Annotated in this window: 46 protein-coding genes and 1 tRNA gene (2 of these 47 cut by a window edge); 15 read left to right on the forward strand and 32 right to left on the reverse strand. The window is 66.8% G+C overall.

Going from position 1 to position 57,671, the window contains the following annotated elements:
• From prfB to VL15_RS23090, 3 genes are all read left to right on the forward strand, one after another.
• The gene (gene prfB, locus VL15_RS40460; protein ID WP_155420282.1) for a peptide chain release factor 2 occupies window positions 1-341 on the forward strand (it extends 764 nt beyond the left edge of the window). Within the gene, window positions 1-341 belong to an annotated coding region that runs on past the window's edge; the region does not span the whole gene.
• 72 nt (window positions 342-413) lie between these two features.
• Window positions 414-1,940, forward strand: coding sequence for a lysine--tRNA ligase (gene lysS, locus VL15_RS23085; protein ID WP_048248759.1), 1,527 nt, complete (start codon window positions 414-416; stop codon window positions 1,938-1,940).
• Window positions 1,941-2,288: 348 nt separating this feature from the next.
• Entirely contained in the window at window positions 2,289-3,014 is a 726-nt protein-coding gene (locus VL15_RS23090) for a glycine zipper 2TM domain-containing protein (RefSeq protein ID WP_048248760.1), read from the forward strand.
• A gap of 120 nt (window positions 3,015-3,134) precedes the next feature.
• On the opposite strand, the gene iscX is transcribed toward VL15_RS23090, so the two are convergent.
• The 12 genes from iscX to VL15_RS23150 all read right to left on the reverse strand — a co-directional run bounded on the left by iscX (window position 3,135) and on the right by VL15_RS23150 (window position 12,258).
• Window positions 3,135-3,344, reverse strand: a complete 210-nt coding sequence (iscX, locus tag VL15_RS23095; protein WP_021157676.1) for a Fe-S cluster assembly protein IscX — start codon at window positions 3,342-3,344, stop codon at window positions 3,135-3,137.
• 19 nt (window positions 3,345-3,363) lie between these two features.
• Window positions 3,364-3,705, reverse strand: a complete 342-nt coding sequence (gene fdx, locus VL15_RS23100) for an ISC system 2Fe-2S type ferredoxin (RefSeq protein WP_006478392.1) — start codon at window positions 3,703-3,705, stop codon at window positions 3,364-3,366.
• Between the two features lie 88 nt (window positions 3,706-3,793).
• Complete coding sequence (hscA, locus tag VL15_RS23105; protein WP_048248762.1) at window positions 3,794-5,662, reverse strand: Fe-S protein assembly chaperone HscA; 1,869 nt, start codon at window positions 5,660-5,662, stop codon at window positions 3,794-3,796.
• A 54-nt stretch (window positions 5,663-5,716) separates the two neighbouring features.
• On the reverse strand, window positions 5,717-6,244 hold the full coding sequence (hscB, locus tag VL15_RS23110) for a Fe-S protein assembly co-chaperone HscB (protein WP_048248918.1): 528 nt from the start codon (window positions 6,242-6,244) through the stop codon (window positions 5,717-5,719).
• A 94-nt stretch (window positions 6,245-6,338) separates the two neighbouring features.
• Entirely contained in the window at window positions 6,339-6,662 is a 324-nt protein-coding gene (gene iscA / locus VL15_RS23115; protein ID WP_014896627.1) for an iron-sulfur cluster assembly protein IscA, read from the reverse strand.
• A 65-nt stretch (window positions 6,663-6,727) separates the two neighbouring features.
• A complete protein-coding gene (iscU, locus tag VL15_RS23120; protein ID WP_006481982.1) occupies window positions 6,728-7,135 on the reverse strand; it encodes a Fe-S cluster assembly scaffold IscU in 408 nt (135 codons plus the stop codon).
• Between the two features lie 66 nt (window positions 7,136-7,201).
• The gene (locus VL15_RS23125; protein WP_048248763.1) at window positions 7,202-8,425 is read right to left on the reverse strand and encodes an IscS subfamily cysteine desulfurase; all 1,224 of its coding nucleotides are present in this window, start codon (window positions 8,423-8,425) and stop codon (window positions 7,202-7,204) included.
• 65 nt (window positions 8,426-8,490) lie between these two features.
• Window positions 8,491-9,030: a Fe-S cluster assembly transcriptional regulator IscR gene (gene iscR, locus VL15_RS23130; protein ID WP_048248765.1), complete on the reverse strand. Its 540-nt coding sequence runs from the start codon at window positions 9,028-9,030 to the stop codon at window positions 8,491-8,493.
• Window positions 9,031-9,144: 114 nt separating this feature from the next.
• Window positions 9,145-9,627 carry a low molecular weight protein-tyrosine-phosphatase gene (locus VL15_RS23135; protein ID WP_048248766.1) on the reverse strand — a complete coding sequence of 161 codons (483 nt, stop codon included), beginning with the start codon at window positions 9,625-9,627 and terminating at the stop codon, window positions 9,145-9,147.
• Window positions 9,628-9,728: 101 nt separating this feature from the next.
• A complete protein-coding gene (locus VL15_RS23140; RefSeq protein WP_048248768.1) occupies window positions 9,729-9,956 on the reverse strand; it encodes a hypothetical protein in 228 nt (75 codons plus the stop codon).
• A 129-nt stretch (window positions 9,957-10,085) separates the two neighbouring features.
• Window positions 10,086-11,498 (reverse strand): lactate utilization protein B, encoded by a 1,413-nt coding sequence (locus tag VL15_RS23145; RefSeq protein ID WP_048248769.1) that lies wholly within the window; start codon window positions 11,496-11,498, stop codon window positions 10,086-10,088.
• 37 nt (window positions 11,499-11,535) lie between these two features.
• Window positions 11,536-12,258, reverse strand: a complete 723-nt coding sequence (locus tag VL15_RS23150; RefSeq protein WP_048248771.1) for a (Fe-S)-binding protein — start codon at window positions 12,256-12,258, stop codon at window positions 11,536-11,538.
• 183 nt (window positions 12,259-12,441) lie between these two features.
• Here VL15_RS23150 and VL15_RS23155 point away from each other — a divergent pair, with 183 nt between their 5' ends.
• On the forward strand, window positions 12,442-13,251 hold the full coding sequence (locus tag VL15_RS23155; protein WP_048248773.1) for an IclR family transcriptional regulator: 810 nt from the start codon (window positions 12,442-12,444) through the stop codon (window positions 13,249-13,251).
• A 97-nt stretch (window positions 13,252-13,348) separates the two neighbouring features.
• Here VL15_RS23155 and pbpG read toward each other — a convergent pair whose 3' ends face one another.
• Window positions 13,349-14,515 carry a D-alanyl-D-alanine endopeptidase gene (pbpG, locus tag VL15_RS23160; protein ID WP_048248774.1) on the reverse strand — a complete coding sequence of 389 codons (1,167 nt, stop codon included), beginning with the start codon at window positions 14,513-14,515 and terminating at the stop codon, window positions 13,349-13,351.
• Between the two features lie 654 nt (window positions 14,516-15,169).
• Between pbpG and VL15_RS23165 the strand changes: the two genes are divergently transcribed.
• The gene (locus VL15_RS23165; RefSeq protein WP_048248776.1) at window positions 15,170-15,736 is read left to right on the forward strand and encodes a phasin family protein; all 567 of its coding nucleotides are present in this window, start codon (window positions 15,170-15,172) and stop codon (window positions 15,734-15,736) included.
• A 201-nt stretch (window positions 15,737-15,937) separates the two neighbouring features.
• On the opposite strand, the gene lpdA is transcribed toward VL15_RS23165, so the two are convergent.
• The 3 genes from lpdA to aceE form a co-directional block, all read right to left on the reverse strand.
• Window positions 15,938-17,704, reverse strand: coding sequence for a dihydrolipoyl dehydrogenase (gene lpdA, locus VL15_RS23170; RefSeq protein ID WP_048248778.1), 1,767 nt, complete (start codon window positions 17,702-17,704; stop codon window positions 15,938-15,940).
• A 278-nt stretch (window positions 17,705-17,982) separates the two neighbouring features.
• On the reverse strand, window positions 17,983-19,608 hold the full coding sequence (gene aceF, locus VL15_RS23175; protein WP_048248780.1) for a dihydrolipoyllysine-residue acetyltransferase: 1,626 nt from the start codon (window positions 19,606-19,608) through the stop codon (window positions 17,983-17,985).
• A gap of 68 nt (window positions 19,609-19,676) precedes the next feature.
• Complete coding sequence (gene aceE, locus VL15_RS23180; protein ID WP_048248782.1) at window positions 19,677-22,373, reverse strand: pyruvate dehydrogenase (acetyl-transferring), homodimeric type; 2,697 nt, start codon at window positions 22,371-22,373, stop codon at window positions 19,677-19,679.
• Window positions 22,374-22,646: 273 nt separating this feature from the next.
• Between aceE and fixL the strand changes: the two genes are divergently transcribed.
• The 4 genes from fixL (at window position 22,647) to VL15_RS23200 (ending at window position 29,280) form a co-directional block, all read left to right on the forward strand.
• Entirely contained in the window at window positions 22,647-25,163 is a 2,517-nt protein-coding gene (fixL, locus tag VL15_RS23185; RefSeq protein WP_048248784.1) for an oxygen sensor histidine kinase FixL, read from the forward strand.
• On the forward strand, window positions 25,160-25,798 hold the full coding sequence (fixJ, locus tag VL15_RS23190) for an oxygen response regulator transcription factor FixJ (RefSeq protein ID WP_006493245.1): 639 nt from the start codon (window positions 25,160-25,162) through the stop codon (window positions 25,796-25,798). The genes fixL and fixJ overlap by 4 nt, the downstream gene beginning before the upstream one ends.
• Before the next feature lie 262 nt (window positions 25,799-26,060).
• A complete protein-coding gene (gene folD, locus VL15_RS23195) occupies window positions 26,061-26,921 on the forward strand; it encodes a bifunctional methylenetetrahydrofolate dehydrogenase/methenyltetrahydrofolate cyclohydrolase FolD (RefSeq protein WP_048248787.1) in 861 nt (286 codons plus the stop codon).
• 271 nt (window positions 26,922-27,192) lie between these two features.
• The gene (locus tag VL15_RS23200) at window positions 27,193-29,280 is read left to right on the forward strand and encodes a M3 family metallopeptidase (protein WP_048248789.1); all 2,088 of its coding nucleotides are present in this window, start codon (window positions 27,193-27,195) and stop codon (window positions 29,278-29,280) included.
• Between the two features lie 58 nt (window positions 29,281-29,338).
• On the opposite strand, the gene dinB is transcribed toward VL15_RS23200, so the two are convergent.
• On the reverse strand, window positions 29,339-30,502 hold the full coding sequence (gene dinB, locus VL15_RS23205) for a DNA polymerase IV (protein WP_048248790.1): 1,164 nt from the start codon (window positions 30,500-30,502) through the stop codon (window positions 29,339-29,341).
• 150 nt (window positions 30,503-30,652) lie between these two features.
• Between dinB and VL15_RS23210 the strand changes: the two genes are divergently transcribed.
• Window positions 30,653-31,345 (forward strand): aspartate/glutamate racemase family protein, encoded by a 693-nt coding sequence (locus tag VL15_RS23210; RefSeq protein ID WP_048248793.1) that lies wholly within the window; start codon window positions 30,653-30,655, stop codon window positions 31,343-31,345.
• A gap of 94 nt (window positions 31,346-31,439) precedes the next feature.
• On the opposite strand, the gene VL15_RS23215 is transcribed toward VL15_RS23210, so the two are convergent.
• Window positions 31,440-31,516, reverse strand: a tRNA-Met gene (locus VL15_RS23215).
• 183 nt (window positions 31,517-31,699) lie between these two features.
• On the opposite strand from VL15_RS23215, the gene xth reads away from it, so the two are divergent.
• Window positions 31,700-32,476: an exodeoxyribonuclease III gene (gene xth / locus VL15_RS23220; RefSeq protein ID WP_048248794.1), complete on the forward strand. Its 777-nt coding sequence runs from the start codon at window positions 31,700-31,702 to the stop codon at window positions 32,474-32,476.
• A 19-nt stretch (window positions 32,477-32,495) separates the two neighbouring features.
• Here xth and VL15_RS23225 read toward each other — a convergent pair whose 3' ends face one another.
• The 4 genes from VL15_RS23225 to glnA all read right to left on the reverse strand — a co-directional run bounded on the left by VL15_RS23225 (window position 32,496) and on the right by glnA (window position 38,962).
• Window positions 32,496-34,604, reverse strand: coding sequence for a prolyl oligopeptidase family serine peptidase (locus VL15_RS23225; RefSeq protein WP_048248796.1), 2,109 nt, complete (start codon window positions 34,602-34,604; stop codon window positions 32,496-32,498).
• A gap of 78 nt (window positions 34,605-34,682) precedes the next feature.
• Window positions 34,683-36,197 carry a nitrogen regulation protein NR(I) gene (gene ntrC / locus VL15_RS23230; RefSeq protein ID WP_048248797.1) on the reverse strand — a complete coding sequence of 505 codons (1,515 nt, stop codon included), beginning with the start codon at window positions 36,195-36,197 and terminating at the stop codon, window positions 34,683-34,685.
• Between the two features lie 45 nt (window positions 36,198-36,242).
• Window positions 36,243-37,385 (reverse strand): nitrogen regulation protein NR(II), encoded by a 1,143-nt coding sequence (gene glnL / locus VL15_RS23235; protein ID WP_048248798.1) that lies wholly within the window; start codon window positions 37,383-37,385, stop codon window positions 36,243-36,245.
• Window positions 37,386-37,546: 161 nt separating this feature from the next.
• Entirely contained in the window at window positions 37,547-38,962 is a 1,416-nt protein-coding gene (glnA, locus tag VL15_RS23240) for a type I glutamate--ammonia ligase (RefSeq protein WP_048248800.1), read from the reverse strand.
• Between the two features lie 405 nt (window positions 38,963-39,367).
• Here glnA and VL15_RS23245 point away from each other — a divergent pair, with 405 nt between their 5' ends.
• Complete coding sequence (locus tag VL15_RS23245) at window positions 39,368-39,832, forward strand: rhodanese-like domain-containing protein (protein WP_048248801.1); 465 nt, start codon at window positions 39,368-39,370, stop codon at window positions 39,830-39,832.
• A gap of 115 nt (window positions 39,833-39,947) precedes the next feature.
• Here the strand turns inward: VL15_RS23245 and VL15_RS23250 are convergent, their stop codons facing one another.
• The 5 genes from VL15_RS23250 to hrpA all read right to left on the reverse strand — a co-directional run bounded on the left by VL15_RS23250 (window position 39,948) and on the right by hrpA (window position 48,052).
• The gene (locus VL15_RS23250) at window positions 39,948-40,763 is read right to left on the reverse strand and encodes a competence/damage-inducible protein A (RefSeq protein WP_048248803.1); all 816 of its coding nucleotides are present in this window, start codon (window positions 40,761-40,763) and stop codon (window positions 39,948-39,950) included.
• Window positions 40,760-41,587 carry an EI24 domain-containing protein gene (locus tag VL15_RS23255; protein ID WP_048248804.1) on the reverse strand — a complete coding sequence of 276 codons (828 nt, stop codon included), beginning with the start codon at window positions 41,585-41,587 and terminating at the stop codon, window positions 40,760-40,762. The genes VL15_RS23250 and VL15_RS23255 overlap by 4 nt, the downstream gene beginning before the upstream one ends.
• A gap of 111 nt (window positions 41,588-41,698) precedes the next feature.
• Window positions 41,699-42,673, reverse strand: a complete 975-nt coding sequence (locus VL15_RS23260; RefSeq protein ID WP_048248805.1) for a sterol desaturase family protein — start codon at window positions 42,671-42,673, stop codon at window positions 41,699-41,701.
• Window positions 42,674-42,689: 16 nt separating this feature from the next.
• A complete protein-coding gene (locus VL15_RS23265) occupies window positions 42,690-43,679 on the reverse strand; it encodes a beta-propeller fold lactonase family protein (RefSeq protein ID WP_048248807.1) in 990 nt (329 codons plus the stop codon).
• A 179-nt stretch (window positions 43,680-43,858) separates the two neighbouring features.
• A complete protein-coding gene (gene hrpA, locus VL15_RS23270; RefSeq protein ID WP_048248808.1) occupies window positions 43,859-48,052 on the reverse strand; it encodes an ATP-dependent RNA helicase HrpA in 4,194 nt (1,397 codons plus the stop codon).
• 23 nt (window positions 48,053-48,075) lie between these two features.
• Here hrpA and argA point away from each other — a divergent pair, with 23 nt between their 5' ends.
• Both argA and VL15_RS23280 read left to right on the forward strand, forming a co-directional pair.
• On the forward strand, window positions 48,076-49,455 hold the full coding sequence (argA, locus tag VL15_RS23275) for an amino-acid N-acetyltransferase (protein WP_048248810.1): 1,380 nt from the start codon (window positions 48,076-48,078) through the stop codon (window positions 49,453-49,455).
• Between the two features lie 49 nt (window positions 49,456-49,504).
• Window positions 49,505-49,780, forward strand: coding sequence for an oxidative damage protection protein (locus VL15_RS23280; RefSeq protein ID WP_006478357.1), 276 nt, complete (start codon window positions 49,505-49,507; stop codon window positions 49,778-49,780).
• 139 nt (window positions 49,781-49,919) lie between these two features.
• Here VL15_RS23280 and VL15_RS23285 read toward each other — a convergent pair whose 3' ends face one another.
• The 3 genes from VL15_RS23285 to VL15_RS23295 form a co-directional block, all read right to left on the reverse strand.
• A complete protein-coding gene (locus VL15_RS23285) occupies window positions 49,920-51,332 on the reverse strand; it encodes an MFS transporter (protein WP_048248811.1) in 1,413 nt (470 codons plus the stop codon).
• 88 nt (window positions 51,333-51,420) lie between these two features.
• Complete coding sequence (locus tag VL15_RS23290) at window positions 51,421-52,632, reverse strand: CaiB/BaiF CoA transferase family protein (RefSeq protein ID WP_048248812.1); 1,212 nt, start codon at window positions 52,630-52,632, stop codon at window positions 51,421-51,423.
• Entirely contained in the window at window positions 52,629-54,380 is a 1,752-nt protein-coding gene (locus VL15_RS23295) for an acyl-CoA dehydrogenase family protein (RefSeq protein ID WP_048248815.1), read from the reverse strand. The genes VL15_RS23290 and VL15_RS23295 overlap by 4 nt, the downstream gene beginning before the upstream one ends.
• 166 nt (window positions 54,381-54,546) lie before the next feature.
• Here VL15_RS23295 and VL15_RS23300 point away from each other — a divergent pair, with 166 nt between their 5' ends.
• Window positions 54,547-55,449, forward strand: coding sequence for a LysR family transcriptional regulator (locus VL15_RS23300; RefSeq protein WP_048248818.1), 903 nt, complete (start codon window positions 54,547-54,549; stop codon window positions 55,447-55,449).
• 28 nt (window positions 55,450-55,477) lie between these two features.
• Here the strand turns inward: VL15_RS23300 and VL15_RS23305 are convergent, their stop codons facing one another.
• Window positions 55,478-56,881 carry an amino acid permease gene (locus tag VL15_RS23305; RefSeq protein WP_048248819.1) on the reverse strand — a complete coding sequence of 468 codons (1,404 nt, stop codon included), beginning with the start codon at window positions 56,879-56,881 and terminating at the stop codon, window positions 55,478-55,480.
• A 91-nt stretch (window positions 56,882-56,972) separates the two neighbouring features.
• Window positions 56,973-57,671 carry the 3' portion of a porin gene (locus VL15_RS23310; RefSeq protein ID WP_048248821.1) on the reverse strand. 372 nt of this gene lie beyond the right edge of the window, so the window shows 699 of its 1,071 coding nt (coding positions 373-1,071); its start codon lies beyond the right edge, outside the window; it ends in the stop codon at window positions 56,973-56,975.

The following is a 57,671-nucleotide window of genomic DNA, read 5'->3' on the forward strand; positions in this document are numbered from 1 at the left end:
ACATCAACAAGACCGACTCGGCCGTGCGGATCACGCACATGCCGACCGGCATCGTCGTGCAGTGCCAGAACGACCGCTCGCAGCACCGCAACCGCGCCGAAGCGATGGCGATGCTGAAGTCGCGCCTGTACGAAGCCGAAATGCGCAAGCGCCAGGCCGAGCAGGACAAGCTCGAGTCGAGCAAGACCGACGTGGGCTGGGGCCACCAGATCCGCTCGTACGTGCTCGACCAGAGCCGCGTGAAGGACCTGCGCACGAACGTCGAAATGAGCAACACGCGTGCGGTGCTCGACGGCGATCTCGACGACTTCATCAGCGCGAGCCTCAAACAGGGCGTGTAAGCGCCGCGGCGCGGCCTGACCGCGCCGCCCTTCCCGTTTGCGTTGCCGCACCCAATCCGAATTCCGACCATCATGACCGAACCGACCCAAACGCAGCCCGCCGTCGCAGCGGACGAAAACCAGATCATCGCCGAGCGCCGCGAGAAGCTGCGCGCCTTGCGCGAGCAAGGCGTCGCCTACCCGAACGATTTCCGGCCGACGCATCACGCGGCCGATCTCCAGGTGAAATTCGCCGACTCGGACAAGGCCGCGCTCGAAGCGAACCCGGTCGAGGTGTCGGTCGCCGGCCGCATGATGCTCAAGCGCGTGATGGGCAAGGCGAGCTTCGCGACGGTGCAGGACGGTTCGGGCCAGATCCAGTTCTTCGTGACGCCGAACGACGTCGGCGCGGAGACCTACGACGCATTCAAGAAGTGGGACCTCGGCGACATCGTCGCCGCGCGCGGCGTGCTGTTCCGCACCAACAAGGGCGAGCTGTCGGTCCAGTGCAAGGAGCTGCGCCTGCTGTCGAAGGCGCTGCGTCCGCTGCCGGACAAGTTCCACGGCCTCTCCGACCAGGAAATGCGCTACCGCCAGCGCTACGTCGACCTGATCGTCACGCCGGAAACGCGCGACACGTTCCGTGCACGCACCAAGACGATCGCGTCGATCCGCAAGTTCATGGATTCGGCCGACTTCATGGAAGTCGAGACGCCGATGCTGCACCCGATCCCGGGCGGCGCGACGGCAAAGCCGTTCGTCACGCATCACAACGCGCTCGACATGCAGATGTTCCTGCGCATCGCGCCGGAGCTGTACCTGAAGCGCCTGATCGTCGGCGGCTTCGAGCGCGTGTTCGAGATCAACCGTAACTTCCGGAACGAAGGCGTGTCGCCGCGTCACAACCCGGAATTCACGATGATGGAGTTCTACGCCGCGTACACCGACTATCGCTGGCTGATGGACTTCACCGAGCAGCTGATCCGCCAGGCGGCGATCGATGCGCTCGGCACCGCGACGATCCAGTACCAGGGCCGCGAGCTCGACCTCGCGAGGCCATTCCACCGGCTGACGATCACGCAGGCGATCCAGAAGTACGCGCCGCAGTACACCGACGGCCAGCTGTCGGACGACGCGTTCGTGCGCACCGAACTGAAGCGCTTTGGCGTCGACGTGTCGCAGCCGGCGTTCCTGAACGCAGGCATCGGCGCGCTGCAGCTCGCGCTGTTCGAGGAAACGGCCGAAGCGCAACTCTGGGAGCCGACGTTCATCATCGACTATCCGGTCGAGGTGTCGCCGCTCGCACGCGCATCGGATACGGTGCCGGGCATCACCGAGCGTTTCGAACTGTTCATGACCGGCCGCGAGATCGCGAACGGCTTCTCCGAGCTGAACGACCCGGAAGACCAGGCCGCGCGCTTCAAGAAGCAGGTCGAGCAGAAGGATGCGGGCGACGAGGAAGCGATGTTCTTCGACGCCGACTACATCCGCGCGCTCGAATACGGGATGCCTCCGACCGGCGGCTGCGGGATCGGCATCGACCGTCTCGTGATGCTGCTGACCGACAGCCCGACGATCCGCGACGTGCTGCTGTTCCCCCATCTGCGCCGCGAAGACTGATCGCCGCGCCCGCGTGTGCGCCGCGCCCCGCGGCGCGCACGCATCAGCTTTGTAACGACGCGTAAATCCCGCCAGCCGGCGTCCACCGGCTTTCGATCTTCCCCCGTTTTATTCCCTTGTCGCGACGGCCTGCCCCGGGTTTTCCCGGTCACGACCGCCGGCGCCCCGCTGCAATTCGTTACACCTTGATACGGTGCGCCCCGCGCCGGTATACGACACTCCGTTTGCGTCACCACGCATGACCACGGGACCAGAACCAGGCGCAGGAACGCCGAGTCTGCTCGCTCCCGAAGCGTGGGATCCGGCCCGGCGCCGACGTGCCGATCCGGATCGACATCGGAGAAAAAAATGGACAACCAGAATCAGACCACGCCGCAAAAGCAACGCCTCCACCCGCTCATCGCCACCGCCGCCGGTGCCGTCATCGTCGCCAGCCTCGCGGCGACGGCAGCAATCACGGGCGTCTTCCCGAAGGCCAGCAGCAGCAACGAACAGAACGGCCAGACCCAGGCTGCGCTGATCGCGTCGCAGCCGGCCGTCGATACGGCCGCAGCGGCAAGCGCCGCGCTGGCCGCACAAGCCCAGCAGCAGGCAGCCGAACAGGCCGCCGCGCAGCAGAAGGCGATCGCGCAGGCCGAACCGAAGCCCGCGCCGCGTCCGGCGGCGACGCACCGCCGTCACACGACGGCACCGCAGCCGCCGCAATACGCGCAGCAACCGTCGGCGCCTGCCCAGACCTACTGCCAGAGCTGCGGCACGGTCGTCGCGATCACGCAGACGCGCACGCCGGGCCAGGGCTCGGGGATCGGCGCCGTGGGCGGCGCAGCGGCCGGCGGCCTGCTCGGCAACCAGTTCGGCCACGGTAACGGCCGCACCGCGATGACGATCATCGGCGCGCTGGGCGGCGGTCTCGCCGGCAACCAGGTCGAGAAGCAGGTGCGCGCGGAAACCGACTATCAGGTGCAAGTGCAGATGGAAAGCGGCGCGACGCGCACGTTCACGTACCACGACGCACCGCCGTTCGGCCAGGGCCAGCGCGTGCGGGTCGAGAACGGCACGCTGGTCGGCGCGTAAGCGTCCCCTGCCCGCGCGTCGTGCGCGGGCGGCGCGACCTGAAAACAAAAACGGCTCGTGAGCAATCACGAGCCGTTTTTTTATCGCAGGCCAGGTGCGCCATTGCGGCGCACGCCGTACTCAGTCTTCGTCGTCGAAGTCCGATTCGTCGATCCAGTGCGCCTGGATCGCTTCGAGGATCTTCTCGCCGGAGTGCTTCGGATCGTCGTCGAAGCCGTCGAGTTCGAGCACCCATTGGCGCAGGTCGACGAAGTTGATCCGCTGCGGGTCGATGTCCGGGTGCTTGTCCGCCAGCGCAATCGCTATTTCACGCGAATCGGTCCATTTCATCGCCTGCCTCCGGTTCCTGTCAGTGGTTTTCCTTCGCGTGGTTGATCGAGTACTTCGGAATCTCGACCACCAGGTCCGAATCTTCCTTCACGATCGCCTGGCACGACAGGCGCGACGTCGGCTCGAGGCCCCACGCCTTGTCCAGCAGATCGTCCTCGTCCTCCTCGGACGGCGTCAGATCGTTGAAGCCTTCGCGGATCACCACGTGGCACGTCGTGCACGCGCACGACTTCTCGCATGCATGCTCGATCTCGATCCCATGGTCGAGCAGGTTGTCGCAGATACTCTTGCCGGGCGTCGCGTCGATCACTGCGCCGTCCGGGCACAGTTCGACGTGAGGCAGCACCACCAGTTGAGGCATGTCCGTTCCGTCAGTCAAGGTGCGGCGGCGGGCGCCGCACGGTTCATTATCGCGCGGGCCGTCGCCGGCCGATGCGCAGTGAGTGGGTTCAGATTTCGTCGAGACGGCGACCCGACAGCGCGCGCTTGATGCTCTTGTCCATCCGGCGCGCCGCGAATTCGTCGGTGCCGTCGGCGAGCGTCTTGGTCGCGGCTTCGATCGCATTCGTATCGTCGCCTTGCGCGACCGCGCGCAGCGCCGCGGCGAGCGCGTCGACCTGCGTGCGCTCGTCCGCATCGAGCAATTCGCCGTCGGCCGCCAGCGCGGCCTGCGTCGCCTCGAGCATCCGCTGGGCCTCGACCTGCGCTTCGCGCAGCGCGCGCGCGCGCATGTCGATTTCGGCGGTCTTGAAGCTGTCCTCGAGCATCTTCGCGATGTCGTCATCGGCGAGGCCGTACGACGGCTTCACGACGACCGACGCCTCGACGCCCGACAGTTGTTCGCGTGCGAACACCGACAGCAGGCCGTCGGCGTCGACCTGATAGGTCACGCGAATCCGCGCGGCGCCGGCCGTCATCGGCGGAATGCCGCGCAGCTCGAAGCGCGCGAGCGACCGGCAGTCGGCGACGAGCTCGCGCTCGCCCTGCACGACGTGGATCGCCATCGCGGTCTGGCCGTCCTTGAAGGTCGTGAATTCCTGCGCGCGCGCGACCGGAATCGTCGAGTTGCGCGGAATGATCTTCTCGACGAGGCCGCCCATCGTCTCGACACCGAGCGACAGCGGAATCACGTCGAGCAGCAGCCAGTCGTCGCCGGTGCCGCGGTTGCCCGCGAGCAGGTCGGCTTGGATCGCCGCGCCGAGCGCGACGACCTGGTCCGGATCGAGGTTCACGAGCGGCGGCTGGCCGAAGTATTTCGCGACCGCGTCGCGGATCACCGGCATGCGCGTCGCGCCGCCGACGAGCACGACACCCTTGATGTCGGCCGGCGTCACCTGCGCGTCGCGCAGCGCCTTGCGGGTCGGCGTGAGCGTGCGTTGCACGAGCGGCTCGACGAGCGATGCGAACGTGTCGTGCGAGATCGTCTGCACGAGGTGCGCGCCACTCGACAGCGTCACGTCGAGCGATGCCTGCGGCGCGGACGACAGCGCTTCCTTCAGCACGCGCACGCGATCGAGCAGCAGACGCACGTCCTCGGGCGCCAGCGTCTTCGCATCGATGCCGGCCTGCGCAAGCACCTGACCGAACAGCGCGTGATCGAAGTCGTCGCCGCCGAGCGCGGAATCGCCGCCTGCAGCCAGCACTTCGAACACGCCCTTCGTCAGCTTCAGGATCGACAGGTCGAACGTGCCGCCGCCGAGGTCGTACACCGCGTAGAGGCCTTCGGCCGCGTTGTCGAGGCCGTAGGCAATCGCCGCGGCGGTCGGTTCGTTCAGCAGGCGCAGCACGTTGAGGCCCGCGAGGCGCGCGGCATCCTTGGTCGCCTGGCGCTGCGCTTCGTCGAAATACGCGGGCACCGTGATCACCGCGCCGACCAGATCGTCGCCGAGCGAATCCTCGGCGCGATAGCGCAGCGTCGCGAGAATCTCGGCCGACACTTCGACCGGGCTCTTCACGCCGTCGATGGTGCGGATCTGCACCATGCCCGGCGCATCGACGAATTCGTACGGCGCGTTCGCCGCGCCCTCTACCTCGGCCTTGCCGCGGCCCATGAAGCGCTTGACCGACACGATCGTGTTGCGCGGATCGGTCGCGGCCTGCTCTTTCGCTTCGTGGCCGATGCGGCGGCCGCCCTTCTCGAGATAACGGACCACCGACGGCAGCAGCACACGGCCCGCTTCGTCCGGCAGAACTTCGGCCACGCTGTTGCGCACGGCCGCGACGAGCGAGTTGGTCGTGCCGAGATCGATCCCGACGGCGAGTCGCCGCTGATGCGGTGCCGGCGCCATGCCCGGTTCGGAAATTTGCAGTAAAGCCATCTTGGTTCGTTCGGGCGCTCGGCCCGTTTGCTGCGCGTGCCGCAAGGCACGCGGTTAAGTTTCGAGGCGCTCGATCTGCGCGCCCACTTCCGACGCGACCCGTTCGATGAACATCAGCTGGCGCACGGCCTCTGCAGCCGCCTGATCGGCGCCGCTGTCGAGCAGCGTGCCGAGGCGTTCGACGCGCACGCGCTTCTCGTCGCGCAGCTCGGCGAGCAGCGCATCGAGCGCGTCGACATTACGGGCGGCCGCGGCATCCTCGATGCTTTCGCGCCACTCCATCTGCTGCATCAGGAACGCGGGCTCCATCGCGGTGTTGTTTTCCGCGCCGATGTCGACGCCGCGCAGCGACAGCAGATAGGACGCGCGCTTCAAGGGATCGCGCAACGTGCGATAGCCCTCGTTCGCGCGGGTGGCCCATTGCATCGCGATGCGCTTCTGCGCGTCGCCGGCCGCCGCGAAGCGGTCGGGATGCACCTGCGTCTGCACCGTCCGATAGGCGGCGTCGAGCACCGCTTCGTCGAGCGCGAATTGCGCCGGCAGGTGAAACAGGTCGAAGTGGCTGTCTTTCAGCGAGACCATCGTCGCGTTCAATTCCGGTTCGTCGCGCGGCAAACGCCGCACATTAAAAAGGCGGCCCGTGCCGCCTCTTGCCCGCATCGCGCGGAGATCCGCGTCACACGCGGAACGATTCGCCGCAGCCGCACTCGTCCTTCACGTTCGGGTTGTTGAACTTGAACCCTTCGTTCAGGCCTTCGCGGGCGAAGTCGAGCTCGGTGCCGTCGATGTACGCGAGGCTCTTCGGATCGACGATGACTTTCACGCCATGGCTCTCGAACACCTGATCCTCGGGAGCCAGCTCGTCGACATACTCGAGCTTGTACGCGAGCCCCGAGCACCCGGTCGTGCGAACGCCAAGCCGCAGGCCCACACCCTTGCCGCGACGGACGAGGTATTTCTGGACGTGCTGTGCTGCTTTTTCGGTCAGTGTAATTGCCATGATGTCCTTGCCGCGGCGCGCCACCGGGGTTCGCCGCGTTTCCTTCTGAAGCCGCTCGATGCCGCTCAGGCCGCTGCCTGATCGCCTTCCTTCGTGTCGTGGCGCTTCTTGTAGTCGGCCACGGCTGCCTTGATCGCGTCTTCCGCGAGGATCGAGCAGTGAATCTTCACCGGCGGCAGTGCGAGCTCTTCGGCGATCTGCGTGTTCTTGATCGAGAGCGCCTCGTCGAGCGTCTTGCCCTTCACCCATTCGGTCACGAGCGAGCTCGACGCGATCGCCGAACCGCAACCGTAGGTCTTGAACTTCGCGTCTTCGATCACACCGTCCGCGCCGACGCGGATTTGCAGCTTCATCACGTCGCCGCAAGCCGGCGCGCCGACCATGCCCGTGCCGACCGTGTCGTCGTCCTTCGCGAACGAACCGACGTTGCGCGGGTTTTCGTAGTGATCCAGAACCTTGTTGCTGTAAGACATGACTCAGACTCCTTGACTCGTTACGCTGCGTGCGCCAATCCGCCCGCGGGTGCATTCAATGCGGTATTAGTGTGCGGCCCATTCGATCGTCGACAGATCGATGCCTTCCTGGTGCATTTCCCAGAGCGGCGACAGTTCACGCAGCTTCGCGATCTTGCCATTCAGCAAATTGATCACGAAGTCGACATCCTGCTCCGTCGTGAAGCGGCCGACCGTGAAGCGGATCGAGCTGTGTGCGAGCTCGTCGTTGCGGCCGAGCGCACGCAGCACGTACGACGGCTCCAGCGACGCCGACGTGCACGCGGAGCCCGACGACACCGCGACGTCCTTGATCGCCATGATCAGCGACTCGCCTTCGACGAAGTTGAAACTGATGTTGAGGTTATGCGGGACACGGTGTTCCATGTCGCCGTTCACGTACGTTTCCTCGATCTGCGACAGGCCGCGCAGCAGCTTGTCGCGCAGCATGCGGATGCGCTCGTTCTCGGTCGCCATTTCCTCGCGCGCGATACGGAACGCTTCGCCCATGCCGACGATCTGGTGCGTCGCCAGCGTGCCCGAACGCATGCCGCGCTCGTGGCCGCCACCGTGCATCTGCGCCTCGATGCGCACACGCGGCTTGCGGCGCACATACAGCGCACCGATGCCCTTCGGGCCGTAGGTCTTGTGTGCCGAGAACGACATCAGGTCGACCTTCAGCTTCGCGAGGTCGATCGTGACCTTGCCGGTCGATTGCGCGGCGTCGACGTGGAAAATGATGCCCTTCTCGCGGCAGATCTCACCGATCGTCTCGATGTCCTGGATCACGCCGATCTCGTTGTTCACGTGCATCACGGACACGAGAATCGTGTCGGGGCGCAGCGCTGCCTTGAGCACGTCGAGGTCGATCAGGCCGTCATCCTTCACGTCGAGGTAGGTGACTTCGAAACCGTCGCGCTCGAGCTCGCGGCACGTGTCGAGCACGGCCTTGTGCTCGGTCTTCACCGTGATGATGTGCTTGCCCTTGCCCTTGTAGAAGTTCGCGGCACCCTTGATGGCGAGGTTGTCCGACTCCGTTGCGCCGGACGTCCAGATGATCTCGCGCGGATCCGCGTTCACGAGCGCGGCCACCTGCTCGCGCGCTTCCTCGACCGCGCGCTCCGCGTCCCAGCCGTATGCGTGGCTGCGCGACGCCGGGTTGCCGAACTGCTCGCGCAGATACGGCACCATCTTGTCGACCACGCGCGGATCGACGGGCGTCGTCGCGCTGTAATCCATATAGATGGGCAGGTGGAGAGTCTCTTGGGTCATCTGTCGCTCCGGGTATTCTGTGCAGGGACTATGTGCGTTATGGGGTATGGCGGGCGCGTTGGCGCTCACGAACTCGCGATGTTGAACACCGAATTGGGGCCGAGCGGCATCGTGCGCACCGGCTCGGCCGGCGCGGCGACGGGCTCCGCCGTGCGCCGATCGCGCAGCACCGCGGGGGCACCCTCGCGTGCGCGCTGCTGATCGACGAGATCCTGCAGCGACACCGAATCGAGGTATTCGACCATCTTCTGGTTGAGCGTCGACCACAGCTCGTGCGTCATGCAATGGCCGTCGGGCTGCTTCGAGCCGTCGCACGTGCCTTTGCCGCCGCACTGCGTGGCGTCGAGCGGCTCATCGACCGCAATGATGATGTCGGCAACGGTGACGTCCTGCGCGCGACGCGCGAGGTTGTAGCCGCCGCCCGGGCCGCGCACGGATTCAACGATTTCATGCCTGCGCAGCTTCCCGAACAGCTGTTCGAGATACGAGAGCGAAATCCGCTGGCGCTGGCTGATGCCTGCAAGCGTCACCGGGCCCTGCTCCTGGCGCAGTGCCAAGTCAATCATCGCCGTGACGGCGAAACGGCCTTTGGTGGTGAGTCTCATGGTGTCTAGGGGACTGCAATCTTGACGATTTTGGTCAAGTATAAATATTTGACAGATTTAGTCAAGTATCCATGCCTTTGATAGGGTATTCGCAGATCGCTGAATACCGCGCGATCAACGCTCCGTGCGGGCCCGAAGCGTCTCCAGCAGGCCCGCGCACGCGCGTTCGACCTGATCGAGCACCTGTTCGAAGCCCTGCGCGCCGCCGAAATACGGATCGGCCACTTCGGTTTCGGTCGTGTCCGGCGCGAATTCCATCAGCAGGCGCACCTTGTCGCGATGCCGCGGCGGGCAGCGCCGGCGCAATTCCGCGAGATTGGCTTCGTCCATCGCGAGCAACAGGTCGAAACGCTCGAAATCGGCCGCGCCCACCTGCCGCGCACGCAGCGCCGACAGATCGTAGCCACGGCTGTGCGCGGCGGCCTGCGCACGCGTGTCGGGCGGCTCGCCCACGTGCCAGTCGCCGGTGCCGGCCGAATCGATCGCGATCCGGTCGGCCAGCGCGGCCGCGTCGACCTGATGGCGCATCACGCCTTCCGCGGTGGGCGAACGGCAGATGTTGCCGAGACAGACGAAACAGATCGCAACGCGGGTCATCGCACTATCGAAAAGCCGCGGCGGACCGCGTGGAAGAAGAACACGCCATTATACAAAGGCGCCCGAAATCGCGCCGCCGCGCCAAGCGACGGCGCCGTGCATTACAGCGCCTTCGGCGCCGCGAGCGCGACGTCGCCGGATGCGGCCGGCAGCGGCTTCGCCGCGTCGTCGACCAGCCCGAACGACACCGCGCGCGCCAGCTCGGCGGACGCTTGGTGAACCGCGAGCGGGCCGCGCGACGGCGCATCGGCCATTGCGTGCAGATAGGCAGCCGCAGCCAGCGGAACCACGATAACCAGCGGCCAGTACATCGATATTGTCTTTCTCATGATGCGGACCTCCTTGACCTCGTTCCCCGAAACCCAATTCCGGGGACTACAGACAGGATTCTATAGACCGCATCTATCGAGATAAATATGCAAATAGCGAACGCACTGTTGCCGCCCGATGAACAGTCATCAGCCGAGGTGGCTTTGCGACGCCGCGTAGAGTTCGCGGAACGTGCGCCCTGTCGGTGTCGGCATGTCGCGCGTGTTCATCCAGCCGCCCATCATCGGCAGGCGCCGCAGCGTGCCGCCGTTGCCGCCCAGCCGTTCGAGGACGCGCACCGCGAGCTTGGTCGTCAGCGCATACAGCATCGGCCGCCGCGCGAAGAAGCCCCATGCGGCGAGCGCCGCTCGCTCGCGCCACGGCCGCAGGTGTCGTTCGACCTGCTTTTCGCGCAGCGTGCGCAGCAGGCCGGACAACGGAATCCCGACCGGGCACACGCTGTCGCATTCGCCGCATAGCGTGGCGGCCTGCGGCAGGTCGAGCGCGCGGTCGAGGCCGACGTAGCTCGGTGTCAGCACCGACCCCATCGGGCCCGGATAGACCCAGCCGTACGCATGGCCGCCGACCTTCTGGTAAACCGGGCAATGGTTCATGCACGCGCCGCAGCGGATGCAGCGCAGCATCTCCTGGAACTCGCCGCCGATCAGCCCCGTGCGGCCGCCGTCGACGAGCACCACATAATTGTGTTCGGGGCCATCCTCGTCGCCCGGGCCGCGCGGCCCGGTCAGCAGCGAGAAATAGTTCGACGTCTTCTGCCCCGTCGCGGAGCGCGGCAACAGGCGCATCGCGGTCGCGAGATCCTCGAGCGTCGGCAACACCTTCTCGATGCCCGTCACCGCGACATGCACGCGCGGCATCACCGTGCACATCCCCTCGTTCCCTTCGTTCGTCACGATTGCGACCGAACCCGTCTCGGCGATCACGAAGTTGCCGCCCGTCACGCCCATGTCGGCCGACATGAAATGCGGGCGCAACACTTCGCGCGCCTCGCGCGTCATGTCCGGAATCTCGGTGAGCCGCTCGCGATGGTGCGTACGCGCGAACAGGTCGGCGATCTCGTCCTTGTCCTTGTGCACGACGGGCGCAATGATGTGGCTCGGCGGCTCGTTGTCGTTGATCTGCAGGATGTATTCGCCGAGGTCCGTCTCGATCGACTGCACACCCATCTCCGCGAGCACCGCGTTCAGGCGCATTTCCTCCGACACCATCGACTTGGTCTTGATGACCTTCTTCACGTCGTGACGGCGCGCGATGTCGGCCACGAGCCGCGCGGCATCCGCGGTCGTTTCGGCGAACAGTACCGTCGTGCCGCGTCGCGTCGCCTCGCGCTCGAATGCCTCGAGCCACACGTCGAGATTCTCCAGCGCGCGGTTGCGGCGCGCCTTGAGCGCGGCGCGCGTGGCCGGGAAGTCGATCGCGGTCATCGCGTCGGCGCGCGCGGACACGAACTTCGTCGACAGCTTCTTCAGGTTCTGCTGCAGGCGCTGGTCGGCCAGCTTTTGGCCGGCGCGCGCCTTGAAATGCATCGATTGGACTTGCATCGCGGTATCGGGGGAGGAAAGTGAGCGGAACCGGGCGTCAGACGTCGCCCGCCAGCACCTGCGCGACGTGCAGCACGCGCGTGTCGCGGTCGCCGGTGCGGCGCAACCGCCCTTCGATGTTCAGCATGCAGCCGAGATCGCCGAGCACGACGGTGCCCGCGCCCGACGCTCGCACATTCGCGCATTTCTGGTCCGCGATGGCCGCCGAAATGTCGCCGTACTTGACCGCGAACGTGCCGCCGAAGCCGCAACAGTGCTCGCAGTCCTTCATCTCGGTGAGCGCGACGCCGCGCTGCGCGAGCAGCGCGCGCGGCTGCGCCTTCACGCCGAGCTCGCGCAGGCCCGAGCACGAGTCGTGATAGGTGACGGGCCCGGTGAACTCGCCCGGCTCGAGCGAAACCCTGGCGACGTTCGCGAGGAAATCGGTCAGTTCGTAGACTTTCTGCTGGAACCGCCCATAGCGCCCCATCAGTTCGGGGTCGTCGCGGAACAGGTCGCCATAGTGCGCGCGAATCATCCCGCCGCACGAACCGGACGGCGCGACGACGTAATCGAACTGCTCGAACTCGCGCAGCGTCTTCTCCGCGAGATCGCGCGCGAGCGCGCGGTCGCCCGAGTTGTACGCCGGCTGGCCGCAGCAGGTCTGCGCGGGCGGCACGATCACCTCGTAGCCGGCGTCGCGAATCAGCTTGAGCGCCGAGAAACCGATTTCGGGGCGCATCAGATCGACCAGGCAGGTCACGAACAAACCGACTCGCATACGTGCTCCTTCGAGAAAACGGCTCTCATTATCCGCCGTTTGGCCAGCAAGACCAACGCCGGTTCGTGCGCAAGCCCGCTGTGCGCGAAACGAGGACTTCCTCGAACGGCGTTCGCTTTTTTCACAATACGAGATACAATCGTTGCAACACCGCTTGCCGCGTCAACCGATTTCTCCCCCGACATGAGCCAATCCACCCCGGATTCAAAAACGTCGATCCAGGTGATCGAACGCATGATGCGGTTGCTGGACGCGCTCGCCGCGCACAGCGACCCCGTCAGCCTGAAGGAGCTTGCGCAGCGCACGGAGCTGCATCCGTCGACCGCGCACCGCATCCTCAACGACATGGTGACCTGCCGTCTCGTCGACCGCTCCGATCCCGGCACGTACCGCCTGGGCATGCGGCTGCTCGAACTCGGCAACCTCGTGAAGGCGCGCCTGTCGGTACGCGACGCGGCGCTGACGCCGATGCGCGAGCTGCACCGCCTCACCGGGCAGACCGTGAACCTGTCGGTGCGCCAGGGCGACGAGATCGTCTATATCGAGCGTGCGTATTCGGAGCGCTCGGGGATGCAGGTCGTCCGCGCGATCGGCGGCCGCGCGCCGCTGCACCTCACGTCGGTCGGCAAGCTGTTCCTCGCGGCCGACGAAACGTCGCGCGTGCGCGCCTATGCAACGCGCACCGGCTTGTCCGGCCATACGCAGAACAGCATCACCGACATCGCGAAGCTCGAGCGCGAGCTGACGATCGTCCGCCAGCAATCGTGCGCACGCGACAACGAGGAGCTGGAGCTCGGCGTGCGCTGTATCGCTGCCGGCATCTACGACGATTCGGGCAAGCTCGTCGCGGGCCTGTCACTGTCGGCACCGGCCGATCGCCTGCAGGACGCGTGGCTCGGCCAGCTGAGCCGGACGGCCCTCACCATCTCGGAATCGCTCGGTTACCGGCCGGCACCCACGAAGGATACGGACGGACTGCAGCGGCAGGCGTAAGCCGCGCCACCGGCCCCGGCACTCCGGAACGAAAAAGCCCCGCGATTGCGGGGCTTTTTTTCATCCGTCGGCGCGGCGGCGAACCGCCGCGGCACGATCAGGTTCCGCCGTTCGGCGTGTTGGCAGCCGTCAGGCGCTCGCCGCCGCCGGCATCGAGCCAGTTGCGCAGGCGCGCCGCGTCGGCGAAGCGCGAATACTTGCCGAACGAATCGAGCAGCACCATCACCATCGGCCGGCCGTGGATCGTCGCCTGCATCACGAGGCATTCGCCTGCTTCGTTGATGAAGCCCGTCTTCTGCAGGCCGATGTCCCACGAGCCGTTGCCGCGGATCAGCGCGTTCGTGCTGTTGTACGCGAGATTGCGTTTGCCCGTGTTCACCTCGTAGCTGCGATCGGTCGAGAACTGGCGGATCATCGGGTACTGGTACGCCGCATTGACCATCTTCACCAGATCGCGCGCGCTCGAAACGTTCGAGCTCGACAGGCCGGTCGAATTCTCGAAGTGCGTATCGGCCATGCCGAGCGACTTCGCCTTCGCGTTCATCGCCGCGATGAACGCCGGACGGCCGCCCGGGTAGTAACGCGACAACGCGGCGGCCGCACGGTTTTCCGACGCCATCAGCGCGATATGCAGCATGTCTTCGCGCGACAGCACCGAACCGACCGACAGGCGCGAGCCCGTGCCCTTTTCATAGTCGCGGTCTTCGTCCGTGACTTCGATCTGGTCGGTCATCGGCGACTTCGAGTCGAGCACGACCATCGCCGTCATCAGCTTCGAGATCGACGCGATCGGCACGACGGCGTGCGAATTCTTGTCGAACAGCGGCTCGCCGGAATTCTGGTCGACGACGTACGCGACGCTCGAACGCAGCGCGAGCGCGTCCGGCGTGTCGTGCAGGCCGAACGCCTGGCCGACGGTCGGACGACGCGGCTGGAACGCGACCTTGCGGACCGCGCCGCGGTGGACGCCGTGCACGTTCGCCGCGAGCGTCACGCGCTTGCGCGACGCCTTCGCGCGCGGCGCATCGGCCGCGGCGACCTTGGCGGATTTCTCGGAGCTTGCCTTGGCCGACTTCTTCTTCGCGGACGAAGCAGGAGCGGCGGCCTTTTTCTTGGCGGCTTGTTGGGTACTCGCAGTGGCGGCAAAGGCGTCAGCAGGCGCGACGGACGCGGTGGTCGCCAGCAAGGCGACTGCGACCGACACAGCCGTGCCGAGCGTCATGCTCTGCAACAATCTGCGCGGTGAAAACGATTCGGCTTTCATTGGGGTCTGGACAAAGCGGGCGGGAGGTTTCCGCAAGTGTAGTTAAAGCTGAAAAAAAGAGCAATATTAGGCACTTACCGATCGTCGTTAAACCGGAATATAAGGGTCGGCCAACCTCTGGCAAATCGACCCTCCCGCTCCCATCGAAAAAATTCATGGGATGCGCTGCCCGACAGTACCCGTCTCCCGATTACCACCCGGTTAATTGAGATAACGTCACTTCGGAGGCGATTTAAAGCGGGGAAACTACGTATCCGGCGCTCGGCGTGCTAGGGGCGCCGGTCTCGACCGTGGCGGCGGCACGTCGCCACGGCACGCACATCGAAACGGCGCGCTTTTCGACAGGAACAGAAGGATAACGTTCCATGGGCCTGTCAGGTTTACCTGTGCATGCTCATGGTGCGCCGCGCTTGCCCCGCAGCCGTGCGCACCATGTGGGATCGCGCGTGAAACCGATTCCGAACGACCACGATAACTCGTTGTTTTATCGATAATTTGTCGCGATTGTGCAACGCACAAAAAATACTTGACATCCGTTTTCTCTGCCCTAAAATACGCTTCATTGCTGCGTTGCACAAAGCACGCGCATCCGAGGTTCCCCGTCGTAGTGCCCTTTACCCAGCGATCGACGCGATCGCTTTTCAGGAGCTGGACATGTCCTTGCTGACCCCCGAGCAAATCGCCGCTGCACAGAAAGCCAACCTCGAAAGCCTGTTCGGTCTGACGACCAAGGCGTTCGAAGGCGTCGAAAAGCTGATCGAACTCAACCTGCAGGTCGTGAAGTCGACGCTGGCCGAAGGCCAGGAAAACGCACAGCGCCTGCTGTCGGTGAAGGACGCGCAGGAACTGATCGCGCTGCAAGCGAGCCTGTCGCAGCCGGTCGCGGAAAAGGTGCTGTCGTACGGCCGTCACCTGTACGAAATCGCGTCGTCGACGCAAGCCGAATTCGCGAAGGTTGCTGAAGCGCAATTCGAAGAGCAGAACAAGAAGGTCCAGGCACTCGTCGACAACGTCGCGAAGAACGCCCCGGCCGGTTCGGAAACGGCTGTCGCCGCGCTGAAGTCGGCACTGAACGCTGCGAACACCACGTACGAAACGGTTCAGAAGGCTGCGAAGCAAGCCGTCGAAATCGCCGAGACGAACTTCAACGCCGCTGCTGCCGTCGCAACGAAGGCTGCTACCGCCGCTGCTGCACGTCGTACGAGCAAGCCGGCCGCGTAAGCGTCCCCTGCTCCTGAAAGAGCCGCGCACAGCGCGGCTTTTTCGTTTCCGGCGCCGGAACACGCACAAACCGGCCGCCGACTGCCGGGCTCGAACGGTCGTTTGAACGCCGGCCGCGGACCAAAGAAAACGCCGCCGCCCGGATTGCCCGGGCGGCGGCGTTTTTTCGTGGCCGGCGCATGGCCGGCCGTGAAGGTCGCGTTACTTCTTGCGCTGCGGCGGCAGGTCCGTACAGACGCCTTCGTACAGCTCGGCGGCCATGCCGACCGATTCGCCGAGCGTCGGGTGCGGATGGATCGTCTTGCCGATGTCTTCCGCGTCCGCGCCCATCTCGACGGCGAGGCACACTTCGCTGATCAGGTCGCCCGCGTTCAGGCCGACGATCGCACCGCCGATCACGCGATGGGTTTCCTCGTCGAAGATCAGCTTCGTGAAGCCTTCGTCGCGGCCGTTCGCGATCGCGCGGCCCGAAGCGGCCCACGGGAACACGGCCTTGCCGTACTTGATGCCTTCGGCCTTGCACTGGTCTTCCGTCTTGCCCGCCCACGCCACTTCCGGATCGGTGTACGCCACCGACGGGATCTGCAGTGCGTCGAAGTACGCCTTCTCGCCGTGCGCGGCTTCCGCTGCGACATGGCCTTCATGCACGGCCTTGTGCGCGAGCATCGGCTGACCGACGACATCGCCGATCGCGAAGATGTGCGGGACGTTCGTGCGCATCTGCTTGTCGACGTCGATGAAGCCGCGATCCGTGACGGCGACGCCTGCCTTGTCGGCGCCGATCTTCTTGCCGTTCGGGCTGCGGCCCACCGCGACGAGCACGAGGTCGTAGCGCTGCGCTTCCGCCGGCGCCTTTTCGCCCTCGAACTTCACGTAGATGCCGTCTTCCTTCGCTTCCGCGCCGACCGTCTTGGTCTTCAGCATCACGTTGCCGAAGCGCTTCGCGTTGTACTTTTCCCAGACCTTCACGAGGTCGCGGTCCGCGCCCATCATCAGCCCGTCCATCATTTCGACGACGTCGATTTCGGCGCCGAGCGTCGCGTACACCGTCGCCATTTCGAGGCCGATGATGCCGCCGCCGATCACGAGCATGCGCTTCGGCAGCTGGCGCAGTTCGAGCGCGCCCGTCGAATCGACGACACGCGGGTCTTCCGGCATGAACGGCAGCTTCACGGCCTGCGAGCCTGCTGCGATGATCGCCTGCTTGAACTTGACGACCTTCTTGCCGTTTTCGCCCTGCACTTCCATGTGATACGGATCGACGAATGCGCCGACGCCCGTCACCACTTCGACCTTGCGTGCCTTCGCCATGCCGGCGAGGCCCGTCGTCAGCTTCTTGACGACGCCGCCCTTGAAGTCGCGCAGCTTGTCGAGATCGACTTCCGGCTTGCCGAACGAAATGCCGTGCGACGCGAGCGCCGCGGCTTCGTCGATGACGAGCGCCGTGTGCAGCAGCGCCTTCGACGGGATGCAGCCCACGTTCAGGCACACGCCGCCGAGTGTCGAATAGCGTTCGACGAGCACCGTCTTCATGCCGAGATCGGCTGCGCGGAACGCGGCCGAGTAACCGCCGGGGCCGGCGCCGAGCACGAGCATGTCGCACTCGATGTCGGCTGCGCCGGCGTAGCTGCCGGCTTGCGGCGCGGGTGCCGGAGCGGCTGCGGCCGGTGCCGGTGCAGCCGCTGCGGGCTTGGCCGGTTCCGGTGCTTTCGCGGGTGCGGCCGCGCCTGCCGAGGCTTCGACGATGGCGATGACGGTGCCTTGCGAGACTTTCTCGCCGGCTTTGACCTTGATTTCCTTGACGGTGCCGGCGACGTCGCTGGGCACTTCCATGGAGGCTTTGTCCGATTCGAGCGTGATGAGCGTCTGCTCTTTTTCGATCACGTCGCCCGGCTTCACATTGACTTCGATGACATCGACGCCGCTGAAATCGCCGATATCCGGAACCTTGACTTCGATGAGACTCATTACTGTCCCCTTCTTGATTAGCTGCAGACAGAGAGGGAGAAACCCGCGATGAACCGAAGACGGCCGAACAAAAGAACAGGAACCTGGGCAGAACCACCTTTGCCGTCCGCCCAAGGACGCGCCTTTCTTTTGGTTACTTTTCTTTGGAAGACAAAGAAAAGTGACCGCCGCCCCGCGCAGGGGCGACGCTGACAGACCGTTAGCAATACAGGTTCAACGACGAAGCGTGGATAACCGACATAAAAAACCCACGCCCCCGCGAGCCAACTCCCCGCTCATCAAAGAATGATGCGACGGAAATCGCCGAGCAACGCGCCGAGATACGCGTTGAACCGCGCGGCTTCCGCGCCATCGATCACGCGATGGTCATACGACAGCGACAGCGGCAGCATGAGACGCGGCACGAACTGCTTGCCGTCCCACACCGGCTTCGTCTGGCCGCGCGACAACCCGAGGATCGCCACTTCCGGCGCGTTGATGATCGGCGTGAAGTTCGTCCCGCCGATCCCGCCGAGCGACGAGATCGAGAAGCAGCCGCCCTGCATCTGGTCCGGCTTCAGCTTGCCGTCGCGCGCGGCCTTCGACAGGTCGCTCATTTCCTTCGCGATGTCGACGAGGCCCTTCTTGTCCGCATCGCGGATCACCGGCACGACGAGGCCGTTCGGCGTATCGGCGGCGAAACCGACGTGGAAGTACTGCTTGAACACGAGGTTGTCGCCGTCGAGGCTCGCGTTGAAGGTCGGGAATTTCTTCAGCGCGGCAACGACCGCCTTGATCACAAACGCGAGCATCGTGAACTTCACGCCCGCCTTCTCGTGCTCCTTGTTCAGCTGGACGCGCAGCGCCTCGAGCTCGGTGATGTCCGCTTCGTCGTTGTTCGTGACGTGCGGGATCATCACCCAGTTGCGATGCAGGTTCGCGCCCGAGATCTTCTTGATGCGCGACAGCGGCTTCGCCTCGAACGGGCCGAACTTCGAGAAATCGACCTTCGGCCACGGCAGCAGGTTCAGCTCGCCGCCGCCTGCCGGCGCGGCTGCCGCGACCGGCGCTGCGCGCTGGCCCGTCATCACGCCCTTCACGAAGCCCGTGACGTCTTCCTTCGTGATGCGGCCCTTCGGACCCGAACCCTGCACGCGTGCGACTTCGACGCCGAGTTCGCGCGCGAACTTGCGCACCGACGGCGATGCGTGGCTTGCGCGGTATTCGCCCGACGGCGCGGCAGCCGGTGCGGCTGCAGCCGGCGCCGGTGCAGATGCCGCCGGCGCGGGTGCGGCGGCAGGTGCCGGCGCGGCAGCGGCCGGAGCCGGTGCGCTCGCCTGCGGTGCGGCAGCCGGTGCGCCTGCGGCGTCGAGCAGCACGATCAGCGTGCCTTCGGACACCGAGTCGCCCACCTTCACCTTGATTTCCTTCACGACGCCGGCGGCCGGGCTCGGCACGTCCATCGTCGCCTTGTCCGACTCGAGCGTGACCAGCGACTGTTCCTTCTCGACCGTGTCGCCGACCTTCACGCCGATCTCGATCACCGGCACGTCCTTGTAGTCGCCGATGTCGGGCACCTTCACTTCGAGCGTGCCGCCGGCTGCTGCCGGTGCGGCTGCCGGTGCTGCTGCGGCCGGTGCCGGCGCTGCGGCCGGCGCGGCCGCACCATTGGCCTGCGCCGCGGCGCCGCCTTCGAGCAGGATGATCAGCGAGCCTTCCGACACGGAATCGCCCACCTTGACCTTGATTTCCTTCACGACGCCCGCTACCGGGCTCGGCACGTCCATCGTCGCCTTGTCCGACTCGAGCGTGACGAGCGACTGCTCGGGCTCGACCGTGTCGCCGACCTTCACGCCGATCTCGATCACCGGCACGTCCTTGTAATCGCCGATATCCGGCACCTTCACTTCGATCGCTTGACTCATCTGTTTCTGTCTCCATGGCCGCGCGCGCTTCTCGCGGAAGCGGCGCGCGGCATCACACGGCGTGTGCGTTAAACGGTCATCGGGTTGGGCTTGGACGGATCGAGGTTGTACTTGGCAATCGCTTCCGCGACCACCTTGCGCTCGATCGTGCCTTCGTCGGCCAGCGCGTTGAGCGCCGCGACGGTGACCCAGTGACGGTCGACCTCGAAGAAGTGACGCAGCTTCTCGCGGGTATCCGAGCGGCCGAAGCCGTCGGTGCCCAGCACGACGAAGCGGCGATCGACCTGGCCGCGGATCTGGTCGACCAGCGCACGGACGTAGTCGGTCGATGCGATGACCGGGCCCTGCGTGTCCTTCAGGCACTTCTGCACGTGCGACAGGCGGCGCTCTTCGGTCGGATGGAGCAGGTTCCAGCGCTCGACCTGATGGCCTTCGCGCGCGAGCTCGGTGAAGCTCGGCACGCTCCACAGATCGGCGGCGACGCCCCAGTCGTTCTTCAGCAGGTCGGCGGCAGCGATCACTTCGTTGAAGATCGTGCCCGCGCCGAGCAGCTGGACGCGCGGCGCCTTCTTGTCGGCGTCAGCCTTCTTGAACGCGTACATGCCCTTGATGATGTCGGCCGCCACGTGCTCGCCCTGCGGAATCGCCGGGTGCTCGTAGTTCTCGTTCATCACCGTGACGTAGTAGTACACGTCTTCCTGATCCTGCACCATGCGGCGCAGACCGTCCTGGATGATCACCGCGAGTTCATAACCGAACGTCGGGTCGTAGCTCACGCAGTTCGGCACCGATGCCGCCCACAGGAGCGAGTGACCGTCTTCGTGCTGCAGGCCTTCGCCGTTCAGCGTCGTACGGCCCGCCGTGCCGCCGAGCAGGAAGCCGCGCGAGCGCATGTCGCCCGCGGCCCATGCGAGGTCGCCGATCCGCTGGAAGCCGAACATCGAGTAGAAGATGTAGAACGGCACCATGATCTCGCCGTGCGTCGAGTACGACGTCGCCGCCGCGATCCAGTCGCACATGCCGCCCGCTTCGTTGATGCCTTCCTGCAGGATCTGGCCGGTTTCCGATTCCTTGTAGAACATCAGCTGGTCGGAATCTTCCGGCACGTACTTCTGGCCCTGCTGGTTCCAGATACCGATCTGGCGGAACAGGCCTTCCATGCCGAACGTACGCGATTCGTCCGGGACGATCGGCACGACGCGCTTGCCGAGCGCCTTGTCCTTCAGCAGGATGTTCAGGATCCGCACGAACGCCATCGTCGTCGAGATCTCGCGGCCTTCGCCCGTGCCCTTCAGCAGCGGCTCGAACGCGTCGAGCGCCGGCACCGGCAGCGACGTCGCCTTCTCGCGGCGGTGCGGCAGGTAGCCGCCGAGGTCCATGCGCTGCTTGCGCATGTATTCGAGTTCCTTCGAGCCTTCCTCGAACTTCAGGTACGGCACGTCGGCGATCTGTTCGTCGGTGATCGGCAGGCGGAACTGGTCGCGGAACTTCTTCAGTTGCTCGACCGGCAGCTTCTTCTGCTGGTGCGTGATGTTCATCGCCTGACCCGACTCGCCCATCCCGTAGCCCTTGATGGTCTTCGCGAGGATGACGGTCGGCGCGCCCTTCGTGTTGCTGGCTTCGTGGAACGCCGCATAGATCTTGTGCGGATCGTGGCCGCCGCGGTTCAGCGCCCAGATATCGTCGTCCGACCAGTCGGCGACGAGCGCCTTCAGTTCAGGCGTGTTGAAGAAGTGCTCGCGGACGAATGCGCCCGATTCCGACTTGTACGTCTGGTATTCGCCGTCGACGACATCCATCATGCGGCGCATCAGCGCGCCCGACTTGTCGCGCGCGAACAGCGCATCCCAGCGGCTGCCCCAGATGACCTTGATCACGTTCCAGCCGGCGCCGCGGAATTCCGATTCCAGTTCCTGGATGATCTTGCCGTTGCCGCGCACCGGGCCGTCGAGACGCTGCAGGTTGCAGTTGATCACGAACACGAGGTTGTCGAGCTTCTCGCGGCTCGCCATCCCGATCGCGCCGAGCGATTCCGGCTCGTCCGTCTCGCCGTCGCCGAGGAACGCCCACACCTTGCGGCCTTCCGTCGTTGCGATGCCGCGCGCCTGCAGGTACTTCATGAAGCGCGCCTGGTAGATCGCCATGATCGGGCCGAGGCCCATCGACACGGTCGGGAACTGCCAGAAGTCCGGCATCAGCCACGGGTGCGGGTACGACGAAATGCCGTTGCCGTCGACTTCCTGGCGGAAGTTGTCGAGCTGCTCTTCCTTCAGGCGGCCGAGCAGGAACGCGCGCGAATACACGCCCGGCGACGAGTGGCCCTGCACGAACACGAGATCGCCGCCGTGCTGGTCGGACGCTGCGTGCCAGAAGTGGTTGTAGCCGACGTCATAGAGCGTCGCGGCCGACGCGAACGACGCGATGTGGCCGCCGACGTTCGTGTCCTTGCCCGCGCGCAGCACCATCGCCAGCGCGTTCCAGCGCGTGTACGAACGGATGCGGTGCTCGATGTCCTGGTCGCCCGGGATCTTCGCCTGGCCCGAGACCGGGATCGTGTTGATGTACGGGGTATTCGCGGAGAACGGCAGGTGTTCGCCGTGCATGCGGGCGAACTCGATCTGCTTTTCGATCAGGTAATGCGCGCGGCCAGTGCCCACGGAGGAGATTACGCCATCGAGCGACTCCAGCCACTCAACGGTTTCTTGCGGGTCGTCGTCACGTTCGGCGGCGACATATTTCATCACTTCGTTCGGTACAGCGGACATTCTCGTCTCCTGGGTCCTGGAATGTGAGGATCGCTCTCGTGCAGACGACGCGACGCGACCGGCTGCGGGCAAGCTCCAGCGGATTGTAATGAGCGTGCGCGGGCCTGCGCAACAAAATTTTCGAATCGTGAGATCTTTTCTCGTAATGCGGAATATTGCTGCGCTGCACCCATATTTCGGGGCGCTCCGGCGCGTTCCGGCTGAACAAATCCGTTTCCGTTCAACATATCCGGTATAGGTTTTCCATGTATTGCGCTGCGCTACAATCCTGCCATGTTGACCGATCGGCTTTTCGCACGCTCGGCGCGACCGTCGGGCCCGCCGGCGGAGTCGCAGCCGTCCCGTTGGCACCACGGACCGTGGTGGTCCAATTCCTATTTGCTGACGCCGCTGCTGTCGATCCTCGTGTTCCTCGTGGTGATGAGCCTCATCCTGTGGAGCCTCAACCGCCGCGAGCAGCAGCAGCAGGAAGACACCCTGTTCCGTAACGTCGCATGGGCGCAGCAGCAGATCCGCCTGTCGATGACGGGCGCACAGGAACAGCTGCAGGCGCTGTCGCGCGATCTCGCGTCCGGCCGCCTCGACCAGAACGCGTTCCAGATGGCCGTCGCCGACGTGATGCAGACGCATCCGGAAATCCTCTACCTGAACTGGTATACGGCACCCGGCGTGCAGCGCTGGCCGACCGTGCATCCGCCGCTGCTCGGCCAGCGGCTCGCGAAGCCCGGCGATGCGCAGATGCAGGACGCCGTCCGCGGCGCCTACGACGAAGCGCGCAGCACGCGCCGCCAGGCCTATTCGCCGCTGATCTACGACGACTTCGGCAACGGCTTCATCACGCTGCAAACGCCGGTGATGCGCGGCGACCGCGAATATCTCGGCTCGATCGCCGCGGTGTTCTCGGTCGAAGGCGTCCTGAAGCACGACATCCCGCAGGAACTGTCGTCGAAGTACAAGATCTCGATCACCGACGCGAACAACCGCGAGCTGTCGTCCACCTCGACGCGCCCGCGCCTGCCGCGCGACTCCCACTACGACCTGCCGCTCGATCCGCCCGGCCAGGGGCTGACCGTGCGCGTGTACGCGTTCCCGCAGCTCACCAACCTGACCAACAACACGCTCGTGTGGCTCGTCGCGGGGCTGTCGTGCTTCGTGCTGTGGAGCCTCTGGAGCCTGTGGAAGCACACGCGCCAGCGCTTCGAGGCGCAGCAGGCGCTGTACGCGGAAGCGTTCTTCCGCCGCGCGATGGAAAACTCGGTGCTGATCGGCATGCGCGTGCTCGACATGCACGGCCGCATCACGCACGTGAACCCCGCGTTCTGCCGGATGACGGGCTGGGACGAAACCGACCTCGTCGGCAAGGTCGCGCCGTTCCCGTACTGGCCGCGCGACGCTTACCCGGAGATGCAGCGCCAGCTCGACATGACGCTGCGCGGCAAGGCGCCGAGCTCGGGCTTCGAGCTGCGTGTGCGGCGCAAGAACGGCACGCTGTTCCACGCGCGCCTGTACGTGTCGCCGCTGATCGACAGCTCCGGCCGCCAGACCGGCTGGATGTCGTCGATGACCGACATCACCGAGCCGAAGCGCGCGCGCGAGGAGCTCGCGGCCGCGCACGAGCGCTTCACGACGGTGCTCGAAAGCCTCGACGCCGCGGTGTCGGTGCTGGCCGCCGACGAGGCCGAACTGCTGTTCGCGAACCGCTACTACCGCCACCTGTTCGGCATCCGCCCGGACGGCCATCTCGAACTGTCTGGCGGCGGCTTCGACCGCGCGCAGGCCTCGTCCGACTCGATCGACATGGTCGACGCGTTCGCGGGCCTGCCGGCCGCCGCGCTGACGAGCAGCACCGCCGATGCGCAGGAGGTGTATGTCGAGAGCATCCAGAAGTGGTTCGAGGTGCGCCGCCAGTACATCCAGTGGGTGGACGGCCACCTCGCGCAGATGCAGATCGCGACCGACATCACGACCCGCAAGAAGGCGCAGGAACTCGCGCACCAGCAGGAAGAGAAGCTGCAGTTCACGAGCCGATTGATGACGATGGGTGAAATGGCGTCGTCGATTGCTCACGAATTGAATCAGCCGCTCGCCGCGATCAACAACTACTGCTCGGGCACGCTCGCACTCGTCAAGAGCGGCCGCGGTACGCCCGAGACGCTGCAGCCCGCGCTGGAAAAGACCGCGCAGCAGGCGCTGCGCGCGGGGATGATCGTCAAGCGGATCCGCGAATTCGTGAAGCGCAGCGAGCCGAAGCGCCAGCCGGCGCGCGTCGCGGACATCGTCGCCGACGCGGTCGGGCTCGCCGAAATCGAGGCCAGGAAGCGCAGGATCCGGATCGTCACGGAAATCCTCGCAAGAATGCCTATTATTTATGTCGACCCCGTGCTGATCGAGCAGGTCCTGATGAACCTGATGAAGAACGCGGCCGAAGCAATGGCCGACGTGAAGCCGGTGTCGGCGGACGGCGTGATCCGCGTCGTCGCCGACATCGATGCGGGATTCGTCGACATCCGCGTGATCGACCAGGGCCCGGGCGTCGACGAAGCGACCGCCGAGCGCCTGTTCGAACCGTTTTACAGCACCAAGTCCGATGGCATGGGCATGGGGCTGAACATCTGCCGTTCGATCATCGAATCGCATCGGGGGCGTCTGTGGGTGGTCAACAACGTCGAGCCGGATGGCCGCATTTCCGGCGCGACGTTCCACTGCAGCCTGCCCATTGGGGAACCCGCTGATCTCGGCCGAGGGGGGCGCGACGCATCGGCATCACATACCGTTACGGGAGAACTATGAATAGCCCTGTCACCACCACTCAGGAAACCGTCTTTGTCGTCGACGACGACGAGGCCGTACGGGACTCGCTGCGCTGGCTGCTGGAGGCGAACGGCTATCGCGTGCAATGCTTCTCGAGCGCCGAGCAATTCCTCGATGCTTACCAGCCTGCGCAGCAGGCCGGCCAGATCGCCTGCCTGATCCTCGACGTCCGGATGTCGGGCATGAGCGGCCTCGAGTTGCAGGAGCGCCTGATCGCCGACAACGCCGCGCTGCCGATCATCTTCGTCACGGGTCACGGCGATGTGCCGATGGCCGTTTCGACGATGAAAAAGGGTGCGATGGACTTTATCGAGAAACCGTTCGACGAAGCCGAGTTGCGCAAGCTCGTCGAGCGGATGCTCGACAAGGCCCGAAGCGAAAGCAAGAGCGTCCAGGAACAGCGTGCCGCGAGCGAACGCCTGTCGAAGCTGACCGCGCGCGAGCAGCAGGTGCTCGAACGGATCATCGCGGGCCGCCTGAACAAGCAGATCGCCGACGATCTCGGCATCAGCATCAAGACGGTCGAAGCGCACCGCGCGAACATCATGGAAAAGCTCAACGTCAACACGGTGGCCGACCTGCTGCGCCTCGCGCTGTCGAAGAAACAGGCCTGAGCGTTCGCCGGCCGCGGCGGCGCTGCCCGCCCGGCCCAGGGGCCTGTTCACGCCGATGGCGGGCTTGCCCCTGCCGCCCCGCGCGATGCGGCCCACTCGCGCGGCGGCGGCGTTTCTTCCCGGCGCGCGAGCGCCGCGGCCATGACGCTTTCCGCTGATTCGCTGTCGGACGGCAGCAGGCGAACGGTATAATTGCGTGCTTTGCTGCGGCGCTTCGAGCGTCGCACGCCCGCATTCCAACTTCCCGGCAGGACCCACCACCATGACAGCCCTCCTCATCGACGGCAACGGCCTTTCGAAGACCCTGCGCGCGCAGGCCGCCGAACGCGCCGCCGCCCTGACCGCACGCGGCCACCAGCCCGGTCTCGCGGTGATCCTCGTCGGCGCGAACCCGGCGAGCGAAGTCTACGTGCGCAACAAGATCAAGGCGTGCGAGGACAACGGTTTCTTCTCGCTGAAGGATGCCTACCCCGCGACGCTGTCGGAAGCCGACCTGCTCGCGCGCATCGACGAGCTGAACCGCGATCCGAAGATCCACGGCATCCTCGTCCAGTTGCCGCTGCCCGCGCACATCGACAGCCACAAGGTGATCGAGGCGATCGCGCCGGAGAAGGACGTCGACGGCTTTCACGTCGCGAACGCCGGCGCGCTGATGACCGGCAAGCCGCTGTTCCGCCCGTGCACGCCGTACGGCGTGATGAAGATGTTCGAAGCCCACGACATCGCGCTGCAGGGTGCGAACGCGGTCGTGATCGGCCGCTCGAACATCGTCGGCAAGCCGATGGCGATGATGCTGCTCGAAGCCGGCGCGACCGTGACGATCTGCCACAGCAAGACGCGCGACCTCGCCGCGCACACGCGTGAGGCCGACATCGTGGTCGCCGCGGTCGGCAAGCGCAACATCCTGACCGCCGACATGGTGAAGCCCGGCGCGACGGTGATCGACGTCGGCATGAACCGCGACGACGCGGGCAAGCTGTGCGGCGACGTCGACTTCGCGGGCGTGAAGGAAGTGGCCGGCCACATCACGCCGGTCCCGGGCGGCGTCGGCCCGATGACCATTACGATGCTGCTGATCAACACGATCGAAGCCGCCGAGCGCGCCGCCGCCGCGGCCGCCTGACCGCGCGCCTGTTCAGCCGGCGCGCGGTTCGCGTGCGCCGGCGTCTCACCGGCCACTCCGCGCCGGCCTCGCCTCGCCTCGCCTCGCCTCGCCGCCGTCCCTCGCCAGACCGCTTTCCGCCCCGCATCCGACCCTGCGTCAATCGCGCCGTTAGAAACTAACGATTGGAAAGCGCACGATGCGCCCCAATAATGTCGATATCGGGCGCCGTTGCGCCTTACCGCCGTTACCCTTTTTATCCCGGTTCATCCGGCAACAGACAGGGAGTCTTATGTCCGCCAGCGCCAACACCAATCCGCTCCTCGACTTCTCCGGCCTGCCCCGCTTCGGCGAGATTCGCCCGGAACACGTGACGCCCGCGCTCGATACGCTGCTCGACGCAGCCACCCGCGCGGTCGAAGCCGCGAGCGCGCCCGCGACGCCGTCGACCTGGGCCGATGTGGTCGAGACGGTCGAACACGCGTCGGAGCCGCTCGGTCGCGCCTGGGGCATCGTCGGTCACCTGAACGCGGTCGCCGATACGCCCGAACTGCGGGCCGCCTACGGCGAGAACCTGCCGCGCGTGACCGAATTCTGGTCGAGCGTCGGCCAGAATCTCGCGCTGTACGAGAAGTACAAGGCGATCGCCGCGAGCGCCGAATACGCGACGCTGTCCGCCGAGCGCAAGAAGATCCTCGACAACGCGCTGCGCGATTTCCGCCTGTCGGGCGCCGAGCTGCCCGAGGACCGGAAACCGCGCTTCGCGGAATTGCAGGAACAGCAGGCCGCGCTGTCGAAGGCGTTCTCCGACCACGTGCTCGACGCGACCAACGCGTACGCGTACTTCGTGCAGGACGAGGCCGAGCTGGCCGGCCTGCCCGGCGACGCGATCGAGGCTGCCCGCGAAGCCGCGCAAAAGGACGCCAAGGACGGCTGGAAATTCACGCTGCACTTCCCGTCGTACTTCCCGGTGCTGCAGTACGCGAACAACCGCGCGCTGCGCGAGACGCTCTATCGCGCGTATGCGACGCGCGCGTCGGAGCTCGGGCCGCAGTACGGCGACGGCAAGGCCGAATGGGACAACACGGCGATCGTCGCCGACGAACTGAAGCTGCGCCGCGAAGAGGCGCAGATGCTCGGCTACCGCAACTTCGCCGAAGTGTCGCTCGCGCCGAAGATGGCCGAATCGCCGCAGCAGGTGATCGCGTTCCTCGAGGATCTCGCGACGCGTGCGCGCCCGCACGCGGACAAGGACTGGGACGAACTGCGCGCGTTCGCCGCGAAGGAACTCGACCTGGCCGAACTCGCGCCGTGGGACATCGCGTATGCGGCCGAAAAGCTGCGCCAGCAGCGCTACGCGTTCTCGGAAAACGAGGTCAAGCAGTACTTCCCGGAACCGGCCGCGCTGAAGGGCCTGTTCACCGTCACCGAGGCGCTGTTCGGCGTGCGGATCAAGCCGGACGAAGCACCGGTGTGGCACAAGGACGTGCGCTTCTTCCGCGTCGAGAACCGCGACGGCTCGCTCGTCGCACAGTTCTATCTCGACCTGTACGCCCGCGAAGGCAAACGCGGCGGCGCATGGATGGACGACGCGCGTTCGCGCGCGAAGCGCGGCAGCGACGTGCAGACCCCGGTCGCCTACCTCACCTGCAACTTCTCGGCGCCGGTCGGCGGCAAGCCCGCATGCTTCACGCACGACGAAGTCATCACGCTGTTCCATGAATTCGGCCACGGGCTGCACCACATGCTCACGCGCGTCGACGAGCTCGGCGTGTCGGGCATCAACGGCGTCGAATGGGATGCGGTCGAGCTGCCGTCGCAGTTCATGGAAAACTTCTGCTGGGAATGGGACGTGCTGTCGTCGATGTCGTCGCACGTCGACACGGGCGCCGCGCTGCCGCGCGAGCTGTTCGACAAGATGATTGCCGCGAAAAATTTCCAGAGCGGGCTCGGCACGCTGCGCCAGATCGTGTACTCGATGTTCGACATGCTGCTGCACGTCGACTTCGACCCGGCCGGCGCGACCGGCGTAAACGCGTTCGCGCGCGAGATCAACGAGCGCTACCACGTGATCCCGCAGGCGGCGTTCTCGCGCTGGCCGAACACGTTCAGCCATATCTTCGCGGGCGGCTATGCAGCCGGCTACTACAGCTACAAGTGGGCCGAGGTGCTGTCGGCCGACGCGTACGCGGCATTCGAGGAAGCGGCCGCCGCAAGCGGCAGCGTGCTCGACGCGGCAACCGGCACGCGCTATCGCCGCGAAATCCTCGAGGTCGGCGGCAGCCGCCCGGCGATGGATTCGTTCAAGGCGTTCCGCGGCCGCGAGCCGAAGATCGATGCGCTGCTGCGCCACAACGGGATGGCCGCGCCCACGCACTGAGCGCGCTGCCCGGCTCGGCCGGCAGGAACGACAGGCACCGCTTCGGCGGTGCCTTTTTTCATGGTGCGGACGATTCGTCGTCGAACAGCGAGAACTGCCCGTGACGCTCGGCCGTGTCCTCGTCGATACGCACACCGACGCCGAGCAGCCGCACGGCCTGCGCGCGCCGCTGCAGCCCCTTCGCGAGCAGCGTGACGGCCGTGTCCGCATTCGTCGCGTCGGCCACGCACTCGACCGTCGTGCGCTGGAAATCGGCGAAGCGGATCTTCACGTACAGCTTGCGGATCGACCGCGCGGCGCCCGCGCGCTCGACGCGCGTGTCGAGCTGCACGACGAGGCGGCGGATTTCGTCCGCGCATTGCTCGAGCGTCGTCAGGTCGGTCACGTAGGTCGTCTCGACGCTGACCGACTTGCGCTCCTGGTCGGCCTGCACGGGCCGCTCGTCGATCCCGCGCGACAGTTCGTACAGCCGCCGCCCGAAGGCGCCGAACTCGCGATGCAGGTCGATCAGGGGCCAGTCGCGCAGCTGCGCGCAGGTCTGGATGCCGAGCCGGTCGAGCCGCGTGGCCGTCACCTTGCCGACGCCGTGCAGCTTGCGCACCGGCAGCGCCGCGACGAATGCGTCGATCTCGTGCGGCCGCACGACGAACAGGCCGTCGGGCTTGTTCCAGTCGGATGCGATCTTCGCGATGAACTTGTTCGGCGCGACACCGGCCGACACCGTCACGCCGACGGTGTCGTGCACGCGCTGGCGGATCTCGCGCGCAATCAGCGTCGCACTGCCCTGGCACCGCTCGGAGCCGCTGACGTCGAGGTACGCCTCGTCGAGCGACAGCGGCTCGACGTCGGGCGTGTAATCGCGATAGATCGCCATGATCTGCCGCGACGCCGCGCGATACTTGTCCATCGCGGACGGCAGGATCAGCAGGTCCGGGCACTTGCGCATCGCGAGCGCCGACGACATCGCCGAATGCACGCCGTAGCGCCGCGCCTCGTAGTTACAGGTCGCGATCACGCCGCGCTGGTCGGGCCGGCCGCCGACCGCGAGCGGCCGGTTGCGCAGCGACGGGTCGTCGCGTATCTCGACCGATGCGTAAAAGCAGTCGCAATCGCAGTGGATGATCTTGCGCATGCGCGGCAGCGCGTCGCCCGGCGGCGGCACGTGCGGATCGGCAGGCGGAATGGTGGTCGGGTTCACGGTGCCGATACTGTACAAAAACACAGTGCCGGTTTCAACTGTCGCGTGCGCCCGCCATCGGCCGCCCGGCCCGGCGGTGCCGTACCGGTCCGCTGCGCGCGGATCGTACCGTCCGTGCGCCGGTTGCGGCCCCTATACTCGTCTGCCACGACACACGACATGCAGAGGCGACGGATGAAGACGATCGGACTGATCGGCGGGATGAGCTGGGAATCGTCGGCCGAGTACTACCGGCTGATCAACCGCCACTCGAAGGCGCTGCACGGCGGGCACCACAACGCGAAGAGCGTGCTGGTGACGGTCGATTTCGCGGAGATCGAAGCGCTGCAGCGCGCGCACGACTGGGCCGCGCTCGGCGAACGGATGGCCGACGCCGCGCGGCAGCTCGAAGCGGCCGGCGCCGATCTGGTCGTGCTGACGACCAATACGATGCACCGCGTGCACGAAGCGATCGAAGCCGCGGTGACGCTGCCGTTCCTGCATATCGCCGACCCGACCGGCGCCGCGCTGCGCGACGCGGGCATCGAGCGCGTCGCGCTGCTCGGCACGCGCTACACGATGGAGCTGCCGTTCTATGCGCAGCGGCTGCGCGAAAAGTTCGGGATGGAGGTGCTGGTGCCGGACGAACGCGGCCGCGACGACGTGCACCGGATCATCTACGACGAGCTGTGCCACGGCATCGTCGACGCAGCGTCGCGCGCGACGTACGTGACGATCATCGAAGGGCTGGCGGCACGCGGCGCGCAGGCCGTGATCCTCGGCTGTACGGAAATCACGCTGCTGATTGGCGCGGACGACTCGCCGCTGCCGGTGTTCGACACGACCGCGCTGCATGCGAAGGCGGCCGTGGAGTGGGCGGCGCGCTGATACGCGCGCAGAAAACAAAAAACCCGGCACGGGGCCGGGTTCCTGTCGACGAAGCGCGCAGTGGTCACTTGCGCTGCACATCGTCTGGTGTGCTTGGTTGCGGGGGTAGGATTTGAACCTACGACCTTCGGGTTATGAGCCCGACGAGCTGCCAGACTGCTCCACCCCGCGTCAGAGAAATAAATTATAGGGTGAGGAAGTACTTACGTCAACACTTTTGTCACAATCCTTTCTTCCCGCCCCGCTGCAGTGCCCCGTGATGCGTGATGCCTTCATCGCGTCGCGCGCGTTCGCACCGCGTGCTCGCGGTAAGATGGCGCCCTCCGCATTTATCCCGCACGCACACTTCCGTTCATGAAAATCGCCACCTGGAACGTCAACTCGCTCAACGTCCGCAAGCAGCACGTGCTCGACTGGCTCGCGCAAAGCGGGACCGACGTGCTGTGCCTGCAGGAACTGAAGCTGCCGGACGAGAAATTCCCGCGCGCCGATCTCGAAGCGGCCGGCTACCGCAGCTGGTTCACGGGCCAGAAGACCTACAACGGTGTCGCGATCCTCGCGCGCGACACGCTGTCCGTCGACGAAGCGGATGTCGTGCGCAACATCCCCGGCTTCGACGATCCGCAGCAGCGCGTGGTCGCCGCGACGGTCGACGGTGTGCGCATCGTGTCCGCGTATTTCCCGAACGGCCAGGCGCCCGACTCCGACAAGTTCGCCTACAAGATGCAGTGGCTCGACGCGCTGCAAGCGTGGCTGCGCACCGAACTGCAGCGCTACCCGAAACTCGCGCTGCTCGGCGACTACAACATCGCACCGGAAGACCGCGACGTGCACGATCCCGCGAAATGGGAAGGCCAGAACCTCGTGTCGCCGCAGGAGCGAGCGCATTTCGCGCAGCTGATCGAGCTTGGCTTCGTCGATGCGTTCCGCCGCTTCGAACAGCCCGAGAAGACCTTCACGTGGTGGGACTACCGGATGATGGCGTTCCGCCGCAACGCGGGGCTGCGCATCGATCACATCCTGCTGTCGCCGGCGCTCGCGGAAACCTGCACGTCGTGCGAGGTCGACCGCACGCCGCGCACGTGGGAACAGCCGTCCGACCACACGCCCGTCGTCGCGGTCGTCGGCTGATCGCGCCGCCCGCGCGCGTTCAGCGACGCGCGGGCGCCGGCCCGAGATGGGCCCACAGGAACCCGAATTCGGCCGCGTCGGATTCGGCGCGTTCCAGATCGTCGGCACTGCCGTGGCCGCCGTCGGTGTTCTCCCAGTACCACACCCGTTCGTGACCGAGCGCCTGCATGCGCGCGGCCATCTTGCGCGCATGCGCGGGATGCACGCGGTCGTCGCGGGTCGACGTCGTCAGCAATAACGGCGGATACGTGACGCCTTCGCGCACGCGGTGATACGGCGAATACGCGGCCAGCGCCGCGCCCTCACGCGGATCGTCGGGGTCGCCGTATTCGTCGAGCCATGCGGCGCCCGCGTGCAGCTTCGGATAGCGTCGCATGTCGAGCAGCGGCACGCGGCAGAGCACCGCGCCGAACAGTTCCGGCCGCTGCACCATGCACGCGGCGACCAGCAGCCCGCCGTTGCTGCCGCCCTCGATCCCGAGCTGCGCGGCGGTCGTCACGCCCGTCGCCGCCAGATCCTCGGCCACCGCGATGAAATCGTCGAACGAACGCTGCCGGTGTTCGCACTGCGCGTCGACGTGCCAGCGCGGCCCGAACTCGCCGCCGCCGCGGATGTGCGCGAACGCCATGACACCGCCGCGTTCGAGCCACGCGATGCCGAACGCGTCGCTGTAGCCCGGCAGGTTCGGGATCGCAAAGCCGCCATAACCCGACAGCAGGCACGGCCGCGCGACGCGCGCGGCGCCGTCGGGCGCATCGAGTGCATCGCGCGGCCCGATCAGCGTGTACGGCACCACCGTGCCGTCGCGCGAGCGCGCGCTCGCGCGACGCACGACGAGCCCGGTCGCGTCGAACTGCACCGGTGGCCGGTCAAGCAGCACGCGGCGCGACGGCGCATCGGCCGCGCGATCGGCAAGATCGGCCAGCCAGCATTCGGGCGGATCGAGATAGGTGTCGACGTCCACATAAATCTCGTCGTTCAGCGTCGACTCGACCGGCTCGACGTCGATCTGCGCGTCGCCCGGCCAGTCGAACGGCCGCGCGTCCCACGTCCACGTGCCGTCGTCCGCCTGCCGCGGCCGCCACAGCATCGTGCGGTTGTGCACGTCGTCGAGCCAGCTCGCGATCAGCGTCGTGCGCGTGTGCGTCCACGTGCACGCAGACGTCGACGGTTGCGGCGCGAACAGCGTCGTGAAGTCGCGCGCCCCGTCCATGAAGGCCTGCTCGCGGATCGCCAGCAGCGAGCCGCCCGCATGGCGCACGCCGTCGCAATCCCAGTCGAGACGCGGCTCCAGCACGAGCCAGCCTTCCCAGAACCCGACTTCGACATGCGTCGGCACGTCGTAGCGCGCCCAGTCGCCCGCCTCCGTCAGCCGGTACGCGTGCGCGTCGAAGAAATCGACGCTGCGCCACGCGACATGACGGTTGTCGATCGGATCGAACCCCGCGCCCGCGCTGATGTCGTCGGGTTCGCCGCGAAATACGACGGGCGCGTCGGCGAGCGGCGTGCCGCGCACCCAGCGCCGTGCTTCATACGGATAACCGGCCGCGGTCGCATGCGCTTCGCCGCGATCCCAGCTCACGTAGACGGTGTCGTGGTCGATCCAGCCGATCGTGTGATGCCCGGGCTCGTCGATCGTGAATCCGCCATCGACGAAACGGCGCTCGACGAGATCGAATTCGCGCACGACGACCGCGTCGGCACCGCCCGGCGACAGCGAGAGGAGCGCGCGGTCGCCGTCCGGATACAGGATCGCGTCCTGCTCGAACACCCACGATTCGCCCTCTTCGGCACCGAGCGCGTCGACGTCGAGCAGCGTTTCCCATGCCGGCCGGCCGGCGCGCCAGTCATCCCAGCGCGTGCGGCGCCACAGCCCCTTCGGATGGAGATCGTCCTGCCACAGGTCGTAGGCCCAGTCGCGCCAGCGGGTCGGAATCACCGGGCGTTCGCGCGGCAGATACGCTTTCGCGAGACGCGCCGTGAGCGCGCGATACGCATCGTCGTCGCGCAGCGCGGCGCGCGTGCGTGCATTCTGCTCGTCGACCCACGTGCGGGCGCGCTTGCTGTCGAGCGCTTCGAGGAAACGGAACGGGTCGGCCCCGGCGGGCCAGCGGAAGGAATCGGACATTGCGGATTGGCGTAACGGCAAACCGCGATTATGTCCGATCGCGGCACGCGCGATGCCCGCGCGTGCCGCGAATCATGCTCAGGGCTCCAGATGGAGTTCCTGGATCTTGCGCGTGATCGTGTTGCGGCCGATGCCGAGCCGCTCCGCGGCCTCGACCTTGCGGCCGCGGGTGAAGTCGAGCGCCTCGCGGATCACGGCCGCCTCGAAGCGGCGCGCGAGCTCGTCCATCACGTCGGCGGAGTTCTCGCGCAACAGCCGCGCGACTTCGGTGCGCAAGCCATGCTCCCACACCGGATAACCGGCCGGCGCGCCGTTCGGCGCGGCCGCGACGGGCGCGGACGCCACCGGCGCCGCACCGATGGCCGGCTGCCCGGCCAGCGCGCCGCCGCCGTTGCCGTGCGCATCCATGCCGTCGCCCGTCGCGACGACCGGCGCACCGGCCGGCACGAGGTCGGGCGGCAGATCCTTGATCTCGACGGTCTGCGCGGGCGCCATCACGGTCAGCCAGTTCGCGAGGTTCTCGAGTTGCCGCACGTTGCCGGGAAACGCCAGCGACGTGAGGTATGCCAGTGCGTCGTCGGACACCCGCTTCGGCTCGACGCCGAGATCGCGCGCGCTTTTCTGCAGGAAGTGGCGCGTGAGCAGCGCAATGTCTTCGCTGCGTTCGCGCAGCGGCGGCAGGCGCAGCCGGATCACGTTGAGCCGGTGGTAAAGATCCTCGCGGAACAGCCCTTGCCGCACGCGCGCCTCGAGATTCTGGTGCGTCGCGGCGATCACGCGCACGTTCGCGCGCAGCGGGTTGTGCCCGCCGACACGATAGAACTGCCCGTCCGACAGCACGCGCAACAGGCGCGTCTGCAGGTCGAACGGCATGTCGCCGATTTCGTCGAGGAACAGCGTTCCGTTCTCGGCCTGCTCGAAGCGGCCCTGGCGCGTCGTCTGCGCGCCGGTGAACGCACCGCGCTCGTGACCGAACAGCTCGGATTCGAGCAGGTCTTTCGGAATCGCCGCGGTGTTCAGCGCGATGAACGGTCCGTTCGCACGCGGGCTGTGACGATGCAGCGCACGCGCGACGAGCTCCTTGCCGGTGCCCGACTCGCCCGTGATCAGCACGGTCGCGGCCGAGTGCGACAGGCGCCCGATCGCGCGGAACATGTCCTGCATCGCGGGCGCCTGGCCAAGCATCTCCGGCGCCTCGGCGACACGCTCGTCCTGCGGCGTGCCGCCGCGCAGGCTTTCCTCGACCGCGCGGCGGATCAGCTCGACCGCCTTGTCGACGTCGAACGGCTTCGCGAGGTATTCGAACGCGCCGCCCTGGAACGCCGCCACGGCGCTGTCGAGATCCGAGAACGCCGTCATGATGATGACGGGCAGGCCCGGCAGGCGTTCGTGCATCGCCTGCAGCAACTCGAGGCCCGAGCCGCCCGGCATCCGGATGTCGGACACGAGCACCTGCGGTGTCTCGTGATCGAGCGCAGCCAGCGCGTCGCGCACGTTCGCGAAGCTCTTCGTCGCGAAGCTGTCCCGGGCGAGCGCCTTTTCAAGCACCCAGCGGATCGATTGGTCGTCGTCTACTATCCAGATCGGCTTCATAGGTCGGTCAGAATGGGGAAATCCGGTGAATCGCACTGCCGCCGCTCAATGGTCGAGCGGTAGCAGGATCTGAAATTCGGTACGTCCGGGCCGGCTTTCGACCTCGATCATCCCGTCGTGCTGCTGCACGAACGTCTGTGCGAGCGTGAGGCCGAGGCCGCTGCCGTCTTCGCGCCCGGACACGAGCGGATAGAAGATCCGGTCGCGGATCTCTTCCGGAATGCCGGGCCCGTTGTCGATCACATGCAAGTCCAGTGCCAGCCTGTACAGGCGCTTCGCGATCGTGATCTTGCGCGCGATGCGCGTGCGCAGCTCGATCTTCGCGTCGCCCTGCGCGATCCGTTCGCGCAGCGCCTGCGCGGCGTTGCGCACGATGTTGAGCAGCGCCTGGATCAGCTGCTCCTTGTCGCCACGCAGATCCGGCACGCTCACGTCGTAGTCGCGCTCGATCGTGAGTCCGCGCGGGAATTCCGCGAGCATCACCGCGCGCACGCGTTCGCACACTTCATGAATGTTCACGTCGCCGACGATATGCGGATGCCGATGCGGCTCCAGCAACCGGTCGACGAGCGTCTGCAGGCGATCGGACTCCTTGATGATCACCTGCGTGTATTCGCGCAACTCGCCGCGCTCGCGCTCGCCGAGTTCGAATTCGAGCAGCTGGGCTGCGCCGCGAATTCCGCCGAGCGGGTTCTTGATCTCATGCGCGAGGTTGCGGATCAGCTGCTTGTTGACCGCGGTCAGGTCGTGGATGCGCTCCTCGCGATCGGTACGCGACTGCCGCTCGTTCTCGAACAGCTCGACGAGCACGAAATCGGGCGCGGTCTCGAGGAAACCGACGATCGCATGCACGTGCAGCGGTTCGCGGCCGGGCCGGTCGAGCACGGTATCGAGGTGCGTCGCATGAAAGCGCTCCTCGCCGATCGCGGTGATCGTCGATGCAAGCTCGTTCGCGTTCGGAAAAATCTCGCCCCACGGCCGCTGCGCGAGTTGCCGGCGCGAGATGTCGAGCATCGCCTCCGCGGACGGGTTCGCGAACGCGATCCGCAGCGTCTTGCGGTCGAGCACGATCACGACCGTCGGCAGCGCTTCCAGCCCCGCAAGCAGGCCTGAGCGCGCGAGCCGCTCGTCGTCCGTCAGTCGCTCGGGCTGCCCCGTCTTCGCCTTGATCAGATTCTTCAGAACCATCTGCGTGCTTGTCGCGCCTCACCGGGCCAGAAAATGAAAATCCTCGGAACAAAAAAGGGACGGCTGGACGCCGTCCCCTTTCAGACTCCGCCGTTCCCGCCGCAAGCCGCGCGACGGGAACGAACCGGCAAAACGGCGCTGAATCGAAGCGCCATCGCCGATTACAGCGAGTAGTACATCTCGAACTCGATCGGGTGCGTCGTCATGCGGAACTTCGCCAACTCCTGCTCCTTCAGCGCGAGGTACGCATCCAGCATGCCGTCCGTGAACACGCCACCGCGCGTCAGGAACTCGCGATCCTTGTCGAGTGCTTCGAGTGCCTGGTCGAGGCCCGCGCAAACGGTCGGGATCTTTGCATCTTCTTCCGGCGGCAGGTCGTACAGGTTCTTGTCCGCGGCTTCGCCCGGATGGATCTTGTTCTGGATCCCGTCGAGGCCGGCCATCATCAGCGCCGTGAAGCACAGGTACGGGTTCGCCATCGGATCCGGGAAGCGCGTTTCGATACGGCGACCCTTCGGGTTCGACACGTGCGGAATGCGGATCGATGCCGAACGGTTGCGCGCCGAGTAAGCGAGCTTGACCGGTGCTTCGAAGTGCGGGACCAGACGCTTGTACGAGTTCGTCGTCGGGTTCGTGATCGCGTTCAGCGCACGGGCGTGCTTGATGATGCCGCCGATGTAGAACAGCGCCAGTTCCGACAGGCCGGCATAACCGTTGCCCGCGAACAGGTTCTGGCCGTCCTTCCAGATCGACTGGTGAACGTGCATGCCCGAACCGTTGTCGCCGACGACCGGCTTCGGCATGAACGTCGCCGTCTTGCCGTACGAGTGCGCGACGTTATGGATGATGTACTTCGACCATTGCGTCCAGTCCGCACGCTCGACCAGCGTCGAGAACTTCGTGCCGATTTCGTTCTGGCCCTGACCCGCCACTTCGTGGTGGTGCACTTCGACCGGGATGCCGAGCTGTTCGAGCAGCAGGCACATTTCCGAACGCATGTCCTGGAACGTGTCGACCGGTGCGACCGGGAAGTAGCCGCCCTTCGTGCCCGGACGGTGGCCCGTGTTGCCGCCTTCGAACTCCTTGCCGGCCGACCACGGTGCTTCTTCCGAGTTGATCTTCACGAAGCAGCCCGACATGTCCGTGTTCCACTGGACCGAGTCGAAAATGAAGAATTCCGGTTCCGGGCCGAAGTAGGCCGTGTCGCCGATGCCCGTGCTCTTCAGGTACGCTTCGCCGCGCTTCGCGAGCGAACGCGGATCGCGCTCGTAGCCCTTGCCGTCTGCCGGCTCGACCACGTCGCAGGTCAGCACGAGGGTCGACTCTTCATAGAACGGGTCGATGAAGGCAGCGCTCGGGTCCGGCATGAGCAGCATGTCCGACGCCTCGATACCCTTCCAGCCCGCGATCGACGAACCGTCGAATGCATGACCGCTTTCGAACTTGTCTTCGTCAAACGCCGAAACCGGCACCGACACGTGCTGTTCCTTGCCGCGCGTATCCGTGAAGCGGAAATCGACAAACTTGCAGTCCTCGTCCTTCACGAGTTGCATGACGTCGGCGACGGTTTTACTCATAACCTCTTCTCCTGATTGAACAATTCCGGCGGACTGGGAACCGCCTCGTTTATCGAGCTGATCGGGATCAAGCTTTTGCGCAGCGCGCCCCGATTTGACCGAATTCTATAAAGCAGCTTCCGTGCCACCCATGCGCAAGATTGGCGCGAACCGCGCCGGCGCTCGCCGCGACGGGGCTGTGCTGCGCGATTCCGGGGCCCGGGGCCGCATCGGCCGCCAACCGAAGGCACCTGAATGGTGCAATCGCCGAAACGCGCCGAACTCGTTGAATCATTCTGGTGCATGCGCGTCATTCTGCACCCTTTTGGTGAACGCGTGTGCGGTGCGCGCACCGTGCCGCATACGGACATCCGGGAAGCGACGCCGCGCTAGAATGTTCGTTTGACCGACAGGAGACTCCCCGCCATGAGTACGCTCGACCAGCTTTACGCGAAGGCCGACGAACGCCGCGCACAAGGCGCGCTCAACTACGCCGGCGCACTGCTGCCGGTCGAAGCATTCGAACTGCTGCAGCTCGACCCGTCGGCGCGCCTCGTCGACGTGCGCACCCGCGCCGAACTCGACTGGATCGGACGTCCGCTCGTCGGCGACGGCCAGTACCTGCACCTCGAATGGACGCGCTACCCGGGTGGCGTGCCGAACGCCGAATTCGTCAACGAACTGAAGGCCGCCCTCCCGCCCGATACGCCCGTGCTGTTCCTGTGCCGCAGCGCCGCGCGCTCGAAGCTCGCCGCGGTCGCGTCGTCGCAGGCCGGCTTCACCAAGGCATTCGACCTGCTCGAAGGCTTCGAGGGCGCGAAGGATGCCGAAGGCCATCGCAAGACGGTCGACGGCTGGTGCTTCCGCAAGCTGCCCTGGATCGGCGCCTGACGGCACGCCCCTCCCGGCGGTTGCAACTGCACCATCGTCGAGCCGGGCGATGACATGCCGATGACGGGCCGCATTGCGCGGCCCGTGGCTTTTGTGCGTTTGATTGACGCGCCGCTCAGGCGCGCGGCAGATCGGGCTCGACGACGTCGCCGCCGAGCAAGTGCACGCCTTCGCGCAGCTTCACGAACGCGGCCGCGACCGCTTCCGGCTCGCCCTTCACGCCGAGGTCGATGTGACGGCGCGCGTAGATCCCGCCGCGCTCCGCGTCGCCCACGCTCGGCAGGCTGAACACGCGCACGCCCGGGAAATCGCGCTCGATGCGCTCCATCAGCGGCGTGAGCGTCGATTCCGGCAGCTCGAACACGTACAGCGAGCGCTCCGCGTGCGGCGTCGCATGATGCAGGTGCGCGTACTTCGTATCGAGCACCCATTCGATCATCGGCCACGCCATCACCGGAAAGCCCGGCACGAAGTGGAGATCGCCGACCGAGAAGCCGGGAATCCGGTTATAGCCGTTCGGGATGATCGTCGCGCCCACCGGGAACACGCCCATGTTGAAGCGGTGCTGGTTCTCCGGCGAGTCGAAGTCGACCGGCGTGGCCGGATCGGCGTGCGTTTCGCGGATCCGCTCCGAGATCAGCACCTTCGCTTCCGGATGCAGTTCGAGCGGCACGCCGAGCGCGGCGGCCGCGCACTGGCGCGTGTGGTCATCCGGCGTCGCGCCGATGCCGCCCGTCGAGAACACGATGTCGCCCGACGCGATCGCTCGCGCGAGCGTCGCCGTGATGCGCGCCGGATCGTCGCCGACGTATTCGGCCCAGTCGAGCGCGAGACCGCGCGCGTCGAGCAGCTCGATGACCTTCGCCAGATGCTTGTCCTGCCGGCGGCCCGAAAGGATTTCGTCGCCGATGATGATGATGCCGATGCTCATGCCTGCCCCATGTCGATTGCGGTGGCGCGCGCGCTCGCGCGCAAGTCCTCCAGCGCGCGCAGGCAATAGTGCCCGAACCACAGCGCCGAGAAGACGAGGATGAAAGCGTAAACCCAGATCATGGCCGCCGCGACGAACGGAAACAGCACCATCATCCAGACCGACGACACCCACACGAAGGTCGGCACGGTGCCGAGCAGCCCGGTCGCGACGCCGATGCCGATCAGCTGCCAGCGGTGCTGCTTCACGAGTGTACGGCGCTCGTCGCGGCTCGCGTGCAGCGCGAGCGCGTCGTAGGTCATCACGCGATACGTGAGCCAGCCCCAGATCACGGGCGGCAGCAGCGCGAAGAACGGCGGGATCAGCCACAGCGGAATCGTGACGACGAGCACGACGATGCCGGCCAGTGCCGCCCACAGCGAATTGAACACGCTGCCGAAGAAGGTGCCGCCCCGCTTCGACTCGAGCGCCGCGAACTGCCGGTTCGACAGGTGCTTGATCACGACCGGCATCGAAATCGTCGCGATCAGCAGCAGCACGGTCAGCACGATCAGCGGAATCGCGAGCGACACGACGACGAACGGCGCGACGACCGCATGCAGTTGCGACATGCCGATCGCGTCGAATGCGCGATACAGCGCGGCCGTCAGCACGAAGCCGTCGAGCGCGCCGCGCGCGGCGTCGATCAGCGTCTGCCACGAGAACCACAGCAAGACGCCCCACAGGACGGCCGAGACGAGGAACGGCATCAGGGTGAGCCAGAGCATGCGCGGATGCAATGCGCTCGCCAATGCGCGGACGAAGGAACGCAGCAGGTCGTTCATGCGGGCCTGTATCGACGGAGAAAAACGGGGAAAGGATAAACCACGCGGCCCGCATGCGCCAAAGCGCATGCGGGCCGCGTGGGAGAGGCGTTCAACGGCGGCGTAACCGGATCAGGCCGACGCCGCGCCGCGCTTCGCGGGGAACAGGCGCCGGAAGATCCGCACGAACGCGAGGCCGTGCTGCGCCCAGAAGCCTTCGCCGTAGGACACGCCCTCGACCTGGTCGCGGATGCCGGTCGGCTCGACCGTGCGGTTCCACGACGCGGTGCCGAACATCATGTCCCACCACGGGAACAGCACGCCGAAGTTGCAGCCGTACTTGGTGCCTTCGTGGCCGTAGCCGACCGCGTGGTGGCGCCGGTGGAAGATCGGGCTCACGAGCAGGCGCTCGCCGAGCCAGCCGAACGACAGCCGCGCATTCGTATGCTGGATGCTCTGCATGAAGTTCGTGAACGCGGTCAGCACGACGAACTGCGACGGCGTCACGCCGATCACGAGCGCGATCGACGCGAAAAAGCACGACTGGATCACGTCGTCGAGCAAGTGGTTGCGGTCATCGCACCACAGCGACATCTGCCGCTGGCTGTGATGGACGGCGTGCAGCTCCCACCAGATGCCGAACTTGTGCTGCCAGCGGTGATACCAGTAGCCGGCGAAGTCGAGCACGACGAGGTAGATCGCGAACGCGACGATCGGCTGCGAGGTCACGCCCGGCCACAGGTAGTCGAGGTTGAAGTTCGAGACGCCGTGCAGCCGCAGCCATGCCTGGAAGTTATCGAACACCGGCTGCAGCGCGAAGAAGAAGAACAGCGTGTAGATGCCGAGCTTCGAGATCGCCGTGTAGATCACGTCGACCCGCACGGCACGGCGGTTCTTCCAGCGTTCGACCGGCAGCAGCGCCTCGAGCGGGCGCAGCAGCGCGAACATCAGCACCATCTGCAGCGCGCCGACGATCACCCAGTACAGCGCGTCGTAGGTGTCCTCGTCATAGTCCATCAGGTTGAACTTGAAGAGGAGCGGCTGCACGACGTCGACGTACAGCCAGGTCTGGATGTCCGACACGAACGCATCGATCAGGTGCAGCATCGTTCGCCTCCGTCCGTCACGCGCCGTTCGCCGCCTTCCACGGCGCGCGGTCGTAGAAGTAGATGCCGTGCGGCGAGCGGCCGACGGAGATCGTCTGCACCAGCTTGCGCGACGGCAGATCGATGATCCCGACCTTCTTCGCGAAGCGGAACGTCACCCACAGCGTCTTCTTGTCGGCGGACAGCTCCATGTCGTCCGGGCCCGGCAGCAGGCCGGTGATGTCGCCGACGTTGGTGAGCGTGTTTTCGTCGATGATGCTGATCGTGTTCGCGACCCGGTTCGTGATCGCGACGTGCGTGCCGTCGGCGAGCGAACGGAAGTTGTGCGCGCCCTTGCCGGTCTGGATCGTCTTCACAACCTTCTGGTTGCGCCAGTCGACGACCGCCACGTAATCGGCGCCCGTCATCCCGACGAGCAGGTACTTGTCGTCCGGCGTCAGCCACAGGCCCGCCGGCACCTTGCCGACCGGCATCTTCCACTTGACCGTCTGGGTAGCGAGGTCGACCGCCGCGATCTCGCCGGACACCTGCAGCGACACGAGCACCGTCTTGCTGTCTTTCGTAAACGCGAGGTGGCTCGGCATCACCGCGAGCGGCACGCGCTTCGCGATCTTCACGTCACGGCCGTCGTAGCTGTAGATGTCGAGGCGATCGAGGCGCAGCCCGGTCGACACGAACCACTTGTGATCGGGCGAGAAGCCAAGCTGGTATGGATCCTCGATGCCTTCGACCGTGCGTTGCAGCTTGCCCGTCTTCGGATCGACGAACATCAGGCTGTTCGAGACCGAATTCGCGACGATCAGCGAACCGTTGTCGGGCGTGGCCATCAGGTGGTGCGGTTCCTTGCCGGTCGGCATCGTGCCGACGACCTGGCGGGTCTGCTGGTCGATCAGGGAAAGCGTCGCTTCGGCCGAATTGAGGACGATCACGTTATTCGCGTGTGCGGCGGGCGCCAGCACGGCGGCGGCCAGCACGAGCGTGCGGCCGAGGGAAAGGAAAGTGCGCATGAAGACTCACGTCGAGGAACAACCGTCATTGTAAAACGTTCAACCGGCCCCGCCGGTTGACGGAAACCGGCATTGCGCCACTTCGACGCACGCGGCGGCGGCCGGATCGGCCGGTGCGGCAAGCGCCGCGCGGCCGACCGTCGCCGGCCGCCGGTGCGGGCCGGGAAACCGCTGTTGCGCTAGCGCTGCATCGACTCCCAGACCTTGTGCAGCCGCTTGACAGAGACCGGCATCGGCGTGCGCAGTTCCTGGGCGAATAGCGAAATCCGCAATTCCTCGAGCAGCCAGCGGAATTCCGCGAGCCGCGGGTCGGCGACGCCGCCGCGCTGCGACACCGCGCGCTGGTACTGCTGGGCGAGCGGCAGCAGGTCGCCGGACTGCTTCGCGTCGCGCGCCGGATCGGCCTTCAGCTTGTCGATCCGCAACGCGATGCCCTTCAGGTAGCGCGGGAAGTGCGCAAGCTGCACGTAAGGCGTATCGATCACGAAGCGCTTGCCGACCAGCGCGGCCAGTTGCTGCTGCAGATCCGCGTGCGCCTGCGCGAACGGCTTGGCCTGCGCGAGTTTCTTCACGAGCCCGGCGTATTCGGCCAGGACCTGCCCGACGAGCCGCGCGATTTCCTGCGCGAGCAGGTTCACGCGGCTGCGGCCCTCGTCGCGGCGCGCATGGAAGCTCGCGTCGTCGTCGGGCAGCGGATCCTGCAGGCACGCGCGGTCGAGCGCCGTGTCGATCAGCTGGTCGCGCAGCTCGTCCTGCGAGCCGAGCGACATGTACTGCATCGCCATCTCGCGCAGGCCCGGCAGGTTCTTCTCGAGGAACTTGATCGGTTCCTTCAATTGCAGCGCGAACAGCCGCCGCAAGCCGGCCCGGTGGATGCGCGCGGCCTCCTCCGGCGAATCGAACACCTCGACGTCGCAATGCGTGCCGCGGTCGACGAGCGCCGGGTAGCCGTACAGCGTCTGGCCGCGCCGGCGGATTTCCAGCAACTCGGGGAGCTTGCCGAAATTCCACGTCGTCAGGTTCTCGTACAGCGCCGTCGCGCCGCCTTCCGCCGGGGCACCCGTCTGCGGCGCCGCACCCTTGCCGGCCTTCGCGCCGCGGCCGACGGCGGCACCGGCCGGGGCGGCAGCCGCCGGCGCCTGGCCGGCTGCCGGACCCGCATCGGTCTCGCCGCCGGTCGCGATCGTCGACGCCGCCGCGATCTTCTGGAACTGCTGCTGCGCCTGCGCGCCCAGTTCCTGGCGAAGCTGCGCGAGATTGCGCCCCATCGCGAGCTGGCGGCCGTGCTCGTCGATCACCTTGAAGTTCATGAACAGGTGCGCGGCCAGCGTCTCGAGCTTGAAGTCGGCCGTCTTCATCGCGATCTGCGTCTCGCCGCGCACGTCGGCGATCAGCGCCTCGACGAGCCCGCCCGCGCCGAAGCGCTCGCGGCCCATCCGTTCGACGAAGCCGGCCGCGTACTCGGGCAGCGGCACGCAGTGCCGGCGCAGCTTCTGCGGCAGCGACTTCAGCAGCAGCTGCACCTTTTCCTTCAGCATCCCCGGCACGAGCCACTCGCAGCGGCGCGCGTCGACCTGGTTCAGCGCGTAGAGCGGCACCGCGAGCGTCACGCCGTCGCGCGGCGTGCCGGGCTCGAAGTGGTACGTGAGCGCCATCTCGACGCCGGCCATCGTCGCGCGCTTCGGGAACAGCTCGGTCGTCACGCCGGCCGCCTCGTGGCGCATCAGGTCGTCGCGCGACAGGTACAGCAGCCGCAGCTTGTCCTCGGGCTGGCCGCCCTGCTTCACCTCGTCGCGATACCAGCGCTCGAACGCGGCGCCCGTATGGATCCCTTCCGGGAGGGCCTGGTCGTAGAACGCATAGATCAGTTCGTCGTCGACCAGCACGTCCTGGCGGCGCGACTTGTGTTCGAGCTGCTCGATGTCGGCAAGCAGCTTGCGGTTGTGCGCGAAGAACGCGAGCTTCGTGTCGAACTCGCCTTCGACGAGCGCGCCGCGGATGAACAGCTCCCGCGCGCGCGCCGGATCCTGCTTGCCGAAGGCGACGCGCCGCCGATGATAGATCGGCAGCCCGTACAGCGTCGCGCGCTCGAACGCGCTGACCTGCGCCGGGCGCTTTTCCCAGTGCGGCTCCGACAGCGATTTCTTCAGCAGGTGCGCGCCGACCTTCTCGATCCATTCGGGCTCGATCTTCGCAAGGCAGCGCGCGTAGAGCCGGCTCGTCTCGACGAGTTCGGCCGCCATCACCCAGCGGCCGGCCTTCTTCGCGAGCACCGAGCCCGGCCACAGGTAGAACTTGATCCCGCGTGCGCCGAGGTAGTGCGGATCGTCGTCGGCCTTCAGGCCGAGGTTGCCGAGCAGGCCCGTCAACAGGGCCAGATGGACCTGCTCGTAGGTCGCCTCGGCTTCGTTGAGCCGCCAGCCGTGCTCGCGCACGACGGTCAGCAACTGCGAATGGACGTCGCGCCACTCGCGCAGCCGCAGGTGCGACAGGAAGTTCTGCCGGCACGCGTCGATCAACTGGCGATTCGACTTCTTGTGCGCGACGGCGTCCTCGAACCACGCCCAGATCTTCAGCCACTGCAGGAATTCGGACCGCTCGTCGGCAAACCGACGGTGCGCCTGGTCGGCCTGCTCCTGCGCCTCGATCGGCCGGTCGCGCGGGTCCTGCACGGACAGCGCGCTCGCGATGATCAGCACCTCGCGCAGCGACTGCTGGTCGCGCGCGGCGAGAATCATCCGGCCGACGCGCGGGTCGAGCGGCAGCCGCGCGAGTTCGCGGCCGAGCGGCGTCAGCGCGTTGTCGTCGTCGACCGCGCCGAGCTCGTTGAGCAACTGGTAGCCGTCCGCGATCGCGCGGCCGGGAGGCGGTTCGAGGAACGGAAACGATTCGATCGCCGTCAGGTGCAGCGACTTCATCCGCAGGATCACCGACGCGAGAGACGAGCGCAGGATTTCCGGATCGGTGAAGCGCACGCGCGCCTGGTAGTCGCTTTCCTCGTACAAGCGGATGCAGACGCCGTCGGCCACGCGGCCGCAGCGGCCCGCGCGCTGGTTCGCGGCAGCCTGCGAGATCGACTCGACCTGCAACTGCTCGACCTTGTTCCGGTACGAATAGCGCTTCACGCGCGCGAGACCGGTATCGACGACGTAGCGGATGCCGGGCACCGTCAGCGACGTCTCGGCCACGTTGGTCGCGAGCACGATCCGGCGTGCGTTCGACGCCTTGAACACCTTGTCCTGGTCGGCCGCCGAGAGCCGCGCGAACAGCGGCAGGATCTCGGTGTGCGGCGGATGATGCTTGCGCAGCGCCTCGGCCGCTTCGCGGATCTCGCGCTCGCCGGGCAGGAACACCAGCACGTCGCCGGGGCCTTCGCGGCACAGCTCGTCGACCGCGTCGACGATCGCGTCCATCAGGTCGCGCTCGGCTTCGCGCGCGGTCTTCACGCGGTCGCGGCCCGCGGTGCCTTCGGCATGCTTCACGGCCGGGCGATCCTCCGCCACCGGGCGATAGCGCATCTCGACCGGATACAACCGCCCGCTCACCTCGATCACGGGCGCCGGGCGCTCGTCGGTGCCGAAATGGCGCGCGAAGCGGTCGGCGTCGATCGTCGCGGACGTGACGATCAGCTTCAGGTCCGGCCGCCTCGGCAGGATTTCCTTCAGGTAGCCGAGCAGGAAGTCGATGTTCAGGCTGCGCTCGTGCGCCTCGTCGATGATCAGCGTGTCGTACGCCTTCAGCAGCGGGTCGGTCTGCGTCTCGGCGAGCAGGATGCCGTCCGTCATCAGCTTCACGGACGCGCCGGGCGCGAGATTGTCGGTGAAGCGCACCTTGTAGCCGACCACCTCGCCGAACGGCGTGCCGAGTTCCTCGGCGATCCGGCGGCCGGTCGACGACGCGGCGAGACGCCGCGGCTGCGTATGGCCGATCAGGCCCGTGCCGCCGGCGCCGAGGCCGCGGCCGAGATCGAGACAGATCTTCGGCAACTGCGTGGTCTTGCCCGAGCCCGTTTCGCCGCAGACGATGACAACCTGGTGACCGGCGATCGCGCGCGCGATTTCGTCGCGCTTGCCCGACACGGGCAGGCTTTCGGGGTACGTGATCGGCGGGACGGGATTCGGCGCGACGACAGCGCGCGGCGGACGTTCGCGGCGCGGCGCGCGCGCGTCCGTTGCCTGGGGCGCGTCCGCCGTGGCCGGCTGGCGCTCGTCGCCACGGTGCTCGTCGCCGCGCGGCGGCTTGCCTGCCTGCTTTTCGTGCTGCTGGCGCGGCGGCTGGCCCTGCTGCTGGCGCGCATCGGCCGCACCATCCGGGTGCCGGGCCGACGGCGCTTTGGCCCGCGTCGGCGCGGGACTTTTAGGTACATTCGACATGGGGGCGCATTATAATCCCGCCCATGAATTCCCAAACCGACCTCCCTCCCGCCCAGACCGGCACCGCGACGCCGCCGGCCGCCGACGATTCGGCCGCCAGCCACGCGCAGTTCGTCGACTGGATGCGCTCCGTCGCGCCCTATATCCACAAGTTCCGCAACAGCACGTTCGTCGTGGGGTTCGGCGGCGAGGTGGTACAGCAGGGGCTGCTGAACGCGCTCGTGTCCGACATCGCGCTGCTGCAGGCGATGGGCATCCAGATCGTGCTCGTGCACGGCTCGCGCCCGCAGGTCGAGGAGCAGCTGAGCCTGCACGGTGTCGAATCCGAGTTTTCGCATGGCCTGCGCATCACCGATGCGCGCGCGCTCGAATCCGCGAAGGAAGCGGCCGGCGAAGTGCGCCTCGACATCGAGGCCGCGATCAGCCAGGGGCTGCCGAACTCGCCGATGGCGCACGCGCACATCAGCGTCGTGTCGGGCAACTTCGTGACCGCACGGCCGGTGGGGATTCTCGACGGGGTCGATTTCGCGCATACGGGCATCGTGCGCAAGATCGACGCCGAATCGATCCGCCATTCGCTCGCGAGCCGCAAGCTCGTGCTGCTGTCCCCGCTCGGTTTCTCGCCGACCGGCGAAGCGTTCAACCTGTCGATGGAAGACGTCGCATCGGCCGCCGCGATCGCGCTGCGTGCCGACAAGATCGTGTTCCTGACCGACGGCCCCGGCATCGTCGACGACGAAGGCGAACTGATCCGCGAAATGTCGCTCGACGCGGCGGCCGAGCTGCTCGATTCCGGCAACGTGCAGGGCGACGACGCGTTCTTCCTGAAGCACTCGATCCGTGCATGCCGCGGCGGTGTGATCCGTGCGCACCTGATTCCGCAATCGCTCGACGGCAGCATGCTGCTCGAACTGTTCCTGCACGACGGCGTCGGCACGATGATCTCGTACGAGAATCTCGAAAGCCTGCGCGAGGCGACGCCGGACGACGTCGGCGGCATCCTGTCGCTGATCGAGCCGCTCGAGTCGGACGGCACGCTGGTGCGGCGCGGCCGCCACCAGATCGAACGCGACATCGACCACTTCTCGGTGATCGAGCACGATGGCGTGCTGTTCGGCTGCGCGGCGCTGTATCCGTACCAGCAGGAGAAGATCGGCGAGATGGCGTGCCTGACGGTCGCGCCGGAAGCGCAGGGCTCGGGCGACGGCGAACGCCTGCTCAAGCGCATCGAGCAACGCGCACGGGCGCGCGGCCTCACGCACATCTTCGTGCTCACGACGCGCACCGAGCACTGGTTCCTCAAGCGCGGCTTCGTCAAGGTCAGCGTCGACGACCTGCCGGAAGACCGCCGCAAACTCTATAACTGGCAGCGCAAGTCGCTCGTGCTGATGAAGCAGCTCTGAGCGCAGGCACGACTGCCCTCCCCCAGTCCGATTACAGGAGAAGTAAACGATGGCTCGAATGATTCAATGCGCGAAGCTCGGCAAGGAAGCCGAAGGCCTCGATTTCCCGCCGCTGCCGGGCGAACTCGGCAAGCGCATTTACGAGAGCGTCTCGAAGGAAGCATGGCAAGGCTGGCTCAAGCAGCAGACGATGCTGATCAACGAGAACCGCCTGAACATGGCCGACCCGCGCGCGCGCCAGTACCTGATGAAGCAGACCGAGAAATACTTCTTCGGCGACGGCGCGGACCAGGCGTCCGGCTACGTGCCGCCGACGGAAGGCTGATGATGTGATGCGCATGGCCGGCAGCTTGCCTGCCGCGCGCTCCGGACAAAACGGCACCGTGTATCGCACGGTGCCGTTTTCCTTTTGGGGAGGTGCGATCGATGCGATCGGACCTCTCCGGCTGCGGCGCTCGCGCCGCTCAACCGGCCGGTTTCAGCGCGCCACCGTCGCCCGGCGCTTCCGCCCCGCCACTCGCGTTGTCGGCACTTTCGGCTTCGGCGCCCCATTCCGCCGCGTCGCTGCGCTCGGCCGTCGACAGTTCGTCCGCGCGGTACCCGGTGCGATTCAGCAGCGCCAGCATGCAGACGAGCGACACGAGCGCGTAAAGCCCCGACGCGACCGCGACGCCGACGATGCTGCCCGTCGCATTGAGGATCGCCTGTGCCAGCACGGGTGTGCCGCCGCCGACGACCAGCGCGCTCAGTTGATACGCGAGCGACAGGCCCGTATAACGAATGTTCGCCGGAAACACGCGCGCGAGCACGCCGCCAACCGCGCCGTAGAACATCGCCGACGGAATCGTCGAGATGCACATGCCCGCGACGGCCACCCAGTACGAACGCGTCGCGAGCGCATGGAACATCACCGGCATCAGCACGATCTCGGGAATCAGGATCCAGCACATCGCGCGACGCATGTCGACCTTCGACACAAACCACGCGCCGACCGGCTGCAGCAGGAACTGCACGACGAGCGAGATCGACAGGATGCCGAGAAATGTGCCCTGCGCGTAGCCGAGCTCCTTCGTCGCCCACGACAGCGCGAACGTGCTGCGGAAGTACGTGACGTTGATCACCGGCAGCGTGCCGGCCGCGAGCAGCACGACCACCCAGTGATCGCGCACGACGTCGCGCAGCGGCAGCTTCACCGTGCGCTTGCGTGCGAGCACGCGCTGCATGTCGGCCGACTCCTCGAGCCTCAGCCGGATCACCATGCCGATGATCACGAGCACGGCCGACAGCAGGAACGGAATGCGCCAGCCCCACATCAGGAAGGACGGCGTGGGCAGCGCGCTCAGCGCGAAGAACGCGGCCGTCGCCAGCAGGTTGCCGGTGGGCGAGCCCTGCTGCGCGAACGCCGCATACAGGATGCTGCGATGCTTCGGCGCGTTCTCGCTCGCGATCAGCACCGCGCCGCCCCACTCGCCGCCGACCGCGATGCCCTGCAGCACGCGCAGCACGACGAGGCCGGCCGGCGCCCATACGCCGATCTGCGCATAACCGGGCAGCAGGCCGATGCCGGTCGTCGCGAGGCCCATCATCACCAGCGTGATCACGAGCGCGGTCTTGCGGCCGACGCGATCGCCGAGATGCCCGAACACGATCCCGCCGAGCGGCCGCGCGGCGAAGCCGGCCCAGAACGTGACGAATGCGAGCAGCGTCGCGACGCCGGGATCCATCGTGCTCGAAAAGAACACCTTGCCGAACACGAGCGCCGCGGCCGTGCCGTAGATGTAGAAGTCGTACCACTCGATCGTGGTGCCGACGAACGCCGCGAAGGCGGCGCGGCCGGGCCGCAGCGGCGCGGCGGGCGGGGATAACGGACGGCTCATCGATGTCTCCAGGTTTGTGATCGGGGGCGCGACTGTCGCGCGCCTTTCCCGGGTGGCCGGCATGACGCTGCCGGCCGGCGGCGTCGTGTCAGTCGGGCGGTGCCTGGTCGGGCGCCGTTTTCAGCACGCCGGCATCGAGCAGTTGCTGCTGGAGCGCGCGATCGACGCCGAGTCGATCGAGCACCGCGCGCGTATCGCGGCCGAGCGCGGGCGGCGGCGAACGATAGGTGGCCGGCGTACGCGACAGCTTCACCGGCGACGCGGTGCCGCGATACGCGCCGATCTCGACGAACAGGTTCCGGTGCAGCGCATGCGGATCGTGCGCGACGTCGGCCACCGTGCGCACCGGCCCGCACGGCACGCCGGCCGCCATCAGGTCGCGCGCGAGCGGCTCGCATGCGTGCGCGGCGAGCCGCGCTTCCAGTTCGGCCTTCAGCTCGGGCCGGTGCGCGCAGCGGCTGCGGTTGTCGACGAAGCGTGGATCGCCCGCGAGCGCCGGCGCGCCGAGATGCGCGACGAGCCGCGCGAACTGCCGGTCGTTGCCGACCGCGAGGAAGATCGGCACGGTCGCCGTGCGGTAGCTGTCATACGGTGCGATGTTCGGATGCGCGTTGCCGCTGCGCGCCGGCACGCGCCCCGAGCCGAAGAAGTTCGGCAGGTGCGGATGCAGCAGCGACACGCCGCAGTCGTACAGCGCGATGTCGACCGACTGCCCGCGCCCGCTCTTCTCGCGCTCCGCGAGTGCCAGCAGGATGCCCGCGAGCGCGTTGAGCCCCGTGACCATGTCGACGATCGGCAGGCCGATCCGCATCGCGTCGCCGTCGTGCTCGCCGTTCACGCTCATCAGCCCCGCCATCGCCTGGATCACCGCGTCGTAGCCGGGCAGCCCGCCGAGCGGACCGTCCGCGCCGAAGCCCGTCACCGCGCAGTGGATCAGCCACGGGAAGCGCGGCTGCAGGTCGCGCGCATAGTCCATCCCCCAGCGCGCGAGCGTGCCCGGCTTGAAGTTCTCGACGAGCACGTCGGCCTCGTCGAGCAGGCGCCACAGGATCGCGCGCCCTTCGTCGCGCGACAGGTCGAGCGCGAGCCCTTCCTTGTTGCGGTTGACGCCCGTGAAGTACCACGCGGTATCGCCGAGGAACGGCGGCCCCCAGCCGCGCGTCTCGTCGCCGTCCGGCGGCTCGATCTTGATCACCGTCGCGCCGTGGTCGGCGAGCGCCTGCGTGCAGTACGGGCCGCCGAGCACGCGGCTCAGGTCGACGACCTTCAGGCCGTCCAGTGCGCCACGCGTCGCGTTCATCGCTCGACCTCCGGCAGCAGGTCGAGCGCCATGTCGAGCGAGATCGGCGCGCCGCGCAGCAGCGCGTCGAACGCGGCCGATTCGTCGTCGCGCGGCGCCGGCGCGAGCGGATCGACCGGCAGCAGCTTGTGGCGCACGACCAGGTGCGCGAGCGCGAGGCGCCGGAAATCCGGCGCGAGCCGCACGCCCTCGCAGGCCATCAGCACGGCCGCGCTCGCGTAGTACAGCGCGGACGCGGCCTGCCGCACGCGTGAGTCGTCGCCTGCGTCCGCGACCCGCGCGAGCGCGTCGCATGCGCGCGAGAGAATGCGCCGCAATGCCGCGCGGCTTGCATCGGGCAGCGGCGCCGCACCGAGCCGGTCGCCGAGGAACGCGCGCAGCGCGTCGAGCGCATGCTCGCGCTGCGCGGCCCGCGCGACGTCGAGCGCGACGATGTTGCTCGTGCCTTCCCAGATCGAACCGAGATGCGCATCGCGCACGACCCGCGCGTCGCTCCATTCCTCGATGTAGCCGGTGCCGCCGCGCACCTCCATCGCATCGCCCGTCACGCGGCGCGCATCGCGGCATGCGCGGAACTTGATCAGCGGCGTCAGGATCCGCACGCAGCGCGCGGCCTGCTCGTCGCCCGCATCGGCCTGCGGCAGCAGCAGCGCGATCTGCATGAACATCGCGCGTGCGGCCTCGGCCGGCAGCAGCATCTTCATCAACTGGCGCTGCATCAGCGGCATCTCGATCAGCTTGCGGCCGAACGCGTCGCGGTGCGCGGCGACGTGCAGCGCTTCGTTCAGCGCGCGCCGCATCAGCCCCGCCGCGCGCACACCGTTCGACAGCCGCGACATGTTGATCATGTCGGCCATCTGGTGAAAGCCGCGGCCGATCTCACCGATCAGGTAGGCCTGTGCGCCTTCGAGCGCGATCTCGCCGCTCGCCATCGAACGGCTGCCGAGCTTGTCCTTCAACCGCACGATCCGGTAGCGGTTGCGCGTGCCGTCCGGCAGCGTCTTCGGCAGCAGGAACAGCGCGAGACCCTTGATGCCGTCCGGCGCGCCGTCGGGCCGCGCGAGCACCATCGCGAGATCGGCGTCCGCGTTCGAGCAGAACCACTTGTCGCCGGTCAGGCGCCATACGGTCTCGCCGTGCGCGTCGGTCTCGCGCGCCGCGCGCGTCGCGATGCGGCCGACGTCGGAGCCGGCCGCCTGCTCGGTCATGAACATCGCGCCCTGGTACAACGTGTCGAAGTCACGCGACGCGAGCATCGGGAGGTAACGTTCGACGAGCGCCGGATCGCCGAAGCGGCGCAGCGTGCGTGTCAGCGAATCGGTCATGCTGACCGGGCAGCACAGCCCGAATTCCGCCTGCACGAACAGGAACGTCAGCGCGTACTTGACGAGCGGCGGCCCGGATTCGGGCCCGTGGCTCAGCGACGCGAGCCCGAGCTCCGAATACGCAACGCGTTCGAGCGCGACATACGCGGGATCCTTGTCGATCCGCTGCACGGCCTCGCCGCGCCGGTTGCGGTGCTCGAGCACGGGCGGGTGCTTGTCCGCGCGCGATGCCCACTCGTCGAGCTCGCCCGACACGCGCGCGCCGAGCGCGCGCAGCCGCGGTTCGAGTTCCGCATAGTGCGCATCGCCGAGATGCAGCTTCAGCAACGCACCGAGGTCGGGATCGGCGGCGAAGAAATTGGTGCCCCGGCTGTCGGGGATATTGGTTGCGCCGGCGTCCGGCGTGCGAGCGGTGTCGTTCATGCGTGCGTCTCCTGGGTTGCCTGCACGTCGGCCGGACCCGGCGCCGCGGCCGGCCCTGTGCAAAGCCTTTCGCAGAGCGTAGGCGCGCGATCGATAAGCGTCCAATACAGGATTTATCCGGTACGATAGATATCGCTTATCGATGCCGACGCCGGGAGGAGACACCATGGAACTGAGGCAGTTGCGCTACTTCGTGGCGGTCGCCGAGGAGCTGCATTTCGGGCGCGCGGCGAAGCGCCTGTTCATCTCGCAGCCGGCGCTGAGTTTCGACATCCGCAAGTTCGAGGACGCGCTCGGCGTGCAGCTCTTCTCGCGCACCAACAAGACCGTCGCGCTGACCAACGCGGGCGAGGTGCTGCTCGGCGAGGCGCGCCGGCTGCTGCTGCAGGCGGCCGAGGCCGAGCGCCTGACGGTGCGTTCCGCATCAGGTCTCGCGGGCCGGCTGCGGATCGGCTTTGTCCACTCGATGCTGTATCGCGGGCTGCCCGATGCGGTGCGGCGCTTCGAGGCCGACTACCCGGGCGTCGAGGTCGTGCTGAGCGAGATGAACACGCACGCGCAGGTGCTGGCGATCCAGCGCGGCCAGATCGATCTCGGTTATGCGCACTGGGGCCATTTCCCGCCCGAGGTCGAATCGGCGCCCGTCTACGTGGAACCGTTCGTCTGCTGCCTGCCGGCCGCGCATCCGCTCGCGCGTCGCAAGCAGGTCGCGCTCGCCGCGCTCGCGGCGGAACCGTTCATCCTGTTTCCGCGCGAAGCGGCGCCGCACTATCACGACCTGATCATCGCGCAGTGCGTGAACGCGGGTTTCAGCCCGCTGATCCGCCACGAGGCGCGGCTGTGGCAGACGATCCTGTCGATGATCGAGTTCGGGATGGGCGTCGCGCTGGTGCCGCGCGTGCTGCAGCAGGTGAAGAGCGACCGGCTCGCGTTCCGGCCGCTGAAGGATGCATCGCTCGAATCGCGCACGCTCGCGCTGAAGCGCAGCGGCACCGCCGAACCGGTTGCGCTGCGCTTCGCCGACTACGTGCGTGCGTCGATCGACGCGCTGCCCGCGTTCGCGGGCTGACGCGCCACGCCGGCTACTTCGCTTCCGGCTAGAGCGCCGGCTGCGCGCGCCGATACCAGACCGCGTACACGATCGACAGCGCGACCAGGAACGGAATGCCGAAGATCAGCGTCATGTGGAATTCAGCCGTGAAGTAAGTCGTAACCATCACCGCGAGCATCAGGCCCGCGCCGAGCAGCGTCAGCAGCGGGAAGCCGCGCATCCGGAACGCGGGCGCCGGCAGGCCGAGCGCCGCACGACGTCGCCGGAAGCAGTAGTGCGTGACGAAGATCATCATCCACGTGAACAGCGCGCCGAACATCGACACCGACATCATGATCGTGAACGATGCATCCGGATACAGCACGCTCAGCACCGTCGCGAGCGCGATGCCGAGCGTCGACAGCATCAGCGCGCCGAACGGCACGCCGCGTGCGTTCACTTCGCCGAGCGCCTTCGGCGCATGCCCCGCGCGCGACAGGCTGAACATCATCCGCGTCGTGATGTAGAGCTGGCTGTTCATCGCGGACAGCGCGGCGATCAGCACGACGAAGTTGATCAGCCCGGCCGCGCCCGGCAGGTGAATCGCCTCCATCACCTTCACGAACGGGCTCTCGTCGCGCCCCGCCGCCGTCCACGGGACGATCGCGAGCATCAGCGCGAGCGTGACGAGGTAGAACAGCACGAGCCGCACGATCGTCGAGCGGAACGCGCGCGTGACCGCGCGCTCGGGATCCTCCGCTTCGCCGGCCGCGACCGCGATCATCTCGATGCTCAGATAGCTGAAGATCGACACGATCACCGCGACCCACATCCCCCACATGCCCTTCGGAAAGAAACCGCCGTGATCCGTGTAGTGGTGGAAGCCCGCGCGTGCCGCGCCGCCGCCGACCAGGCCCGGATTACCGAACACGACATACGCGCCGAGCCCGATGAAGCCGACGATCGCCGCGATCTTCACGACCGAGAAGCCATACTCGACCGCGCCGAATACATCGACGCTGCGTGCGTTGATGAACACCAGCAGTGCCGAGAAACCGACGATCCACAGCCAGCCCGGCACACCGGGCAACCAGTACTTCATGTACAGCGCGATCGCGGTGACCTCGGTGCCCACCGCGAGCACGATGCACGCCCAGTATGCGTAACGCACGAGGAACCCGGCCCACGGACTCACGTAATGTTCGGCGTATGCGCCGAACGAACCGGAGGTCGGGTGCGCGACCGTCATCTCAGCGAGACAGCCCATCAGCAGCAGCGAGATGAACGCGCCGATCGCGTAGCTGACGAGCACGCTCGGGCCCGCGAAGCCGATCGCGAAGCCGCTGCCGAGAAAGAGACCGGTGCCGATGGCGCCGCCGATCGCGATCATCGCCATCTGCCGCGCGGAAAGCGTGCGGCGCAGGCCTTGCTCGCGCGCCGCGATATGCTGGAATTGCCCTTCAGGTTGCATTGAATGACCTCGTACGAAAGCGATTGTCTGGTCGAAGCGTCGATGGCGCGCGGCACGGCGCCGGTCCGGCCGGCCACCGCGCGCCGCGCGCTCAGAACATGTGGCGCAGGCCGGCTGCGACGCCCGTCTGGTTGCCGCGTCCGGGCATTTCGGTGAACGCGCCGCCGGTTACGCGGTTGTAGTCGACCGTCGCGTAGACCTGCGTCGCCTTCGACAACGCGTACTCCGCCTCGAGCACGCCCGTATAGCGCTTGCCGCCGTTGCCGGCGACCCCGTTGACGTTGCGGATGTCGTCGTAATACGCAACGCCCGTCACCGACACGGCCGGCGTGACCTTGACGCTCGCGCCCGTGTAGAAGATCGCGTCGCGGCGCGGGTTGTCCGCGAACGAACCGTAGGTCACCTGGCGGCCGGGTGCGTTCAGCAGCGCCTCGTCGAGCACGCCCGAGCGGTCGATGCCGCCGAGATAACCCGCGTACAGCGTCGCCGCGCCGAACGCGTAGCGCGCGCCCGCGCCCCATGCCTGCTGGGCGCGGCTGTTCAGGTCGCGCACCTGCTGGTACGTCGCGCCGACCATCAGCCCGCCCTGCGTATACGACACGTGCGTGCCCCAGTATGCATTCGCGCCGAGGCTGCCCGCGACGCCGCCGAAGCCGTAGCTCGCGCCGACGTTCAGCCCGCCGAACGTGCCGTCGTAGCTGACGACGTTGCTCGCGCGGCCTTGCGTGAGGAAGTACGGCCACATGTTGGCCGTGTAGTTGCCGACCGTCAGCGGATCGAGATCGCCGAA

The organism is Burkholderia cepacia (assembly GCF_001039005.1).
In the GTDB taxonomy this organism is placed as follows: Bacteria; Pseudomonadota; Gammaproteobacteria; order Burkholderiales; family Burkholderiaceae; genus Burkholderia; species Burkholderia theae.

Coding starts and splice junctions, on each gene's coding strand:
- lysS (WP_048248759.1), top strand. CDS start 414: ATGACCGAACCGACCCAAACGCAGCCCGCCGTCGCAGCGGACGAAAAC.
- VL15_RS23090 (WP_048248760.1), top strand. CDS start 2,289: ATGGACAACCAGAATCAGACCACGCCGCAAAAGCAACGCCTCCACCCG.
- iscX (WP_021157676.1), bottom strand. CDS start 3,344: ATGAAATGGACCGATTCGCGTGAAATAGCGATTGCGCTGGCGGACAAG.
- fdx (WP_006478392.1), bottom strand. CDS start 3,705: ATGCCTCAACTGGTGGTGCTGCCTCACGTCGAACTGTGCCCGGACGGC.
- hscA (WP_048248762.1), bottom strand. CDS start 5,662: ATGGCTTTACTGCAAATTTCCGAACCGGGCATGGCGCCGGCACCGCAT.
- hscB (WP_048248918.1), bottom strand. CDS start 6,244: ATGGTCTCGCTGAAAGACAGCCACTTCGACCTGTTTCACCTGCCGGCG.
- iscA (WP_014896627.1), bottom strand. CDS start 6,662: ATGGCAATTACACTGACCGAAAAAGCAGCACAGCACGTCCAGAAATAC.
- iscU (WP_006481982.1), bottom strand. CDS start 7,135: ATGTCTTACAGCAACAAGGTTCTGGATCACTACGAAAACCCGCGCAAC.
- VL15_RS23125 (WP_048248763.1), bottom strand. CDS start 8,425: ATGACCCAAGAGACTCTCCACCTGCCCATCTATATGGATTACAGCGCG.
- iscR (WP_048248765.1), bottom strand. CDS start 9,030: ATGAGACTCACCACCAAAGGCCGTTTCGCCGTCACGGCGATGATTGAC.
- VL15_RS23135 (WP_048248766.1), bottom strand. CDS start 9,627: ATGACCCGCGTTGCGATCTGTTTCGTCTGTCTCGGCAACATCTGCCGT.
- VL15_RS23140 (WP_048248768.1), bottom strand. CDS start 9,956: ATGAGAAAGACAATATCGATGTACTGGCCGCTGGTTATCGTGGTTCCG.
- VL15_RS23145 (WP_048248769.1), bottom strand. CDS start 11,498: ATGCAAGTCCAATCGATGCATTTCAAGGCGCGCGCCGGCCAAAAGCTG.
- VL15_RS23150 (WP_048248771.1), bottom strand. CDS start 12,258: ATGCGAGTCGGTTTGTTCGTGACCTGCCTGGTCGATCTGATGCGCCCC.
- VL15_RS23155 (WP_048248773.1), top strand. CDS start 12,442: ATGAGCCAATCCACCCCGGATTCAAAAACGTCGATCCAGGTGATCGAA.
- pbpG (WP_048248774.1), bottom strand. CDS start 14,515: ATGAAAGCCGAATCGTTTTCACCGCGCAGATTGTTGCAGAGCATGACG.
- VL15_RS23165 (WP_048248776.1), top strand. CDS start 15,170: ATGTCCTTGCTGACCCCCGAGCAAATCGCCGCTGCACAGAAAGCCAAC.
- lpdA (WP_048248778.1), bottom strand. CDS start 17,704: ATGAGTCTCATCGAAGTCAAGGTTCCGGATATCGGCGATTTCAGCGGC.
- aceF (WP_048248780.1), bottom strand. CDS start 19,608: ATGAGTCAAGCGATCGAAGTGAAGGTGCCGGATATCGGCGATTACAAG.
- aceE (WP_048248782.1), bottom strand. CDS start 22,373: ATGTCCGCTGTACCGAACGAAGTGATGAAATATGTCGCCGCCGAACGT.
- fixL (WP_048248784.1), top strand. CDS start 22,647: ATGTTGACCGATCGGCTTTTCGCACGCTCGGCGCGACCGTCGGGCCCG.
- fixJ (WP_006493245.1), top strand. CDS start 25,160: ATGAATAGCCCTGTCACCACCACTCAGGAAACCGTCTTTGTCGTCGAC.
- folD (WP_048248787.1), top strand. CDS start 26,061: ATGACAGCCCTCCTCATCGACGGCAACGGCCTTTCGAAGACCCTGCGC.
- VL15_RS23200 (WP_048248789.1), top strand. CDS start 27,193: ATGTCCGCCAGCGCCAACACCAATCCGCTCCTCGACTTCTCCGGCCTG.
- VL15_RS23210 (WP_048248793.1), top strand. CDS start 30,653: ATGAAGACGATCGGACTGATCGGCGGGATGAGCTGGGAATCGTCGGCC.
- xth (WP_048248794.1), top strand. CDS start 31,700: ATGAAAATCGCCACCTGGAACGTCAACTCGCTCAACGTCCGCAAGCAG.
- VL15_RS23225 (WP_048248796.1), bottom strand. CDS start 34,604: ATGTCCGATTCCTTCCGCTGGCCCGCCGGGGCCGACCCGTTCCGTTTC.
- ntrC (WP_048248797.1), bottom strand. CDS start 36,197: ATGAAGCCGATCTGGATAGTAGACGACGACCAATCGATCCGCTGGGTG.
- glnL (WP_048248798.1), bottom strand. CDS start 37,385: ATGGTTCTGAAGAATCTGATCAAGGCGAAGACGGGGCAGCCCGAGCGA.
- glnA (WP_048248800.1), bottom strand. CDS start 38,962: ATGAGTAAAACCGTCGCCGACGTCATGCAACTCGTGAAGGACGAGGAC.
- VL15_RS23245 (WP_048248801.1), top strand. CDS start 39,368: ATGAGTACGCTCGACCAGCTTTACGCGAAGGCCGACGAACGCCGCGCA.
- VL15_RS23250 (WP_048248803.1), bottom strand. CDS start 40,763: ATGAGCATCGGCATCATCATCATCGGCGACGAAATCCTTTCGGGCCGC.
- VL15_RS23255 (WP_048248804.1), bottom strand. CDS start 41,587: ATGAACGACCTGCTGCGTTCCTTCGTCCGCGCATTGGCGAGCGCATTG.
- VL15_RS23260 (WP_048248805.1), bottom strand. CDS start 42,673: ATGCTGCACCTGATCGATGCGTTCGTGTCGGACATCCAGACCTGGCTG.
- VL15_RS23265 (WP_048248807.1), bottom strand. CDS start 43,679: ATGCGCACTTTCCTTTCCCTCGGCCGCACGCTCGTGCTGGCCGCCGCC.
- hrpA (WP_048248808.1), bottom strand. CDS start 48,052: ATGTCGAATGTACCTAAAAGTCCCGCGCCGACGCGGGCCAAAGCGCCG.
- argA (WP_048248810.1), top strand. CDS start 48,076: ATGAATTCCCAAACCGACCTCCCTCCCGCCCAGACCGGCACCGCGACG.
- VL15_RS23280 (WP_006478357.1), top strand. CDS start 49,505: ATGGCTCGAATGATTCAATGCGCGAAGCTCGGCAAGGAAGCCGAAGGC.
- VL15_RS23285 (WP_048248811.1), bottom strand. CDS start 51,332: ATGAGCCGTCCGTTATCCCCGCCCGCCGCGCCGCTGCGGCCCGGCCGC.
- VL15_RS23290 (WP_048248812.1), bottom strand. CDS start 52,632: ATGAACGCGACGCGTGGCGCACTGGACGGCCTGAAGGTCGTCGACCTG.
- VL15_RS23295 (WP_048248815.1), bottom strand. CDS start 54,380: ATGAACGACACCGCTCGCACGCCGGACGCCGGCGCAACCAATATCCCC.
- VL15_RS23300 (WP_048248818.1), top strand. CDS start 54,547: ATGGAACTGAGGCAGTTGCGCTACTTCGTGGCGGTCGCCGAGGAGCTG.
- VL15_RS23305 (WP_048248819.1), bottom strand. CDS start 56,881: ATGCAACCTGAAGGGCAATTCCAGCATATCGCGGCGCGCGAGCAAGGC.